We start from the raw sequence: 52,762 nt of genomic DNA on the forward strand, positions 1-52,762 counted from the left end.
AATTTCAAAATAACTTAATAAATTAGTTTTAGAATTTATTATTTTATAATAGGAAGGCTTTATATAAAACCCTCCTATTATAAAAGTATAATATAATTAAATAGCTGAATATGATTTCTCAATTTTTTGTAAACCACATAAACTTTTTTTATGTAAATTATAAGCTATTAAACATAAAATGATTTGCACTATAGATGATATTGGTGTAGCAAGTCCTATAGTAAAAAGCGAAGCATTATCAATCTGACTCATTAAATATACAACAGGTATTCTTACAAAAAACGCTCCTATTATTCCTTGAATCATCACAAACAATGTTTTTCCGCATCCGTTAAAATATCCTATAAAACAGAATAAAATAGCGGTAAGCATACAGTCTATAGCATAAGCTTTCAAATAACTATGCGATGCCAATATAACAGTATTTTCTTTTGAGAATATATTTGATAATAATGATCCGAAAAAGAAAGAAAATATTCCCATAATTATTCCAGCTATAAAAGCCGTTCTAATACCGTAAATTAATGCTTTTTTAGAACGTTCATATAATCCTGCACCGTTATTTTGGGCTACAAATGCAGATATTGACTGCATATAGGCAGAAGCAACAAGCATTAAAAACACACATACCTTTTCAGCTACTCCAACAGCTGCAGATTCCATTACACCCATTCCATTAACTATTACCTGTATGAATAAAAATGAAAACTGAACAAGCATTTCCTGTAAAGCAATAGGAGAACCTATAAACAGTATTCTTTTTACAGATTCTTTTTCTAATTTGATATATTTTCTAGAAAAAGTAAAAGGAAGTTTTTTCTTACTTATAAAATAAAGTGAAAATATTACACTTACAGCTTGAGAAGAAATGGTAGCAATGGCAGCACCAGAAGCCCCCATATTGAAAATAGCAACTAATATAATATCTCCTACTATATTAATAAAACAGGCAATAGCAACAGTAATTAATGGGGTTTTTGAATCTCCAATTCCCCTAAATACTGCACCTATACAATTGTATGCTACTATAAATATTGTTCCTATTCCGCATATTTTTATATAATTACTTGTTTGAGTAAATGCTTCTTTTGGGGCATGCATATATACTGCAATTTTATTGCTGAAAGGAACTATAAATAATGTAATTATAACAGCTATAACTGAAAAAATAATGATTCCGCTTCCTATTCCCTGTGATGCTTTTTGGCTTTTATTTGCTCCTATAGCTTCTCCTACAAATACTGTTACTCCCATAGTAAGTCCTGTTATTATCATAGTTATCATATTGAATAATTGACTGCCTGAAGCAACTCCAGACTGTTCATTAGTTCCTGCAAACTGTCCTACTATTATTAAATCTGCAGCTCCGTACATAGCCTGCAGAAATAATGCCAAAAGTATTGGAAAAGCAAATGAAATTAATGATTTTAATATTTTTCCTTGTGTTAAAGTTTGTTCTTTCATTTTTATAACTCCTATTATTAATTTTTATGTTCAATACGGATTTTGTATATGGCAAAATAAAATCCAAAAAAAAAGCTGAATAAGAAAACGGGGATTCCACCCGTCATCTTATCCAGCTAATAACTTCAAATGTTATTTCACCCTCCGATGAACGATGTTTATAATAATATATAAATAATAAAAAGTCAAATTTTGGACTAATAAATTTATATATTTTTTAATAAATTTTATTTGCTTTATGTATGTATATTGAAATAAATACATCTATATAGTATACTTTTTTAATAATATAGAAGGAAAAACTATGAAGAAAATATTTGTACTCATTACAATAATGTCTTTAATTATAATTCAATGCGGTAATAAAACTGATAATCAAACTAATATTAATACAAATACTGTTAATACAAATGAAGCAGTACAGTCAAATGAAACTATACCAGCAACAAAAATATTATCAGATGAAGATGCAGCATTTTTAGAAAAGGTAAAGAATAAAATAATTATAAGCGGTATGGCTAAATACACTTTCAAAGATAACGGCGATATAGAATATGTATATGATTCCGGAAGTTATAGAGAAGATAAAAATTATATATTTGAATCTTCAAAAGACGGAACTAATGCTTATTATTATGAACTTTATAATATACAGGATAAGTACGAAAAAGGGCCAAGTAATATAGCTACAAATTATAAAGGCTTTTCTGTAAAAAATGGAATTCTTTATGAAGATAATTATAAAGGTTATGAAAGCGACCCTAATGAAACTATAATAACAAAATGGGAAAAAGAAAATTATTATTCTAATTACTATTATGGAGAAGTAAAAGAAAATCCTAACTTTGATAATTTCCCTTATGAGAATAAAGCTGATGTAACTTTTGAATCGTATAATGAAAGACAGGAAGGTATATTAATATCAGAATCAGACTATAAACCGGAAGAAGTAGGTAATATTAATACTTATAATTTTAATGGTATATATTCAAATAATAATTCTTCTATAGAATTAAAGAAAAATAATGATGAAACTTTCTATTTATATGCTATTAACATAACTACAGATGAAAACGGACAAACACTAACTAATATTCAAAGTACAGATGTTAGTAAAATGGTATTACAAGAGAATCAGTATGTTGAGCCTCATTGCGGTATAGGTTCTCATACTTTAGATTATGAAGAGACTGTAGGAATGGATGGAGGTTATATTATATCTATTCAGCCTATAAATGCTGATACTATTATGGTAACAGAACCTAACGGAAGCTATGGATTTACTGGAATATACAAAAAAGCTCCTGAAATGGCAGATGATGTAGATGCCAATGATAAAAGCACTAAAGAAAAAGCATATTATAATGCTTGCAGATGGTATGCTGAAAATTACAGTGGATTAAATGATATTTTTAATAAAATTGTAGATTTCGATTTTGAGGGCGGCGGATATTATGAGATTAATATGGAGAATGTTTATCTCTATATAGCTAAATTTAAAAATTCGGGATATTTTTCTGATAATTATATTAAAAATTTAGAAAATAGTTTTGAAGAAATAAAAAAGAATTTGGAAGAAAATAAACAAAATGATGGGTCTGTTGAGGGTATGGAAGCAGACTGGTTTTTAGCTACACAAGATATTGATTATTATCTTAATATTATAACTAATGAAATGACGCTTAAAAATGTAGTAAATTATGACGATGAAGGAAAGTCTTTATGCATAAGTAATGAGGCAGGAGAGTCTGTTATTTTAGAGGTTAAAAAATATGGTGATGAATGGTTAATTGAAAAATAAATATTTAATAATTTAATTAAAATTAACGCACGGTTAACATAATTTTAAATATTAAAATAAATTAGAATTCTAAATTAATCAATATTTTTAATTTTATTCTGCGTGCGGTAAATACTTTATAAGTTTAAAAAAATTAGGGTGGGTGTTATATTTTTTATCAAAGCAAATTAAAAAAAATAATATTGTTATTATAGATATAAGTTAATAAACTTAATGGGTGGGGTATTAGAATAATTCAAAAAAGAAAATTATTCTAAGTCCCGCCCTTTTTGTTTTTCTGTTTCTATTAGAATATATAATATTTTTTATTTTTATTGCGTAATTATAAAAAGCATGCCCGCCCAAGTGGGGATTAGATTTGTAGAATTATTTACCGCACGTTAAGCATTATTAATATAATAATAGAGTATAATAATTTGAATTTTATTATATTTATAATTTTGTTAAGCGTGCGGTGATAAAGTTTATTATTTAATACTTTTATTTTTATTGTATTTCTTGTTAAGAACCCTAGAAGAACAATCTAAACCATAATCAGCAAAATCCTGTTTATCTTTCATATAATAAGCAAGACCAGCAACCATAGCAGCATTGTCAGTAGTATATTTCAAAGCAGGAAGATAACATTCAAAATCCTTAGAGTTTCCAAATCTCTCACGTAAATAACTGTTGCATGCCACTCCGCCGGATAATGTAACTCTTTTAATACCGCTTTTTTCTATATATCTAAGAGTCTTTATATAGAGAGGTTCTATTGCACTTATTTGAAAAGCAGCAGCTATATTTTCATTAGTAGCTTCGTAACCTTCTTTTAAATATTTTTTTGTAGAGTATACACAAGCAGTTTTTAATCCGCTGTATGAGAAATTAAATTCATCTATTCCATTAAGAAGTACTATAGGATATTTTATAGCTTCTTTATCTCCTTCTTTTGCCAGCTTATCTATTATAGGGCCGCCCGGATATCCTAAATTTAAAAATTTTGAAACTTTATCATAAGCTTCGCCTACAGCATCATCTAAAGTTGTTCCTACTACTTTGTATTCGCCATAATCATGTACTTCTGTTATTATAGTATGTCCTCCGGATACAACTAATGCTATATACGGAAATTCTATATTGTTTGTAAGATGAGGTGAATAAATATGTGCTGCTATATGGTCTAATGCCAATAATGGTTTATTTAATGAAAAAGCTAAAGCCTTAGCACTTCCAACTCCAACAAGTAATGAACCTAAAAGTCCCGGCCTATTGGTAACAGCAAATAAATCTATTTTATCTAAAGTTAAATTGGCATCTTTTAATGCTTTGTCTATAACATATAGTATAGCTTCTAAATGTTTTCTAGCTGCTATCTCAGGAACTACACCTTGAAAATCTTTGTGAGCATCTATTGATGAACTTAATACCGATGATAAAACATTATTTCCATTTTCTACTATAGCAACTGAAGTATCATCACAGGAAGTATCTATACCTAATATTATCATGTTTTCTCCAATATTATTAAAATAATTATATTTGTATTAATATATATTTTTTTTAGATATTTGTAAATAGTTTTATTTTATAGAGTAATGTATTTATTGATTATATTTACAGAGTTGTATATTTTATTAAATGTTATTATTGAGTTTTTGCATATTTTAATTTAAATAGAATAAATTTTAATAATAGTTTGATTAAACAATGACTTAAATATAATATTTAATGAAATTGCTTTTTATTTTATAATATTAGTTTATAATTTATTTAAATATATTGTAATTATCAAATTTATTTTTTAGGAATGTTTTATGGAAAATAATTTATTAAACATTATTATGAACCGTTCTAGCTATAGAGGAAAATATAAAGATATAAAAGTTTCTAAAGATGATCTAGTAAAAATAATGAAAGCAGGACTTGCTGCTCCTTCAGGATGTAATAAACAAACTGTATCATTGATTGCTGTTGATGATGAAGAATTGTTATCAGAAATAAAGAAATTGATTAATCCTCCAATTTGTGAAACTGCTCCTGCTTTAATATGCGTATTGAGTCAGAAAATATATGCATATAGAGATAGATGTTATAGCGTTAATGATTATTCTGCTGCTATTGAAAATATGCTTATAGCTATTAAGGCATTAGGTTATGAAAGCTGCTGGTATGAAGGTCATATTACAGATGATGATGATATAGCTTCAAAAATTGCTGAAAGACTTAATGTTCCAAAAGAATATAAATTAGTTTGTATATTGCCTGTTGGGTATGCAGATGAAGAAGTAAAATTGAATACTGATAAAAAGCCTTTTAATGAAAGAGCTTGGTTCAATGGTTTTAAGAAATTATAATTATTTATATATTATGTAAACAATGGAATTAATAAAATAACTCCATTGTTTATTAATTAATTTAGTATTTTTTATTATTGTTTATTATTGAAATCTTCTAAATCTATTATAGCTTTTAATATCATTTCCTTATCAACTTTATACGGACTTATATTTAAATCTTTTCCAGAAAGAGCCGCTTCCAATGCATGATTAAGATCTTCGTCTTCCAAACTTGCTTTACTTATTCCTATATCTTTTAAACATGTTGGCAGAGATATAGATTTATTAAAATTAAAAATATTTTCTCTTGCTTCATATTGTTCGTCCATAGTAAGTAGTAATAATATTCCATAAGATACTAATTCACCATGAAGCATTGTTTCCCTTATTCTTTTTACTTTTGTAAGTCCAGTATGCATTCCATGTGCTAAAGATACATGATAATCATCTTTAGCCATTACTGATGTTAAACCTGTAGTATATATTATATGAAGTATTATTCTATTTAAAACATCAGTTATCTTTTTATTTTTAAAATCGTTTATAGCTTCTGAATAATGTTTTAATATATCATTAGAACAGTTTTTTATTATTTCTATTCCTAAGAAATTTTGATAATTTAAATTCTCATTTCTTGTAGAGAATAAAGCTTCATACTGTTTGGAAACTGCATTACCTATACCGGCTCTGAAATAATTTTCAGGAGAATTTAATATGATATCAGTATTTATAAATGTATGCAAAGGAGGTCTTTTTTCAGCAAACATTTTTTGAAAACTTCCATCACTATGATAAACAACAGAAAGACCAGTTACGGCAGCACAATTTGAAGCTAATGTTGGAAATGTAAATATAGGCTTATTTATAGTATGTGCCAAAACTTTTGATGTATCTAATGATCTTCCTCCTCCAACAGCAAATATCATATCAGCTTCTATTACTGCCTGTTTATTTTTTAGTAAATCAACGTTTTCAAAAGTTGATTTGTCGCCGTAATGAAACATTCCTGTTATAGTTATATCTTTTATATTGTTTAATATTGATTCTATTGACGCCTGCAGAGATTTTTTACCTGATATTATAACAGCTTTTTTACCATAATTTGAACATATACTATATATATCTTTATAAGCATCGCTTCCTATACTAAAGTTTGTTAAAAATAAATTTTCTTTACTCATTTTTTATCCTTATAATTAATATTTTATTGTTATTTTTTAGCGGTAAACTAGAATATGATAATTAATAAATTAAGTTTACCGCAATTAATAATAGATTTTATTCTTTTGTTCTTGCCGCCATTATATTAGTAACTATTGAACCGGATATACAATGCCATACACTTCCTATAGCACCGGGTACCGCAGCTAATGCCATATATGCAAAATGTGTTGAAGCTAGTGAAGAAGCTAATCCGGCATTTTGCATACCAACTTCTATAGATATAGTTTTGCATTTAGCATTATTGAATTTGCATACCTTTCCTAAGAAATAGCCAAGCATATAACCTAAAGTATTATGTATTATTATTACTATAACTACCAAGTGACCAACCTGCATAAGTCTTTGAGAGTTTGCAGATACTACAGCAGCTACTATTGCAACAACTGCTATTACTGATATTAAAGGAAGTACATCTTTGAAGTGCTCAACAAATTTATGAAAGAATTTATTTATTATAAATCCTAATACTATAGGAAGTATAACAACCTGAAGTATTGATATAAACATGCTTATAGCATTAACATCTATTTTTTCACCAGCATAGAGTAGGGTAAGAAGCGGAGTTGCTAAAGGTGCAAGTATAGTTGATACAGAAGTCATACCCACCGACAAAGGCACATCACCTTTAGCTAAATAGGTTATAACATTTGATGATATTCCGCCCGGACAAGTACCAACAAGTATTACGCCTATAGCAAGTTCAGGAGGAAGTCTGAAAGCTAAAGAAAGTAAAAATGCAAGTAATGGCATTATAGTGAATTGTGCTATTGCTCCTATTGCTATATCTTTTGGTCTTGTGAATAATACTTTAAAATCTTCAACTTTTAATGTTATACCCATACAGAACATTGCTGTCATAAGAAGATAGTTAACATAAGTTGTTTTTATGAAGCTTACAGATTTTGGGAAGAATAAAGATACTGCTGCTACAACCAATACTATAACTGACATATATTTACCGAAGAAATTACTTATTTGTTTTAATGTTTTCATTTTAATTATCCTTTTTTATTATTATTTAAATTTTATTTTATTATTTTTATATTAGATTTGTTTCAAAACTTATTAATATTGATTAAATAATATTTAATATATTCTAGTATTTAAAAATGCGGTTCTTTTGCTTCTTTTATACCAATAAAAGAAGTGGGGGTGTGGGGGCAAAGCCACCACAAATAATAAAACATAAAAAATTTATTGTTCTTTTCCCACCGCACGCCTACCTAAAGGTACTCCCTTCGGTCGCAGGCGGACTTCGTCAAGAACCAAAAAGTGCAAATTAAGAAAGTAATACTAATTATATTTTACATATTAAATATAAAACTAAAAACAATATAAATATTTAATAATATAGTTTTACAATATCTTTAATTAATTATAAAATAAGTTTATTAGTTTATAAAATTAATTTTTAATAATCATACTTTTCTCCTTTAAAAAATTTTATTTAAAATAAATTTAGTCCAAGCTTATATCAGCTATAAACTAAACAATTTTTATCCTGGCTTAAAAGATAGGTATTCAAGCAGTCTGTAATATTAATTTTTTATAATGACTTTTAGATTATTAGATTAATAGTGCTTATTTGATGTTATAGATTTAAGAATAAATAATATCTATAACATCAATTTATTTTTTTATTATTAATTATTATTTTAATACAGCACCAGTATTAGCAGACTGAACAAGTTTTCTATATCTTCCAAGCCAGCCTCTAATTTCTTCTAAAGGTTTAATATGAATCTCTTTTCTTCTTTTTTCCATTTCTTCATCAGAGATTTCTAAATTGATTTTATGATTAGGAATGTCTATACTTATGATGTCATTTTCTTTTATGAAAGCTATTTCTCCGCCGCTTGCAGCTTCCGGTGAAACGTGACCTATAGATGCACCTCTTGAAGCTCCTGAGAATCTTCCGTCAGTTATCAAAGCAACATCTTTATCCAATTTCATACCGGCAAGTGCAGAAGTAGGGTTTAACATTTCACGCATACCAGGGCCGCCTTTTGGTCCTTCATATCTTATAACAACAACATCACCTTTATTTATTTTACCGGCATATATAGCGGATATTGCATCTTCTTCACAGTCGAATACTCTTGCAGGGCCTTTATGTACAAGCATTTCATCAGCAACGGCAGAACGCTTAACAACACAGCCGTCTTTTGCTATATTTCCCCAAAGTATTGCTATACCGCCAGTTTTACTGTAAGGGTTCTCTATATTTCTTAAAACATTATTATTTTTGTTAACAGCATCTTTTATATTTTCAGCTATAGTTTTACCTGTAACTGTTACAAGGGAAGTATTTATAAATCCGCCTTTTTCAAGCTCTTTCATAACAGCAGGTATTCCTCCGGCTTTGTATAAATCTTCTATATAATTATGTCCGGCAGGTGCTAAATGACAAAGATTAGGAGTACGGTCGCTTACTTCATTTATGATTTTTAAGTCTAATTCTATTCCTGCCTCATTAGCTATAGCAAGCAAGTGAAGTACGCTATTTGTAGAACAGCCTAATGCCATATCAACAGCAAGGGCATTTTTAAAAGATTCAGGAGTTATTATATCTAATGGTTTTATATTATTTTTCAATAATTCCATAACCTGCATACCAGCTTTTTTAGCAAGCAATGTTCTAGCAGAATAAACAGCAGGTATTGTTCCGTTTCCAGGTAAAGCTATACCTAATGCTTCAGAAAGACAGTTCATACTATTAGCAGTATACATACCTGCACAAGAACCGCAGCTTGGACATGTATGCTGAGCATATTCTTCCAATTCAGCATCATTTATAAGATTAGCTTTTTTAGCTCCAACAGCTTCAAATATATTTGATAAACTTACTCTGTCATCGCCATGAGCACCAGGAAGCATAGCTCCTCCGCTTATAACTATTCCAGGTATATTCATTCTTAAAAGTCCCATTATCATTCCAGGAACTATTTTATCGCAGTTAGGTACAAGTACAACTCCGTCCAAACCATGAGCTATAACCATACTTTCAACAGAATCAGCTATTAATTCTCTTGAAGGAAGTGAATATTTCATTCCTAAGTGTCCCATAGCTATTCCGTCGCAAACACCTATTGAAGGTATAAGTATTGGAGTACCTCCTCCTATTAATACGCCAGCTTTAACAGCTTGAGAAAGTTTATCAAGATGTATATGTCCAGGTACAATTTCACTATATGCAGAAATAATTCCAATCAGAGGTCTTTTTAATTCTTCATCTGTATATCCCATAGAGTAGAATAATGATCTATTTGGTGCTCTTTCATCACCTTTTAAAACTCTGTCGCTTCTTAAAGAACTATTTTCTCTGAAACTCATAATTATTTCTCCATTTAATAAAATTGTTTTTTAAAAAATATACTCATGCATTCTATTAGTAGAATGATAAAAAATCAAGCATTTTTTTTGATTTTTTATCATTAATTTTTTATATGCTTGTATTTTTTATTTTTCTATTATATATTATAGAAGGTTAGGGTTATTTATTTCTTTGTCGGCCCTTGTCATTATCTTAATAAAAATTATTTTATTTCAATAAAATAATTTTAGTTGGAGTTGTCAATGTTTAAAAAAGTAGGATTAAAATTTCAAATTACAGCTGCAATATTAATTCCTATTATGATAATTGTTATATTATCAAATACAGTAGTCATGTTGTATGTAGGTAAAATAACTAAAAATTTATCATATAAAGTTTTACAAGAAACCTCATATAAAGAGGCTAACAACATAAAATTCAATATAGAAAAACATCTATATAATGTTATGGGACTTAAAGTTAATATAGAAAATATATATAATAGAGGAATAAGAGATAGGGCAACATATAAACAATTAACTTCAGTATTTTTTAATAGCCTTCCTGATGATATAAATGGCTTATCAATAGCGTTTGAACCTAATGCTCTTGATAATGATTTAGATTACACAAATACAGAGTATAAACCATCTAATGGAAGATTTAATTATTATATATCAAGAAACGGAGAAGCATATTTAGGAATAGATACTTTTAATGTAGACTATTATACAGAACCTAAAAGAACAGGAGATGTATATGTATCAGGAGTTTATAATTCTACAGTTAATGCTGATACAGTATTATTTACTTTATGTATACCTATAGCTCCTAATAATAAATTTATAGGTGTTATATATGTTGATATTTTTGTAGATTCAATTACTTCTTTATTGAATAATATTAAACCTTTTGATGAAACAACAGTGGAATTGTATGATCAAAATGGTTCTGTTATATATGATACATATAATAAATCTAATATTTCTAAAAATATTTATGAAGCATATCCTCATTATCAACAATATAATATTTTGGATACTATAAGGTCAGGTAAATTTACAATAATAGAGGCTTATGGAGAGGTTGCTAAAAAAGATTATACTTATGCATTTACACCTATAGAAATATCTAAAGGTATATATTGGGGATTAGCTTTATCTACTCCTAAAGATGTTATATTAAAAGACAGCAATGCTATGAGCTATGTTCTTCTTGTAATTTTACTTGCTATAATAGCAATATTATTCCTACTTATTCCAAATATTATAGGAAGAAAGGTATCGAATATAATAAATGCATTATCAAAAGATATTTTAGCTATGTCTGAAGGTGATTTGACTAGAGAAATACCTAAGCATTTTGATAAGAGAAGAGATGAATGGGGTGATATAGCCAGAGGCTGGGATAAGGCTATGAAGAATTTTAACAATGTAATAAATACAGTTAAAAATTCTGCTGAACAAGTTTCTACTGCTGCAAATGAAGTATTGATTGGAAATAATGATTTATCTCAAAGAACAGAGTCTCAAGCTTCTAGTTTGGAAGAAACAGCAGCTTCTATGAATCAAATGGCTAGTGCTATTAAAGAATCAGCTGAGAACGTTGCAACAAGTACTACTATGGTATCTGAAGCAAAAGATCATTTGAATAAAGCAGGTAAGATAGTTGAAGAAAGTGTAAGTAAAATGGATGATGTTTATGAATCAAGTAATAAGATTATGGATATTACTAAACTTATAGAAAATATTGCCTTCCAAACGAATATACTTGCTTTGAATGCTTCTGTTGAGGCAGCAAGAGCAGGGGAACAGGGACGCGGTTTTGCGGTTGTAGCTAGTGAAGTAAGAAATTTGGCACAGACTACACAAGAATCAGTAAAAAATATTACTTCTTTAATCACTGACAGTAATGAAAAAATACATTTAGCTGCAGGTAGTGTAAGAGAATCAAAAGAAATATTTGCTGAAATATCTGAAAAAATGGATAGTGCTTCTACTTTAATGGATAAAATTAATATAGCAGCACAGGAACAGGAAAAAGGTATAGAGCAAATAAATATAGCTATTAATAATATGGATTCTTCAGTTCAGAAAAATGCTGCTTTAGTTACTGAAGCTACTTCTGCTTCTGAGTCATTATTGAGTGAGGCTAATGAGTTAGTTAAATCTATAGAATATTTCAAATTAAAATATTAATTTATGGATATGTGAAAATATAAATTAATTTCTATTTCAGCAAGGTATACATTTAATAAAATGGTATCTTGCTGTTTTTTATGCAATATTAATGTTTTTAATAACTATAAGTTTATTATCATAATAGTCTATTAATTAAAATATAAAAATCTTAAAATAAAAAATTATCAAAAAAACATATTGCTAAAATTGTTAGTATAATATAAAATATGTTAGATTAATCTAAGAAAGGAGTTAAAAATGTCAATTATAAACGAAGAAACAGTAAAACTATTAAATGCTCATTTAAATGAAGAACATTATTCAGCTAATCTTTATTTCAATATGGCTGGCTGGTGTGAAAGAGAGGGGTTAAAAGGCTGCAGTAAATTTTTATATAATCATTCTGCTGAAGAACATACTCATTTAGAGAAATTTAGAGAGTTTATCAATAAAGCCGGAGGACAGGCTATTATGGGAGAGATGAGAGCTCCTGAAAGCAGTTTTAATTCTGTAGAGGAATTATTTGAAAAAATAGTTAAGCATGAGGAATATATTACTTCTTGTATTAATAAGTTAGTCGGCATAGCTATGGATAATAAAGATTATGTAACATTGAAATTTTTAGAGTGGTTTGTTGAAGAACAGCTTGAAGAAGAAGAACTATTTAATGATATTTTAAAAAAGATAAAGATTTTAGGCGATTTGAAAGGCAGAAATCTTTATACATTTGATAAATTTATTGATAATTTAGATTCTAAAGAACATAATTCTTAATTAACTCTTTTAATTTTTGGGTATATTATTGTAATGATAGTATGCCCTTTATTATTTCAAATTTATAACAAATTTCCTTTTGATTTTATTTTTTAATAATAAATTTTTAGAATTTTATCAAAAATATGTTATAATATATATAAAGTAAAATAATAGTATAATTTCTAGGTTATAAAATATATAAAAGGAGTTTTGTTATGTCTATCATAAAAGAAGAAACTATAAAACTATTAAACATTCAATTAAATAAAGAATTGTATTCAGCTAGCCTTTATTTTAATATGGCTGGTTGGTGCGATAAGAAAAGTTTGAAAGGATGCAGCAGCTTTTTATACGGACACTATAAAGAAGAATTAGAACATTTTGAAAAATTTAGAGATTTTATAAATAAAGTAGGCGGACAAGCAGTTATCAGCGAAATGCATGCTCCTCAAAGCGATTTCAAATCAGTAGAAGATTTATTTGAAACAGTATTAAAACATGAAGAATATGTTACTTCTTGTATTAATGAACTTGTAGGTGCTGCTATGGAAAGTAAAGATTATATTACATCAAGATTCTTAGATTGGTTTATACAAGAGCAGCTTGAAGAAGAAGAATTATTCAATGATATTATTGAAAAAATAAAAATGCTTGGCGGCGGTAATTTAGAAGGAAGAAACCTTTATACATTCGATAAAGCTATGAATACTTTGAATACAGAAAAACATTCAGGCGGACTTAATATAAGTGCTCAATAAAAAATAAATAATAAATTTAAAGAGAGGGTATATGATTGATAAATTTTTAAATATTTTCAAAAAAAAGGATAATACCAATATTATACCCTCTAATAATGCACCTATAACAGCAGAAAATTTCTTTAATTATGATAAATCAAATCCTTATGAGATAAGAGCAGTTAATCTTACAAAATTTTATGGTAAAAGAAAGATTATAGGTGATATTTCATATAGCGTAAAACAAGGTGAAGTTGTAGGACTTTTAGGGCCTAATGGTGCAGGAAAAACAACAAGTTTCTATATTACAGTTGGATTTGTTACTGCTACTGCTGGTAATGTTTATTTAAATGATTTGGATATCACAAAGCTTCACATGCATGAAAGAGCTACATTGGGTATAGGTTATTTGCCTCAGGAAGCTTCTATTTTCCGTAAACTTTCAGTAGAAGATAATTTACTTGCCATATTAGAGTATAATAAATCATTAACTGCAAAGGACAGAATGGATATTACTGATATGCTTCTTGCTGAATTTAATATTACGCATGTAAGAAAACAAAAGGGATATACTCTTTCAGGCGGTGAAAGAAGAAGATGTGAAATAGCGAGAGCTTTAACAGTTAATCCAAAGTTTATATTATTAGATGAACCATTTGCAGGTGTTGACCCTATTGCCGTTATAGACATACAAAATATTATTGCTTCATTAAAAGATAAAGGATTAGGAATATTAATAACTGACCACAATGTACGTGAAACTTTAAGAATCACAGATAGAGCATATATAATGGGTAATGGTCAAATATTAGTAAAAGGTACCCCTGACGAAATAGTCAATAACCCATTAGCACGTAAAGTGTATTTGGGCGAATCTTTCACTATGTAAATTTAATAATTTCAATTATCATATAATAAAGGAGTTTATTAAAGCCCCTTTATTTTATATTTGTAATTTATAATCTTATTTAATTATATAATTTATAGCCTCAATAAATGTATTAAATGAAGTTTCTGTCATATAATATCTATTATTGTCATTATTTTTTACTATTTCATAATTATTGTCATCGAGTTTATTTAAAATCTCATAAGACATATTGTTATTTGTTGATTGTATATTGATTTTGTATAAAGAAGCATTTTTATTTATACTTTCATTTGTTATAATACCATCAGCATTTAAATTAGCCAATGTAAATATGCTTGTATATACATCATTTCCTTTTACAGTGTTGTTATTCCAAGTTTTAACCCAATTATTATTTGTATCATTTTTCTGTCTTTCTAATGTGTAAGAATTATTATTATATTCAATAGTTATGCTGTCTATTTCATCATTACGTATTTTTGAAATAGTCTTATTTATTAAATCATTTTGTGTTTTATCGAATATATCTTTAGGATTTGATGCTGTATTTCCAAGTAAATATATATTTTTATCATTGTCTATTTTACCATATACACTGTTTCCAAATGTTGATTTCATACCAAATTTTATATTTCTTACTTCTTTTGAAGAACTATCTAATGCTTTAACTGATAAAACTTCTTCATCAGATAATTTATATTTTGATATAGTATCATCATCACCTCTTGAAACTATTTCAACAGGCTGTATATTATTCAAAGCATTTGTCATTGAATCAATTAAAGCATCATCAGCATTATATTTATCATTTATAATCCAATTATTGTCTTTATATTTTATTGATATAGTTTCATTTAATCCTCTATTAATTATTATTTCAGATATATTTGAGTTGATAGCTTTTAGAGTAGGTAAGGAATAGCCTCTATTTTTTAGGAACATTGTTGCTATTAATATGATTATTAAAACTACTATTATAGATGATAATGTTATATATTTTTTTGTTATGTTATTATTCATTCTTTTTATTACCCTTATGTTGTTGATTTTATTAATTTTACTAATATATAACTATTTAAGAATAAAAATAGTAAATAATTATACTATATCATAAGTTTTTTTGCTATTCATTTTTATTTCTGTTTTGCATATCAAGTACATTTAAATAATTTTCAAGTATCAAAGTAGCGGCAATTAAATCATTTGCTTTATTTTTTACATTTTTCTTTTTGCCTCTTAATATGAAATCAGCTTCTTTGGAAGTTCCATATTCATCAACGAATACAATATTCACTTTTACACTTTTTAATAGAAATTCAGAAAATCTTCTTATCTCAGCACACCATTCGCTTTCTTTTCCTTCATCGGACAAAGGAAGCCCGAAAACAACGGTATCAATTTTTTTTTCTTCAATGATATCCATTAAAGCACGTTTTATTTTTCTGGCATTGCTTTCTTCTATTAGCTTACATGGAAAAGGTATTTTTATATTCATATCCATAAAAGCAGTGCCTGTTTTTTTTCTTCCGAAGTCTACACCTAATACCATAATTTTTATCTTCTTATTATTAATCTTCTATGGTTATAATATCATATTTTTTGAAATCATGAGCACCGGATTTTATATAGGCATTATCTATGTTTCTGATATTATCAACTTCTATAAATTCATTTTCTTCTGTCTTTATGAATAGTTTAAATCTGTTATCATTATGCTTTATAAAATCTTTTCCTATGTATACCAAATTATCACCATTTTTGATTGTGTTGTATACTGTAATTTTAGCATATTCTTCATTGTCATCGGCAATCATACCCATAAGTCTTCTGCCTTTTAGGTATCCTTTTAATGTTGGTTTTATATTATCCCTTCCGAAATAAAAACCAGTGTCGCTTTCCCTTCTGCTTATAGTGTCTAATTCTTTTAAATAACTTGCAATAGGTTCTTTCTTTATAGCTTCAGGATAAGAGTCATAACCGATTTTATCGAGTAAATCTAATAATACTCTGTAAACTCTCACTGTATTAGCTACATAATAAACACTTTTCATTCTGCCTTCTATTTTTATAGAATCAATACCTGCTTTCTGAAGTAAATGCAAATATTCTGCCATTTGTAAATCTCTGCTGCTTAATATAGTAGAATGATCATCTCCTTCTTCTATTTCCATAAATTCGCCGGGTCTTGTTTTTTCTTCTATATAAGTTTTAAAATTCCATCTGCAAACCTGAGAGCATTCTCCTCCGTTGGCATCTCTGTTATTTAAAAAGTTTGAAAGCAAACATCTTCCTGAATAAGACATACATACTGCTCCATGTACAAATGTTTCTAATTCTAAATCGGTGTTGTCTCTAATTTCTTTTATTTCATCTAATGAAAGTTCTCTTGCTAATATTATTCTGCTTGCTCCAAGACTTTCATATATTTTGCATGAATAGCTGTTAGTAACTGATGCTTGTGTGCTTATATGAATAGTTGCTTCAGGAATTATTTCTTTAACTACTGCTAATACTCCTAAATCAGATATAATAAATGCATCTATATCTAAATTTTGAATTTCTTTTAAATATGCTTTTAAATTATTTTTATCATATTCATGTAAGAAAGCATTTAAAGTTAAATAAATTTTCTTATCTAATTTTTTAGCAAGTTCAGCACATTCAGCAAGTTCATCAGTAGTAGTATTTTTACTTTGATGTCTTAAATTAAATAAAGCTCCGCCTATATATGCAGCGTCTGCTCCATAATGATATGCTACTTCTAATTTTTCTTTATTTCCAGCAGGTGCTAAAAGTTCCATTTTTAATATATCCTATAATTTTTTATTAATTGACATTTTATATTAAAATTAATAAAAAGTATATATTTTTTAATGGTAATTAACTATATTATTATTTTTTAATATATTATATAATATATTAAAAGGGGATTATTATGACAGATAAAGAAATTAAACATTTAAGAGATGAATTATTTAATGGAGAATATGCAGATATATTAAAGCCTTTATCTACAGGCAATACATTTTTAGCAAAATCAACATTAAATTCGTATATAAGAGAGTTCACAGAAAAAAGAAAATTAAATGCTATAGAATTATTCACTTCAGAAAATTCAAAACTTCATTATGAAGATGATGGAAGTGTTATAAGGGTTATAAAAGAATTAATTGATAATAGAACTATCAATGAAATCGATAACATTAATTTTGATTTAACAGCAAATAATGCATTGCTTTATGGGGATTTTGTAAGATTTATTTATGCCTTGTATTTCGGCGGATATAGAGATGAACTCAATATTTTAGTGAAAAAAATATACGAGCTTATATCAGCAATATCTCATAATATAGTATCAAATTTTAAGAATGCAGTCGCTATAAATAGGGTTAGTTTGGTTATAACATCATCTATTTATAGAGCAATATTTGATGTATTAGCTGATTTTTCTGAAATTGCAGGCGATGCAAGATCCAGGGCCGAAGTTATGTATTATAAAAGCTATATTACTTGTAATGTTATGTCCAATTATAGAGGTTTAGTTGGCCCTGATATGATAAAAACAGCTTTATGTTTTGAGGAAATAGAGGATTTTGAAAAAGCAGAAAAGATGTATGAAGCTATTATTGGTGATTTTGAATGTGTATTATCTGGAATAACATATCATTTTGATAATTATGATGCTTCAGATAAGGCAGAAGATTATGTAGCTTTGGTTTCTTTATGGCAGGCATGCGATGGAATAAACAGAATAGAAGATATAAATAAATATGAAGCTAAGATGGAAGCTATAGAAGAAGCTATCAAAAAACTTAATACAATATAATATATACTGAAAATTTTTAAGTTTGTCAATGTTTTTATTGTTCTTTTTCCCGCCGCAAAAAGAACCAAAAAGTGCAAGGATAGGAATTAGTATTAAATCAAACTAATTTTGTTTTACATGTAATATAAACTATTAATTTAAGCTAAAATATAGCCATTCACGAAGTGTATCTGAGCCTTTTGAGGATATAGGTTCTTTTATACCAATACCGAAAGGTACCTACTCGGTAAAAGAACTGGGGTATTGCGAAGCACACAGCGTTGTTGGCAAATCCCCAGATATAAAAACAAAAATATAAATTTATTTTTGACAAAATATAATTGTTTAGGTATATACTAAGAATTTTTAACTTTGTCAATTTTTTATTGTTCTTTTTTCCGCCGCACGCCATACCTAAAAGGCACTCCCTACGGTCGCAGGCGGACTTCGTCAAAGAACCTTATATCCTCGAAAGTGCAAATGTAAAATTAGTACTAAATCATACTAAAAATGTATTACATGTAATATAATTTATTAAATTAAAGCCCAATATAGCCTTTCGCGAAGCGTATCCGAGCCTGTTGAGGATATAGGTTCTTTTATACCAATACTTACAGTACTTCCTTCGGTCGTAAAAGAACTGGGGTATGGGGCAAAGCCCCAGATATAAAATTAAAAATATAAATTTATTTTTGACAAAATATAGTTGTTTAGGTATATACTAAGAATTTTTAACTTTGTCAATTTTTTATTGTTCTTTTTTCCGCCGCACGCCACAGGCGGACTTCGTCAAGAACCAAAAAGTGCAAGTGTAAAAATTAGTACTAAATCATACTAAAAATGTATTACATGTAATATAATTTATTAAATTAAAGCCCAAATGTAGCCTTTCGCGAAGCGTATCCGAGCTTGTCGAGGATATAGCTTCTTTGTGGCAATACTTACAGTACTTCCTTCGGTCGCAAAAGAAGTGGGGTCTGGGGCAAAGCCCCAGATATAAAAACAAAAATATAAATTTATTTTTGACAAAGTATATTTGTTTCAGTATATACTAAAAATTTATATTGCTATATAATCATTTGAATGTTAAAATGTATTACTATGTGTAATAAAATAGATGTAAAAATGTTTGATGATATTGATGTATTAAAAGAACTGGCTAAGACTTGGCATGCATATTATAATTTTAGAATGTCATGTTTATCTTTGAAAAATTCAGAATATCTTTTAAGTATATTATCATTGATATTGAATCCGGCAAACAATTATGAATATAAAGATATTGCCATGATATCTTATGGTATATTGGAAGAATATCATTCTAAACATAAAGAGTTCCGTATATTAAAAGAAGTATTGAATGGAGATTATGATTCATCAGTATTTTCAAAAATAATAAGTTTAGTTGAAGATAAAGAGATTATTATTGATAAAAAATATGATGAAGATATAGAATACATAGACAGTTTGGATTTGGATCCTATATTAAAATTGCTTGTATATCAAAAAATATCCTATGAATATGTAAAAGAATATCAAGGCTGTTTTATAATATGCAGGGTTGTATTTAATATTTATTCATACAAATTGAAATTGCTTGATACACCTATATTATATCCTTATCAGTTTTTTGAAGCTAGTATGAACGGTTCGTCTGATAAAGAATCTATAATAAGGTATTTAAAATTTTTAAGAGGTATATGTTTATATGCAGTAGATACTATTAGTTTTGTTCATGAGAATTTAATAGTATTAAGAAATCAATTACTTCTTAATAAGACATTTAAGAAATTAACAGATTCAAGTATATTTTATATTATATTTATAACTCCTTATATTCGTATAGTTGATTTAATGGATATGTTTGATTGGAAAAGGGATAAGGCTGCAAGATTATTGTCTAAACTTAGAGAAGAAGGCTTATTTATGGAAACCAAAGTAAAGAAAGAGAAAATCTTTATTAATAAATACATAATAAATCTATTTGAATCAGGAGCAAGTACAAAACCAGAGGAGTTTTTAAGCAAGTTTGTATAAAAATGCTTGACATTTTTTTATAAAATTGTATAATACTTTCATTACTTACATCGCGGGGTGGAGCAGTTGGTAGCTCGTTGGGCTCATAACCCAAAGGCCGTAGGTTCAAGTCCTGCCCCCGCTAATAGCCAATAATAAAGGCTTGTTTATTTTTGGCGGCGTGGCTCAGGTGGTTAGAGCATGCGGCTCATATCCGCAGTGTCAGGGGTTCAAGTCCCTTCGCCGCTAATATTTTTATAAAAAGGCAGGTGAGTTAATTGGTACGTGTATTCGCTAATGAAGGTGAACCAGTAGAAAGCGTTATTAAAAGATTCCGCAGAGCTTGTGAAAACGAAGGTATTTTACAGGATTTAAAAGAAAAACAATTCTATAAAAAACCATCTCTTGAGAAAAAACTTCAAAGAGAAAAAGCTCTTAAAAGAATGAAAAGAAAAATCAAAAAAGAACGCAGATTAGGTTTACTATAATTTATCTGTATTTTTTATTCAAAGCATTGGTATCCAGCATATCAATGCTTTTTTTATGTATTTATCAAATATGATTGTTAATTTTTTATTTGAATATTAATGTTCTAAAAGTTAATGCTTTTTTTATTAATTAATACTATATACTTGAAAATATTTATTTTTTGATGTATAATTTTTACAATTTTAAAATCAATTAATTTTAAAAGTTCAATAATGCTAATAATTTAATTTAATAATACTAAAAAGGAGAAAATATATGGCAGCAAAACAGCTATTATTTGATGAAGAAGCTAGACGTGCCCTTATGAGAGGTGTAGACGCTTTAGCTAATGCCGTTAAGGTAACTTTAGGACCACGCGGACGTAATGTTGTAATAGACAAAAAATTTGGTCCTCCTACTATAATAAATGATGGTGTAACTATCGCTAAAGAAATAGAATTAGAAGATCCATTTGAAAATATGGGTGCTCAAATAGTTAAAGAAGTAGCTACTAAAACTAATGATGTTGCTGGTGACGGTACTACTACTGCTACAGTTTTAGCTCAAGCTATGGTAAAAGAAGGTTTGAAAAACGTAACTAGCGGTGCTAATCCTATGCTTATCAAAAGAGGTATAGAAAAAGCAGTTAATGAAATAGTTGGATACATCAAATCTGAAGCTAAACAAATTAAAGGCAAAGAAGAAATTGCTCAAGTTGCTACTATTTCTGCTAATAACGATAAAGAAATCGGTTCTTTAATCAGCGATGCTATGGAAAAAGTTGGTAAAGAAGGCGTTATTACTGTTGAAGAAGCTAAATCTTTAGAAACTAGCCTTTCTTTAGTTGAAGGTATGCAGTTCGACAGAGGTTACATTTCTCCATATTTCGTAACTAACGGAGACAGCATGACTGCTGAATTAGAAGATGCTTTACTTCTTATTTATGATAAAAAAATATCTAATATGAAAGAACTTCTTCCTATACTTGAAAAAATTGCTCAAACAGGAAGACCTTTCATTATCATTGCTGAAGATATTGAAAATGAAGCTTTAGCTACTTTAGTATTAAACAAAATGAGAGGAGTATTAAACGTATGTGCTGTTAAAGCTCCTGGTTTTGGTGACAGAAGAAAAGCTATGTTAGAAGATATAGCTATTCTTACTGGCGGTCAAGTTATCAGCGAAGATTTAGGTATGAAACTTGAAAATGCTACTATTGAACAATTAGGTAGAGCTAAAAAAATCACTGTAGATAAAGAAAATACTACTATAGTTGAAGGTGCTGGAAGCAAAGACGAAGTTAAAAACAGAGTTACAGTAATCAAAAAACAAATAGAAGAAACTGACAGCGATTATGACAGAGAAAAATTACAAGAAAGATTAGCTAAACTTTCTGGCGGTGTTGCTGTTATCAATATAGGTGCTGCTACTGAAGTAGAAATGAAAGAGAAAAAAGCTAGAGTAGAAGACGCTTTATCTGCTACTAGAGCTGCTGTTGAAGAAGGTGTAATTCCTGGCGGCGGTATAACTTACTTACATGCTCAGCATAAATTAGATTCATTGAAAGCTGACAATGCTGATGAGCAAGTTGGTATCAATATAGTAAAAAGAGCTATAGAAGAACCTATAAGAATGATAGCTACAAATGCTGGTTTAGACGGTTCAGTTGTTGCTATTCAAGCTAAAGAACAAAAAGGCAATATGGGTTTCAACGCTCTTACTAATGAATGGGTTGATATGTTAAAAGCTGGTATTATTGATCCTGCTAAAGTTTCAAGAAGTGCTTTACAAAATGCTGCTTCTATTGCTAGCCAAGTATTAACTGCAGAAGTTATTATTACTGATATACCTGAACCTGAAAAACCAATGCCTCCAATGCCTGGCGGCGGAATGGGCGGTATGTATTAATAATTAGCTCATAAACATTTATTATTATAAAATAATAAATTATAAATAAAAAGCCTCAGTATTTTTACTGGGGCTTTATTTTTATTATTGTTGTTATGCTTGTTAATTATAATACACTTTTTAGTTAAAAAGAGTGCTGTAAAATTTTTCTTAATATATTAAATTATTCATTTAAAATATTAAGTAAATTTTCAATATCCTTTCTAGTTACAATATTGCCAGTCATAGTTGATAATGTTCTTAAAGGAGTTTCAAGCATCATACTTTTAAACATATTTTTTGTGTCTGTTTTATCATCTTTGAACATCTCATCAAGACCAGACAAGATTCTGTTATAAAATTCTTTAGCTATATTTTCATGAATTAAGTCTAATAAATTATTATTAAGGTTATAAGGTTTAGAGGCTTTTATATTAATAGGTTTTAATTTTTTATCCATTAATTCTTCAAAATCATTATCAGGTATATCTATATCTTTAAAGTTAAAATAGCTAGGTATTCTTTTTTGATAATAACTATTAGCGTTTATTTCCATATTTTTACTTAATAGGATATTTCTTGATGAATTACCTATTGATATAGTGTAAATACCGCTTTCTATTTCATATTTTTTTGTTTCAGCATTATAGAAAGAGAAACTTCTTCTATTTAATTTTAGTATAATAGTTTTTGTTTCATTAGGTTCTAAGAATACTTTTATAAATCCTTTTAATTCTTTTCTAGCTTTGAATATATTATTTTCAGGTGCAGTTACATATAATTGAGCTAGCTCGCATCCGAATACATCGCCGGTATTTTTTATATCAAAAACCACATGTATATTATCAAGTCCTGCAATTGTATTGGCATCAGAAACTATCAAATGAGAAAATTCAAATGTAGTGTATGATAATCCAAAACCAAATGGGAATAAAACTTCTTTTTCTGCTTTATCATAATATCTATATCCTACAAAAATTGATTCTCTGTATTGTACTGATTTGTTTCCGCCTGGAAAATATTTATAGCTAGGTGTATCTTCTAAATTTAATGGGAATGTTTCTGCTAATTTACCGCTAGGATTTACTATTCCAAATATTATATTGAATGCGGCACTGATTGCAGCTTCTCCTGCTAAATATAAATTAAGTACCCCTTTTACTTTATCAATCCAAGGCATTAATACAGGAGCACCTATAGATAATACTACAACTATATTTTTATTAACTTTTGATATTTCTTCAATCAAATGATTATGATTTTCAGGTAAATTTAAATGTTTTCTGTCAAAGCCTTCAGATTCGTAGGAATTAATTAATCCAGCAAATATTATAACTAAATCTTTGTCTTTAGATATATTTACCGCTTCTTCTACTAATGCATTATCAATAGCAGAAGAATTTGAATCATAACCTTTAGCATAATTAAATTCTAAATTATTTTCTTTGAAATATTCTTCTGCAGTATCTATTTTGTATGCATTTATAAGTGAACTTCCATTTCCTTGATATCTAGGTTTTTGAGCAAATTCTCCTATAATAGCTATTTTGCTTTCTTTTTTTGCAGGAAGTATTTTATCTTCATTCTTCAATAACACTATAGAATTTTCAGCTATATGTCTTGCAATATTATGATTTTCTTCTTTGTCATAGGAATAATTTTTATAAATATTATCCATAGAGTATAAAGAAAAATATAATAATCTTTCTACAGTCTTATTTAAAATTTTATCATCAAGTTTATTTTCTTTAACAGCATCATAAACTTTTTTATCATCTTGACCATTAGTAGAAGGCATTTGTAAATCAAGCCCTGCTTTTAATGCTTCGACTCTTTCATTTACAGCACCCCAATCAGAAATAACGATTCCGTCAAATCCCCATTCATTTCTTAAAATATCATTAAGTAAATATTTATTTTCAGAAGCTAATGTACCATTAACGCTATTATATGAGCACATAACTGTAGATGGTTTTGCTTCTTTTATTGCTATTTCAAAGGCATATAAATATATCTCTCTTAAAGCTCTTTCATCAACTACACTGTCTATTATTAATCTTAAAGTTTCCTGATTATTTGCAGCAAAATGTTTTAAACTTGATTGTATGCCGTTATCTTCTAATCCGCTTATCCAACCGCTTGCCATTTTTCCGGCTAAATATGGATCTTCGGAAAAATATTCAAAATTACGTCCGCAAAGAGGTGAACGTTTGATATTAATTCCTGGACCTAATACTACGGCTACATTGTTGGCTTTAGCTTCTTTTGATATAGCTTCTCCCATTTCATACATTATATTTGGGTCGAATGAACAAGCACTGCAGCAAGCAGTAGGGAAGCAAGTTGTTGCAACAGATTGCTGTAAACTTAATTCACCGGAATTTACACTTTGCTTTCTAACTCCATGAGGGCCATCGGTTAAATATATTGAATCTATATTGAGTCTTGGTATTGATTTAGTTGACCAGAAGTCTTTACCACTTAATAAAGATACTTTTTCTTCTAATGTCATTTCATTAATCAATTCTTTGATTTTTTGAGTATATTTATTATCCATAATGAACCCTTAAAGAAATAATATTATACTAAAACCTTTATACGTGTTAAATGTAGTGTAATATATATTTTTTAGTACATATATAATAAAAATTATGCCAAATTTATAAAAAATATTGTACTTTTACAAAATATATTGTTTTAGTATAATAACAATATAGTATAAATATCTTTGGAAATCAACATAAGTGTAAATATTATTGTAAATAAAATAAACAATTTTTTATTTTATTATTATGTTAAGTTGTAATTTATATTGAATTTATCTCCATTTATCAAGTTCATCTAATCTTGGCTTATACACTTTTTTGTATATTATTGATGTTATATTATCATGTTCTTCTTTGCTTTGTATTTTTCTGCTTGTCATGATTTTCATTTTCATGGTTGATATATTATTGCTTTTATCAATACAAGGCATATCATAATCATATTCTGCCAATATAAGACCGAAACGTTTATACCATTCTATGCGTTTTCTTGCTATTTCATCTAAATCATAAGGTTCTACTTCTATAACTATAAGTTTATTTTTTAGTATATCCAATATCTTTGTTAATACTTCAGAACCATATTTTTTGCCTCTTAAATTTTTATCTATAGCTAAATATTCACCGTAATTAAAATCTTCTAAATCCCAAAGCATAGTTAAACCGATTGGAGTATCATCATCTAATATAGCATAAAATTTATAATTATGATTATCTTTATTTTCTAATGTCATATCAAAATTCCATCTTTCTTCAGGAGGAAAAGCATCATTATATAAATTTCTGTAAAATTCTTTATTTTGTAAATTATCTTTCATTTCGATTAATTTAATCATAGAAAACCTCTTGTATTTATAATAGTCCGATTATATACTATTTTTTAATTATAGCAAATATAATTGTTAAAAAATTAATAAAGATTTATTTGGTATGATTTAGTACTAATTTTACACTTGCACTTTTTGCAACTTTTTGCGGCGGGAAAAAGTTGACTAAAAAATTACAAAGTTAAAAATTTTCAGTATATACCTAAACAACTATATTTTGTCAAAAATAAATTTATATTTTTGTTTTTATATCTGGGGCTTTGCCCCATACCCCAGTTCTTTTATTGGTATAAAAGAACCAAAAGAACTGCATTTTTATAGGATATACCATATATTTAATAGGCATGTTTTTAATATAAAGTTCTAGCAATTGCGTTTTTCGCATAGCGTATCCGAAGGATAAAAACTTTTTTGTGCGGCAAAAAAGTTGATAACATTTATATAAAGTGTATCAGTTGACAAAGTTAAAAATTTTTGGTATAAACAAAAAATATTTATAATAAAAAAGAGACAAAGTAAAATTTTACTTTGCCTCTTTATTTTATTAAATTTTAATATATTAGATTTCACATACAGGAGATTGTCTTACTCTTATTTTTACAGCACTTCCATCTCCGAATATAGAATCCATAAACTTTTTGTATTCATCAACTCTGCTTATAGGTACTAAAGCTTGTATAGTTCCAGCAAAACCGCCTCCATGTACACGGCAAGCACCTTCGCCTTTTAAGAAATCTTTTGTTAAGCATATACCTAAAGCAACTCCCATACTCTTAGAACTTGTAATAGAGAAACAGTTTTGTAAATACATAAAGCTTGAAAGTCCTGATTCATTCATAAGTTTTAAATATGTATTGATATCATTATTTTTTAAAGCGTTAATTTGATTTATTACTCTTTCATTTTCTTCTAAGAAGTGATAAGCTCTCATTACAGCTCTGTCTCCGATTTCAGCTCTTAATTTTGAAGCATTTTCTAATAATTGTTCTTTAGTGATATCTCTGCATACTTTTTTACCGAAGTAATTAGCTATGGCATTCATTTCTTCTCTTATAGCAGCATATTCATTTGTAAGTCCGCTATGGTCGCCTTTAGCATCTACTATCATCAAAGCATAACCAGCTTTTTCAAAATCATATTCAACTTTTTCTATAATAGGGTTATAATTGTCTTTAAAGTCTATAGACATAATTCCGCCTACAGAACATCCCATTTGATCCATAAGTCCGCAAGGCTTACCGAAATAAACATTTTCAGCATATTGACCGATTTTAGCTATTTCAACAGGGCTTATTTTATTATCATTGTATAAGGCATTTTGTATTTCACCAATTAAAGATTCAAAACTAGCAGAACTGCTTAATCCGCTTCCCATTAAAACTTTATTGTTTAATGATACTGTACAGCCTCCTATATTGTAACCTTTATTTTTTATTCCGGCACAAACACCTCTTATTAAAGCATTTGATTTACCGTATTCATCTTTATCTAATTCTAAATTATTTACATCTATCACATCAGGATTATTGGAGTAATCTGTATAAACTACTATTTTATTGTCATTTCTTTTAGCAACTAATGCTAATTTATCTAAATTGATAGAGGCAGTTAATACGCAGCCGTTATTATGGTCAGTATGGTTTCCTGATAACTCAGTTCTTCCAGAAGCACTAAATAAATATACTTCTTGACTTTTATCAATGTTCTCAAAGTGTTTTATAGTGTCTGATAATCTTCCATAAGCTTCAGATATGCTTTTTTCATCTCCTCCATAAATTGAGGAAAATTTTTCATCCATTTTTTTATCTTGTAGTAATTCTTTTAATTGGGCTATATTATACATACTTAATCCTTATTTTTTATGATATATCATGATATACAATAATATTAATTTTGTCAAAGAAAAAAATAAAATAAATTAATAAATATATTTTACAAATATTACATAAATTTACTTAATATTTACTTTTTATGTAAAAAAATAGCTATTTTTTAGTATTTTTAGTAAAAAATATTTACATAAATATAGACTTTTTATAGTTTTTGTAATATAATATTATTATAGTGATTAAGCCTTAAGGAGGTTATTTATGAAATTTATGCAAACTTTAAAATTTAAAATGCCTTTTGCTATTATATCTGCTGTAGTAATAATGTTATTAGTTCTTATGATAGTTGTTATTTCTGCTTCTTCTATTTTTATAGAAAAAACAGCTTTAAGAGGTTTTCAGGAAACAGCTGACGGTTATAGAGATTTAGTTTCAGTATGGTTAAACGATCAAAAGGATTTAACTTCTGTAATAGCTAAAGAATCTGAATTTTTGGATTATTTCAAAGATCCTAATGATTTGACTTTTACTATTGCTAAAACTGAATTGGAAGAATTAGTTAAGGAATTAAGCACATATGTTTCTTCTCTCTCTTTATATGATTTAAATGGAAATCTTTTAACAGATAGTTCAAGCGGAAGTACAATACAAACTAATATATCAGATAGAAGTTTATGGGAAAGATTTATAAAGACAGGATATCAGTATTCCATAGATGATGAGATAGAAATTTCTCCTCTTAGTCAAGAGTATGTTATCAGTATATTAGCAGGAGTTATTGACTATACAGGAAAGCCTGCTGGAGTTTTAGCAGCTGAATTAAAATGGAATAATTTCGCTAAAAAATATTTTTCTGAGATAACTATAGGAGAAACAGGAAATATTTACATTGTAGATGAAGATGGAAAAAGAGTAGCTCATAAAGATGTTAAAAAAATTAATACTATATCTGAAGGTTCAAGAAATGCTTTGCAGGCTGCATCTACTCAGAAAAAAGGATCGCTTCATTATGAAGATGAGGGAGAGAAAGTTATGGTATTTTCAAGACTTGATAATATAGATTGGATAATGTGTGTTACTATGCTTGACAGTGAATTTTATTCAGATAGAAATACGCTTATAATGATAACTATAGTTTTAAGTGTAATACTTCTTGTTATAACTTCGTTAATAGTTGGTATGTATGTTAATAAAAATATTTCTAGGGTTTTATCAAGAATAGCAAGCGATTTGAACAGACTTGGAAATGGAGATTTGACTGTATCAGCACCAACTAAATTTTTGACTAACAAATATCAAAATCATGAATTTGGAATAATAGCTAATGGATTTAATAATACTATAGAAAAATTAAAAAATATAGTAAGCAATATAATTGATTCTTCTAATAATATAGAATTAACATCAAAAGAATTAGCAAGAGGAAATAACGATTTAGCTTTAAGAACTCAATCTCAATCATCATCATTAGAGCAAACTGCTAGTTCTATGGAGCAAATGGCTTCTACAATAAAAAATTCTGCTGAAAAATCAGTTATAGGAAATAATATGATGAATGATTCAAAAAAATCGGTTGAGGAAGCAGGACTTATAATAGAAAGCACTACAAGAAGTATGGAAGCAGTTTTTGAAGCAAGCAGAAAAATAACTAATATAACTAAATTAATAGAAGATATTGCTTTTCAAACTAATATATTGGCACTTAATGCATCAGTTGAAGCAGCACGTGCTGGAGAGCAGGGAAGGGGATTCTCTGTTGTTGCTTCTGAAGTTAGAACTTTAGCTCAAAATACTCAAACTTCTGTTAAAAATATTACTTCATTAATATCTGATTCTGATGAGAAAATAAGAGTTGCTGCAGAAGCTGCAAGAAAATCACAGGAGATATTTATTGATATAAAAGATAAAATAGAAAATACTGCTGATATAATGAAAGATATTTCTCAAACTGCAGTAGAACAGCAAAGCGGAGTTGATCAAGTTAATCAGGCTGTATTAAAAATGGATGCAAGCACTCAGGAAAATGCTAGTTTGGTAGAACAGTCAAAAGAGGCTAGCATAACATTAAGCAGTGAAGCTCAGAAATTGATAGATGTTGTAAGTTATTTCAAATTATAATAATTTGTTGAAGTTAATAAAGTATTATCAAATAATTGATAATACTTTATTTTTTTAAAATATTATTGACATAATTACATATTATGTTATTATAATACAATAAAAAAAAGTTGATTATGTAGTATATGAAAAATAATCTCTAGTTAAATTCTCTCGAAAAGCGTTGAATATACTATAAATGATTGAAATGTATCAAAATTCTAATATTTAAAAATGTTGTTTTTTTATTATTATATACCTAAAATCATGTATAATGTACTGTTTTTTTTAAAAAATATTTTTTTTGTAACATTTATATTTATTTTAACATGATAAGTATGTTTTTTAAATTATAATTAATTTAAAAACCGTATTTTTAAATTAATTATAATTATTTTTTTTTAAATATTATTGACATAATTATATATCATGATATTATATTATAATAAAAAAAAGTTGAGTATTTTTATGCCTAAACCGATTTTTAATACAACACAATCCCAAAAAATTGAAACTAATGTAAGCACCTCAAAAAAGAATGGATTAAAAGTTGATGAGAAAGTATTGAGAGAGAAACTTAGAAAAAAGAGATCTGATAAGTATATGGAAGCTATAAAAGCTTTGGATGCTGGAGATGTAATGATGTCTCAAAAACAAAAAGAGGAATTGCTCAGTACAATAAAGGAAGAATTTGCTGATGTTTCTTCTATTTTTGTAGCATCTAATTTAATCGGTGTATTAGGTAAATGTTATTTAGGGGATACTTATGATGTTCATACTTTAGATATTTCAGGTATCATGATAATAGAACATTATAAAAGCAATCAAAAATTACCTAATGGTTTTGAATCTGCAAGGTCTTTATGTCAGCATCCTCAATACGAATTTATAGAAGTTTATGAAAAGTTTATGATTGCTGTTATGAGTGATGGTTCAACAGCAGTAATATCAAAATAATTATTATGGGAGGTGTTTATTCATGTCTAATGATCGTTTAGTCTCAAGAGCTAATCTTTCCGCTATAGAAGCTAATTTGGCGGCTATATCTGAGAGGGTATATCATATCTCTTCTATTGTTAATAATGTTGATGATAGAGTTATTCAGGTTGATGGAAAAGTTGATAATTTTTATTCTGAATTTATAAATTTAAGAGATGAGTTTGAAGAATTTGTAGGAGAGTCAAGAAGAATAGCTGCTTTGGCAGATGCTAAACAAAGCATAATGATATTGAAGCAGGAAATAGAAGAAAATTTCGGATATTATGATGAAGTGAGAAGGCATACTGTTGGAATATTAAATGCTAATGATGTTGGTATTGTAAGAAAAGAAACTATGGCAAATGCTACTGAGGAACTTATGATGAAAGCTCCTAGGTATTGGCTTGCTCCTGCATTGATAGCTCTTTCTGCTTGGATATCTGATGATAGAGAATTGGCTGAAAAAGCTCTGAAAGAAGCAATTAGAAGAGATGATGAAAAAACAAGTTTGCTTTTCTGTTTGATTAGCAGAAGGGCAGGAAAATTCAATGGTGCTTTAACTTGGCTTGACAGATATTTTTCTATGCAGGATCCGTCAAAGATGGAGAGAAGAATAGTTGTTGTTTTAGATGCATTTGCGAGCGGTTTATTTGGTCCTGATGCTAAAGGTTTATGCTCTGAGAAAATTGCTTTTTGGATAGATGAACTTTCAAGTAAAAGCGGATTTATAGAGAATCAAAGAGAACAATGGAGCAATGCTTTATATGATCAAATAGTTGATTTAGATGATAAAGAATATCCTCTTTTGCAGGAGTATAGCGAAACTTGGCCTAAACTTAAAGAAGTAATTAATTGGGCATATACTCATGAGGATATATATGATTATTTTTATGATATCTTTAATGCCGAAGTAAAAAATGTAGCTATGATATCAGATAAAATAGATGAGATATTAGATAATTTAGTAAATAATTATGATAATGAAGAATTACCTAAAAGAGCACTATTAAGAAAAAATGAACTTATTGTAGAAGAAGAGGGAGATACAGAAACTGCAGAAGAAAGATTTGATTCTGAGTTTCAGGCTTATGAAGAATACAGTGATTTTTCAGAACATCTTACAAATATAGCATTGTTTCCTGAGGCTACAGGGGCTCTCGTAGCCACACAGAAACTTGCTGTGTCTTTATCTAAAGATTGGATTATAGATGCATATACAGATTTAACAGCTAAAAGCAGAGCAGAAGTGCCAACAAATATAGATATAAGAATAAAAGATTGGCATGGTGTTACTCAGGACGGATCAAATGAAGAAGAACTCGTTCAGTCTTTAACAGAACATATTAATAGAGAGAGAACATACGAACTCAGCAAGAAAAAATGGATTCCAGCTTCTATTACAGTAGGTGTTATAGCTGTTATAGCTGCATTCTTACTAAGCAATTTACATATAATAGCATCTGTTGTTGTACTAGGATTGGCAGGATATAAGATATATAAATTAAACAAGGATTATAAAGATAGTATAAATAAGATCAATAGAGAATATGATGAATATTTAGAAAAATCTCTTACGGTTTTAAGAGGTATTTTGGCTGAAGTTGTGGATTACAGAAGTTTTTATGCAGAGAAGGACAGCGATTATAATAGGGTTATAGATTTCTTGAATAGTATATCTTCTGCAACATTAACAAATTAAAGTTTTTAAATGTGTAATTTATATTAAGGATTGTTTATGATTATTTTAGATGACAATGAAAAAGTTGATGGTTTAGAACCTATTGATGATAAAGATGAAAATCAAGAGGAGTCTGAAAATACTGATAACTATGATGATGTAAATGATGCTGAAAATTTAGAAGATGAAGAATATGATAATGATTCAGATGATGAAGATGTGGAAGATAGCGAAGACGATGATGATGACTATGACGAAGATGATTCAGATGATGACTATGACGACGAAGAAGATGACGAGGAAGAAGAAACAGAAGAAGAAAATTCTGTAAATGATCAGATTATAATACAGCCTAGGGCAAGTCTTCTTAATTCTTATAATGATATGTCTGAAAGTTTTCCTAAATGGGATTTGATGCCTCCGGCTGTACCTATAAAAAGGGTAAGAAGAAAATAATTTAAGGAATATATTATGATAAAATCTCCAAAAACATATTTTGAATGGACTAAAATTTTAGATACATTAAAAAGTTCATCTCCTTCAGATACTGAAATACTTGAAGCAATAAATAATGGTGTTATAGAATCTGGAAATTATGAGAGATTATTCACAAAGCTGCAAGAAACTATAGAGTATAGAATGAAAAAAGCAGATGAAAAATTTGACTCTATTACAGGTAAAACAACAAATATTGATATTTTATCTCCTGCATTAAACAATTTAAAAAGAGAATATACTTTTCTTTTGAAGATAGTTAAAGCACAGTCTATATTGAATGTGTCTAAGGAGTATTCTGATAAATTTGTAGAGTTTATAAAAAGTTCAGCTGATACAGTACAGCAGAGTTTAGAAGATTCCGCTGCTTCAGATAGAACAGGATTTTTAAAGAAGATAATAAAGAGTACTAGAGTAAATGATTTAGGAGTATAATATGAATTATAAAGAATGTAAAGAAAAATTAAAAAGATATTCCCTTGCTAGAATACCTTTTATTCCTTTTTATACAATAGAAAGACAAAGAGCATTAGATATTTTGAGAGAAACAGCTAAGGATCTTTCATTGCCTTTTTATGTTCATACATTATCAAAAGGTATGTATGATATAGTTACAGAAAAATCTGTTAATGATGATAAAACAGTTATAGGAGCTTTAGATTTTATAGCTGAACAAATAAATTTAAAGGCTAATTTAACTTTTATTTTTACAGATGTTTCAGAATTGGATGCAGATACAACTACTGCAAGATATATTTTTGATATAGTAAATTTAGCAGAAGAAAAAGGTGCTTCTATTATAGTTATTACTCAGGATACTGTATGGTCTAATTTACAGAGATTGGGTATGAGTTTAGATTTGGATTTGCCTTCAGAAGATGAGGTTTATGATATTATAGCAGAAAATATAGAACCTTATAAAAATAGCATAAAAGTTGATTGGGACGAAAATGATTATAGAGAAGCTGCTTTAACTCTTACAGGTATTACTAAAGTAGAAATACAGAATGTAATAGTTTCTTTGATAGCAAGCAGACATATAAAGAAAGCTGATTTGCTTGAATTAAAATTTGCAAAAGATAAATTATTTTCAGATATAAACGGTCTTGAAAAAATAGAAGTATCATCTGATATAGCAGATGTAGGAGGACTTGGAGGATTAAAGAATTGGCTTAATGATAAGAAGAAGCTTCAGGTATCAGAAAAGAGAGATGAATTAACAAAAAGAGGATTAAATCCGCCTAGAGGAATATTATTAGTAGGAGTACCTGGATGCGGAAAATCTCTTTCTGCTAAGGCGGTTGCTTCGTATTGGAATTTACCTCTTTATAGATTAGATTTTGCCACTGTTCAGGGACAGTATGTTGGTCAGAGTGAGCAGCAGCTTAAAGAAGCTTTTCAAACTGCTGAAAGAGTTTCCCCATGTGTTTTATGGATAGATGAAATAGAGAAGGGACTTTCAGGCGGCGGTTCTGATTCTTCAGGCGTTACAACTAGAATGATAGGTCAGTTTTTATTTTGGATGCAGGAATGCAAAAAGATGGTATTCGTTGTTGCAACTGCAAATGATGTATCCGAACTTCCTTCAGAGCTTTTAAGAAGAGGAAGATTTGATGAATTATTCTTTATAGATTTGCCTTCAGAAGAGGAGAGAAAAGATATTATTAATTTGTATTTAAAAAAATATTTGAATTCTTCTGTAGATGAAAATACATTAAAAGAACTTATTGAAATAACTGACGGCTTTACCGGTGCAGATTTAGAATCATCAATTAGAGATGTAGCGTATAGGGTTATTGCAAATGATGATCTTAAGTTTACAAGTGAGCTTATTATAAATGCACTTAAAAATGTTATTCCGCTTTCAAAGACTAGCCCTGAAAAAATAGAGTATATAAGAGATTGGGGAAGGGAAAGAGCCGTACCTGCTTCAAATATACCTATAGGCGGCAAAAACGATGATAATAAATTAGTAAGAAGGGTTTTGGTATAATATATTGTATATAAATAATGGGCTTGGTTATGTAAATCAGGCTCATTATTTAAATTGTATAATGCCTTTTTATTTCTTTCATAAAATCAGAACATATTATATTTTGTCTTTTTGTTTTTATTTCTAAATCTGCACTTATATATTTGTTTATTTTATTATCATTTTCTATATCGCTTAAAAAATTTCCTTTTTCATCACATATAAAACTTTTTCCTATAAAATCAGCTTCCATAATAGAATTTTTTTCTACTCCTATACGATTGCATAATACAATAGGAGTTAGATTTTCTATTGCTCTGATTCTTGCTATTTCAAATGTTGTAGATGAACCAAAATTACCAAGCACACATATTAAATTACTTCCATTTAGTATTTGTTTTCTTGATATCTCAGTAAACCATAAATCAAAGCATATTTGTACTGATATATTAAAACCATTTATATTAAAAATTAAATCAGCGTTATTTATATCTCCAGAGTCAAAGAAATTTTTTTCAAAATCTGATAAATGTATTTTTCTGTATATGCCTTTAATATTTCCTTTTTCTATTATTATGGCTGAATTATAAATTTTATCTTCATACTTTTCAGGAAAACCTGCAATTATAGAAGTGTCATTGTCTTTTGATATTTTTACTAAATTATTTATAAATATACCATCTTCTATATTTTCAGAGATTCTTTTAACTTCTTCTCTATCTTCAAATAAATATCCATTAGATGATAATTCAGGCAATATTATTAAATCGGATTTGTATTTATTATTTATTTCATGTACAAAATTATTTATTATTTCTAAATTTTTATATTTATCTTTTTGTACATCAAATTCAATGGCATTAATTATCATTTGAAGTTACTATTGCCTCTTTATATCCCCTCTCTTCTAATAATGTTTTTATTTTCTTATCCCATATTTTATCATCAGTTATTACTGTAACATATTTCAATCGAGGAGCAGTTTCTTTTGAAAGCATATCAATATTAAAGCATTTTATATTTTCTAATATCAATCTTCTTATTCTAGGGTGATTTAATATTGAATCCATATTTTCGAGGTTTCTTAAATTGGTGAGTCTTACTTTTTCTAATTCTTCTAAATTATCAAAGTTAGGCAATTCTGTCATTGCTGGTATATTATTAAGCTCTAATGATTTAAGAGTTTTCATATTGGATAAAAAGTTAAAAGATTTTATATTTTTACCTTTTTCTAAATATAATTCCTCTATACAAGGAAGTTTTTTAGGCATTTCTTCTTCATGCGATACGCCGGAAAGAATAGCAATTTTTTTCAAATTAGGATTCTTGTCAAATGATTCCATTCTGAATGTACCGGCACCTATTTCCTTTATAGTTGGTCTTGCTGCTAAATAAACATCTTGCCTTAATGTTAATCCGTTTTCTATATATACGCTCTCTAAATTTTCTATATTATCAAGAGGTTTTAATTCCATATCTTTCAATAAATCACCGTATAAATGAAGACTTTTTAAATTTATTAGTCTTGCAAATATATTTACGCTTTTTAAAGGTTTCTTTAATGAGGCATGATATATTAGATTTTGAATATCAGGCAAAACCATTAATAAATCATTTCCCATTACATTATTTTTATAAGATTCATTTCTGTCAGATGATATATTTAAGAAAAAGTCGTTTCTAGTTCTTAATATTTCATTAAGAGTTGGTATATTTTCTTTTGGTATACCTATATCATCTACAAATAAAGTCAGACTCTCTTTGGAAAGTCCTAAATCAAAGAGGCTTTGATTATCTAATTCAGATATTTTTATATTTCTCATAATTTTTACCTAAAAATTTTATTTAAATAATGATTAAAGGACTGGTGCTATTATTCTGCAAGCTGAGTTTCTAAGTCTTACAAGTGCAGGCTGTTTAGAATATTCTTCTAATGTTATTTTATGGGAGTTCATCATATCTTTTTTGAACATATCCTCAAATTTTTTAGCTGTATCTGCATCATATATAACCGCATTCATCTCATAATGTAAATAAAAGCTTCTTATATCCATATTACAGGTACCGCAAGATACTATTCTTCCGTCCATAACGCAGAATTTACTATGTAGGAATCCTTTTTCGTATAAATATATATTAACTCCGGCTTTGAGCAAAGTTTCAAAATAAGTTTGAGCAACCCACCAAGCTACTAATTTATCAGGTTTTCCTGTAATCATTAAATTAACATTAACTTCAGATAAAGCAGCATTCTCTAATGCAATTAAAAAAGCATCATCTGGAACAAAATAAGGACTTTCTATATAAATAGTTTCTTTTGCTTCTTCTATCATTTTAGAATATACTTTTTGTATGCTGTCCCAATTTGAATCTGGGCCTGAAGTTATTATTTGAACTGGAAGGAATTTATCAGTTGTTGCCAAAGGAAATAAATCTTTCCTTATTATAGAAAGTTTTTCCTCATTTAAATCTTTATTGGCAAATTTTATTTTTCTTGAATGTTTATGTTTGTTTTCTTTTGCATCAAATACGTCTAAATCTCTGCCTCCTGCATTATACCAATCACATACAAATACATTCTGTATAAGATTGCAGGAATCACCAACTATTCTCATATGAACATCTTTCCAAGATTCAAAACGTTTTCCTCCGTCTATATATTCCTGTCCTAAATTCATTCCTCCCATATATGAAACCACCCCATCAACTACTACTATTTTTCTGTGATTTCTATAATTAACGAATCTAGTCCATAATATAGAGAAAGGATCATGATAATATAAGAATTTTATTCCATGTGCTTTTAATTCTTTTTTGTATTTGTGGCTTATTCTTTTTAAAGAACCAACTCCGTCAAATATTAATCTTATTTCTACTCCCTGATCAGCTTTTTTTATGAGTACATCTTTTATTCTTTCACCTAATTTATCACTTCTCCATATAAAATATTCCATATGTATTGTTTTTTCTGCTAATTTTAAATCTTGTATCATAGCATTAAAAAGTTCTTCGCCGTCATCAAATATAGAAACTTCATTTTGTACAGTAATTAAAGAATAACCGCTTCTGATTGCAAGTTTTACTAAATTAATATTCTTTTCATAATTACCTTTCATATCATCAAGGATTTTAATTTGGGTTTTTAAAAGCGATGAGAAATGTTTTTTTATCATATCTTCAGGAAGTTTTGCTGATATTTTTCTTTTAGATTTTTTCCAATCCATTCCTAAAAATATATAAAATATTACTCCTACATAAGGCAAGAATACTAGAACCGTAAGCCAAGCAATAAAAGAATAAGGCGGCCTATTTTCAAGCAGCATTTTTATTGCTATTGATACAACATACAAAAAAAATATAATCGTTAATATATAAAACAGCATATCTCTAATCTATACACAATTTCCCTAAAATATCTATTTACTTTCAAAGGATAATATAGAAAATAATAAAAGTCAAGAAAATCACATTAACATAATAATAAATTTATTAAAGTACTTGACAAATTTCCTTAGTACTGTACAATAATTATACTTCCGAAAATATTTGTAATGAAGGGCGTTGGTTTTCTTTCATTTGAGAGAGACCGACACTCTTTTTTTATATAGAGGAAAATACATTAAATAATAACAGTTTTTATATGAGTAATAAGAATAATAAAATAAAACCTCAAAAACAAAAAGAATACGGCAGAGAGCCTAAAAAAAAGAAATTTCCAAAAAAAGAAAAATTAAATAAAAAGACAGATGATAATATTATTGATGAAAACTTGTTATTTGATGGTATAAAAGATGTATTGGAAAATAAAGGCATATATTTATTGGATTTGAAGGTAAGAAATATTTCAGACAATAAAAAAGTATATGGCGTTATCTTTAAAAAGAAAGAAAGTGTTTCACATACTCATTGTATAGAAACTACAAGAATAATTCAGGAATGTATAAAATCCAATGGTTATGATGAAGGAGATTATACTATCACTGTATCAAGTGCTGGTTTTAGATGGAAATTTGACAGCAGATATGAATTATTTGAAGATATGCCTATAAAAATAAAATATAGAAACGGTGAAGATTTTGTTACTACTTATGCCGTATTAAAAGAAGCTAAAGATGATTATATTGTAATTAGTGTTATTGATGAAGAAAATATCACTAATGAAAAAAATATCAAAATATTAAAAAATGATATCATAAAAGCAAGATTAAATTGTTAATATTTATTATATATACAAAATAAAAAATGGAGAATTAAAATGTTTGAAAACGTTGGAACTTATTTACAGCAGCTTTCTGATGAAAAGGATATTAGTGTAGATCTTTTGAAAGAAGTTATAGAATCTACTATGGTTTTGGCTTTAAAAAAGAAATATGGCAATGATATAAATTTTCATATTCATTTTGATAATAAAAATAATCCTACTGTATATAAGGGAGCTAACGTTGTAGAAGAAGTTAGAGATAAAAATAAAGAAATATCTCTAGTAGAAGCTAAAAAATTGGATCAGGATATCAATTTGGGCGATGAAGTTTTGATACTTGTAGATCAAGTAGAGGCTTTCGGAAGAATAGAAAGTATGGTAGCTAAAACTACATTCTTCCAAAAAATATCAGACCTTGAAAAAAATCTTATATATAATGAATTTAAAAGAAGAGAAAATCAGTTAGTAAATGGATACTTCCAAAGAGAACATAAAGGTACTATTTATGTGAATTTAGGTAAAACAGAAGGTGAATTACAGAAAAAAGACCAATCTCCTAGAGAACATTATGCAGTTGGTGACAGAATAAGAGCTTATATATATAAAGTTCAGGGCGGAAAAGATGATAAAGGAAAAGAACTTCCAACTAAAATATTATTAACTAGAACAAAAGCTGATTTTATAAAGAAACTTTTTGAATTAGAGATACCAGAAATAGCTGACGGTACAATAGAAATAAAAAATGTTGTAAGACAGCCGGGCTTAAAAATCAAAGTAGCTGTTGTATCAAATAAACCTGAAGTTGACCCTATAGGAGCATGTATAGGACAAAAAGGTATACGTATACAATCAATAATAAAAGAAATTGAAGGTGAGAAAATAGACGTTGTAAAATGGTCTAAAGATATTAGGGAATATATTGCTGAGGCTATAACACCTGCTAAACCTATAAGAATTATTATTACAGATCCGGAAAAGAAAGAAGCTATGATAATAATACCAGATGAGCAGCTTTCTTTAGCACTTGGTAAGAGCGGTTACAATGTTAAACTTGCTTCACAGCTTACAGGATATTATTTTGATATTAAAACAGAAACAGATATTAAAGAAAATCCAGAATTGTTGAAAGATATAGTTCCATTGAATCAAATATTCTCTGATACAGCAGAAGAAGCTGAAGATACTGCTGAACAAACTGAAGTGGCAGAAGTATTTGAAAGCAACCTTTATTCTTTACAGGGCGTTGAAGAATCTATCATTAAAACTCTTATTGAAAATAATATTAATTCTATCGAAGAATTATACAATTTATCATCTGAAGAAATTATGGAAAAAACTAACCTTGATAAAGATACAGTTGATAATTTGATGCTTGTAATGAAAGATGTTGTTGAAATAGTTGAAGGTGAAGATGATTATGAAACTACTTCAGAAGAAGTTGTTGAAGAAATAGAAGTATATGAATGTCCTAACTGCGGATCAAGCATTACAGAGGGTATGACTAAATGTCCTAAATGCGGAATAGAGCTTTCTTTTGAATAATTGAGTTATATATGCAATGTGAGGTTTGCGGAAGCGAAAATTATACTGAAGTTGGCATCATAAAGAATGTATGGCAAAATGATAAAAAAGTTTATCAATGTAATAACTGTAAATTATACTTTATAGAATTGCCTACAGATGAAGAAATATACCTTTTATATAAAAATGAATATCATAATAATATAAAAAATAAATTATTTGAGATGGCTAAAAGCAAAATGCGTTATGCTAGAAGCCTATCTCAATTTAATTTTATTAATAAGCATATAGACTGTAAAAATAAAAAAGTATGTGAAATAGGTGCTTTTGACGGTTTATTATTAAGCATATTCAAGAAAAATAATTGTGATGTTTATGGATATGAGCTTAATGATAATGCCAGAGCTTATGCTAAAAATAAATATGATATTGATTTGAATCCTAACTTCTTAGAAAGTAAAAATAAATATGATATTATAATTCTTTCGCATGTTATTGAGCATTTTAAAGATGCAAAAAATGTTTTATTAAAAATAAAAGGTATGCTCAATGAAAATGGATACATATATATAGAAGTTCCGAATTCTCCTATGATTGATCAATGCAGTCATGAAATGTTAATTAGATATTTATCTACAGAACATATCGTTAATTTTAACATGTCAAATTTGAAGATGTTTGTAGAATCTTCAAAATTAAATATTATAGAATGTGTATACAGTAATTATTCTGTATCTAATAAAAATGAAAGTTTGAGAGCCAATATTTTAGAGGGTAGTTTGCCAAGTATTTCTAATTTATTTTCTTTTGGTCTGTTTAGTCTTAAAACGTTTATTGTGCCGAAATCTACATTTATAGAGTATTATGATAACAATAATATATGGTCTTATGGTGAAAATATCAGAATAATAGCACAAATTAGTATGTAAATATACCAATATATAACTTTTTATAGATTTTTATAAAAAAAATTATAATTATTTTTGACTTTATTTTTATAATGTTTATTATTTAAAATATAAGTTCTTTTATTTTAATTTTATATATGGGGTTTTACTATGAAAAACATGTTAATGATCAAATTCTTGGCGCCTTTTATAATACTTCTAATGATACTTTTTATTGTAATATCTTTTGTTTACAGACCTATATATAGGGATAGGTTTTTAAATGAAAGATATCTTAAAACATTAGAAGCTAAAACAAGAACAGAAGGGTATGTCGAGGAACTCAAAAATACAATATATGTCATGGGAGCTTATCTGGAATCCAATCCTAGTTGGGTAGAATTCGGTAATTTTTTAACCAATGTACAAAAGCTAAATTCCGGATATTTAAATGTTTATTTTGGAGGAAGCCTTCCTTATCCGCAAGGCGGTGTTTTTATGAACACTTTAGAAGTTTATCCATTAACTTATGACCAAACCTCCAGAGATTGGTATAAAGACTCTGTAGCTACCAATGGCATAATGATTAGTGCTCCATATATTGATTTCGCTGTTAAGAAACTTACAGTAACATTTGGTAAATCAGTTTATACTAATGGAGCTTTAAAAGGTGTTTGTGCAATAGATTTTGCCAATATTAATAGTATAGCTGAAAGTTTAAAGAAAAATTTCAAAGAAGAAGTTTACATTGTTTCTGAAGATGGTATTTTTATGACTCATGATAATGAGGATTACATCTTAAATGAAAAAAATAATTTATTTACTTATGAAATATTCGCTGATTTCAAAAATAATTTATCATCTCATATTGGAGATTTAGATATAGTTGGTGATGAATGGTATTCTATTCAAAAAACTGATAATGCTCCTTGGTTATTGGTATTTAAAGGAAGTGCTAAGCCTTTCTATTCTCAATTTACATTTTTAATGATGTATTTATTCTTATGTATTGTACTTCTTATAGTATTGGAATGTTTATTAGTAGCAAGAATAGTTATACCTTTATCTAAGAATTTATATCATGCTATTGATATAATGAAATTGATACAAGATGGAAGATTTGACAGTAAATTTGATGAAAATGATTTAAATAGAAAAGATGTAGCTGGTGTATTATCCAATTCTATTAATGATATGCAGCTTATAATGCATAATATAGTTGCTGAATTAAAAAGTAATATATCTGTAATTAATAATTCTTCTGAGAAAATATCAGGCGGTATAGATGATTTATCAGATAGAACATCATCTCAGGCAGCAGCTGTTGAAGAAATTACAGGTTCTATAGAAAATTTACTATCAGCAATATCTAATACATCAAAGAATTCTTATGAAGCTAAGAATATGAGTTCTAAAGTTACAGAATCAAGTCAGCATGGTGTATCTGCTGTTGGTGAAATATCTAATAATATGATAGAGATATCTGAATCAAGTAAGGAAATATCTAATATTACAAAATTGATACAGTCTATAGCATTTCAAACTAACATATTGGCACTTAATGCAGCTGTTGAGGCAGCACGTGCCGGAGAGCAGGGAAGGGGATTTGCTGTTGTTGCTTCCGAAATTAGAGCTTTGGCACAGAATGTTAATGAGGCAGCAGGAAATATTACAGATATTATAGAAACAACTGTTGCTAAGATACAGGTAGGAGATGAGTCTGTTAAACGTTCTTTGGATATACTTTTGGAGATAGAAAAGTCTGCTAAAGATGTTTCTGATATACTTATAAAAATATATGAAGCTGCTTCAGAAGAAGAAGAAAGCGTTAAGCAAATTAATATAGCTATGAATGAATTAAATAGCATCACTCAAGAAAATGCTGAACTTGTTAATGAAAGTTCCATACTTGGAAAAGAAGTTGTAGCTGGTACTAATAATTTATATTCTGAACTTGAGTATTTCAAACTTAATTCTTAATAAACATTAAAAATAAAAGGAGCAGTTATTTTATATAGCCGCTCCTTTTTTATTAATGAATATTTATATTATTATAGTTTAACTTTTTTGATTAATTCGCAAGCTTCATCTACTTCTTTTAAGCTTATATCTCTATGAGTAACGAATCTTACTTTATATTCTCCGAATGAACTAGCTCTTACACCAAGTTCTTCTAATTTTTCAATTATATATTCTGAAGTTTTTTCAGTATCTGCTATAACTATATTAGTTTCTACATGTTCAAAATCGAGAGTACCAATTCCAGCTTCTACGATAGTTTTTGCAATTTTTTTAGCTTTTATATGATCTTCTTCCAATGCTTCTATATTGTGCTGTAATGCATATATACCAGCAGCAGCCATCAATCCGATTTGTCTCATACCGCCGCCTATTAATTTTCTCATAATGAATGCTTCTTCTATAAACTCTTCTTCTCCGCAAATCATAGCTCCCATTGGTGCACCAAGACCTTTAGATAAACAGAATGTAATAGAATCTGTATTTGATGCTATTTCTTTTACAGGTACTTTTGTAGCAATAGATGCATTGAATACTCTAGCTCCGTCCATATGAAGATGAACATTTTTAGATTGTGTAAATTGATATAATTCTCTAAGTACTTCTATAGGATAAACAGAACCTCCATGTCTGTTATGACTGTTTTCTACCTCTACCATATTTATAGGTGAAACGAAATATGGCTGATGACCTGCAAAATATTTCTCTACTATACTTTTTGTTAATATTCCTCTGTCTGCTTTTGTTGTTATAGTCATAATTCCAGCAAGAGAAGAAGCTCCTCCCAATTCATAATGCATAATATGTGATTCTTCTTCTAAAAGCATTTGTTTGCTTCTTGTTCCTTTTATTAACATAGGTATTAAATTACCCATAGTACCGCTTGAAACAAATATAGCTTTTTCTTTTCCTGTAATTTCTGCAGCCATTTCTTGAAGCTTATTTACTGTAGGGTCTTCCATATAAACGTCATCGCCGCATTCAGCTTCGTATATAGCTTTACGCATTGCTTCATCTGGTTTGGTTATGGTGTCGGTTCTTAAATCATAGATTTTCATTTTAACATTACTCCAATTTTTTTATTCTTCCTAAAAATAATATAATTTATAAGCACAATAATTGTATGTGTTTTAAAATAAATTACAAGTGTATTATATAAACAGTTATAATTGGTATATGATAAATGAAAAATTAAATTTATTGTAATTTATTGTCATATAAAATGGTATTTATCAAAAAAAATATTATATAATTGAAATAAATTATAATTTTATCTATAATATAACGCAATAAATTATATCATTTAAGGATAATAAATTATGATAAAAAGATACACTAGAAAAGAAATGGGCGAACTTTGGAGCTTACAAAATGAATTTCAAGTTATGCTTGATGTTGAGATTGCTGCTTGTGAGGCTATGGCTGAAATAGGAGAGATTCCAGCAGAGGCAGTAAAGAATATTAAAGAAAAAGCTACTTTCACAGTTGAGAGAATTGCAGAAATAGAAAAAGAAACTAATCATGATATTATATCATTTGTAACAGCAGTTCAGGAAAATGTAGGCGAGGGCGGACAATATATACATAAAGGCTTAACTTCAAGCGATGTAAAAGATACAGCATTAGCGGTTATGATGAAAAAATCTGCTGAAATTATATTAGACGATTTAAAAAGATTATCTGAAGTATTATTAAGACGTGCTAAAGAACATAAATATACTCCTTGTATAGGACGTACTCATGGTATACATGCTGAACCTATGACATTAGGTTTAAAATTCATTTTATGGTATGATGAGAATGAAAGAAATATTAAAAGAGTAGAGGAAGCTAAAAAACAAGTTTCTGTTGGTAAGCTTTCTGGTGCTGTTGGTACTTATAGTAATATTGATCCTAGAATAGAAGAAATAGTTTGTAAGAAATTAGGTATAGAAGCTGATAAAGTTTCTACCCAAATAATACAAAGAGACAGACATGCACAGTATCTTACAACTTTAGCTATTGTTGCTAGTTCATTAGAAAAATTTGCTACAGAGATTAGAAACCTTCAAAGAACTGATATAAGAGAAGCAGAAGAATATTTCAGTGAAAAACAGAAAGGTTCATCAGCTATGCCTCATAAAAGAAACCCTATAACTTGTGAAAGAATATCTGGTTTAGCTAGAATAGTAAGAGGTAATGCTTTAGCTTCTATGGAAGATATTACACTTTGGCATGAAAGAGATATAAGCCATTCATCAGTAGAAAGAGTTATACTTCCAGATTCTACAATTGCAGTTGATTATGCTATCAATAAATTCATTGATATAGTAGATAAGCTTTTAATTTATCCAGAAGCTATGAAAGCTAATATTGAAAAGACAGGCGGTTTAATTTTTAGCCAAAGAATATTAATAAGCTTAGTTAATAAAGGCATTGATAGAGATAATGCTTACAGATGGGTTCAAAGAAATGCAATGAAAAGATGGCTTAACAATGAAGACTTCAGAGAGAATGTTCATAAAGATGAAGATATTACAAAATATTTAAGTTCTCAGGAAATTGATGATTGCTTTGATTATGCTTACTATCTAAGAAATATTGATGTAATCATGAAAAGATTTGGAATATAATTTATATTAAAAAATAATATATAGGGGCTTTATATTTTTATAAGGCTCCTATTTTTTGTTCTTTTTATTGTTATATTGTTCTATATAGAGATGTATAAAGTGATATTTATACTGTACTTTTAAATTTTTTGATTTTATTTTGAGAAATTGTAATTATAATATTGACTTATATAATTAATAATGTAACATGTAATTCATCATATTAACATGAGGTGGTATGATGATTAATTATAATAATATTGTTTCTTTCAAAAAATCTTCTTTAATTTTTATAGAGGACACTTATCCTAAAAATTCTTTTTATATAATTACCAGCGGTAAAGCGGTGTCTTATGGTACTTATTTTGATAGTAAGATGGAATATACTACAGGCGATATATTAGGCTTAGTAAATTCTGCATTGAATGAGCCTTATTTTTTCAATATGAGAGCTGAAACTGATGTTGAGGCATTAGAGATAAATGTAGATGAAATTATAAAGATATATAATAGAGATATAATTAAAAAAATACATTATTACTTGGAAAATTCTTTAGAAATTTGGCTTAGTAAATATTATATTAATCTTTCGCATCATAATTCTATTACAAAATATGATATTAAAGAAGAATATGTTTTAAATATGGCTCAAATATATATTGATAATGGTTTTCCTACTATTGCCTATGAAATGTATAAGCAATGTTTAAAATTATTTCCTGGAAGTGATAATTCTCAAAATATTAAAGATATAATAAATTCTATGAGTGAATACAATTTGCCGGATCCAGTTGAAATTGATGATAATGTTTTTTATTGTAAAAAAGGATATTGTTTATATACAGAGATTATGGCAAGCAACTATCTTTATCTTATTAATTCCGGTAAAGTAGGGGTGTATAATGTTGTAAATTCACAATTAGTTACAAGGGCTATTTATTCAAGTAATAATCTTGTAGATGGATATATGCCGGATATTATTTATCAGCCTTTATCAACTACAACAGTAGTATTAGAAGATTCAAAAATAAAGTTGTTAAGTAAAGAGGAATTTATATCAATAGTTGCTAATGTGAATTCTTTAAGACCTTATTATTTTAAAATAATTTGTACAAAAATAAGAAACAATATTTTTAAAGTTATGGCTCTTAATAGTAATGATCTTTTTATGAAAATTTTGATTACTATATATTATATAGTAAGAACTGAGATTTTATTTCTTAGTAAAGAAGTAAATAATATTGATCTTCTTTATAAAGTACATGATATAGTGACAATAATAGGTTATAATAAAATAGATGCTGTTAGAAATGAATTAAAAAAGATTAATGCTATTAGTATAGATGAAGAAGATTATATTCATATACTAGATATTAATGAAATCATAAAAGAGTATGAGATATATAAAAAAAGACTATCTTTAAAAAATCATTATAATTAATAATTGTTTTTTAATTATTATTTTTCTTTTGCATCAATAGCTACTAATTGTGAAGGAGCAAATCTTAAGCCGAATTGTAATCCCATATCTATACTGTCAACTGAAGTAATTTTATTATCTTCACTTTTTTTTCTTACTCCAAATTCGTATCCTGCATATAAACCAACATTAGCTGCTATATTATGAGTATTAAATATAGAATAATCGAATGTTAATTTTAAATAAGGTATTACATTTATATAATTGTATGCAGCTGTTATATAGGCAATATCATATTTAGTTACATTTATTGTAGATTGATTTTTATTTTCTTCTGATTTAGTTTCTATATATTCATATCCAACTAAAGGAACTTTTACACCGAAACCTAATCCTATTGCAAAATCTCCTATATTAAATTTAGGCAATATTCCTATTTGGAAGTTATGGAATTTCATTGATGTTTTTGAATTATTTTCACCTATAGAATAGGCATAAGTATCATAGCTGTAACCAGCTTCTCCTAAAATACTAACCCCCATACCATTTTTTAAATCTATCATATATCCAAATAAACCAGAAATTCCTATATCAAATCCTAAGTCAGGTTTTCGTGAAATATTATCAATCTTTCCTATAGGCATACCAACAGATAATCCCATAGGAACATTGATTATCGCTTCTATTCCGCTTTTTGCAAAAAGAGATAAATTAATAAATATAAAAACTCCCATAGTAATCAGCAATTTTTTCATAATTATAATTAAACTCCTTTTGTTTATAAATGAATATAATATATCATTATATTTATCGTCTTTTTAAATATAATATTTTATTGTGTTTTATCAAATAAAATTTAGAATATTATTATTATTTGCCTATGCAGAAATTAGCGAATATCTCATTTATTACTTCTTCAGCATCTATTTTGCCGCTTACATTTCCAAGTATATTATTTAATATATTCATTTCTTCTGCAACTTCATCTAATGAATATTGCTGCTCTGATTTTTCTATACATACATCAATCTGTTTAAGTCCGCTTTCTAAATATCCTCTTTCTCTGTTATTAACATAGCTTTCTTTATTGAATATATCTATATCTGAATCGGCAACATAGTTTTTTAATGCCTGTATCAAAGTATCTTTACCTGCTTTAGTTTTTGCACTTATTTCTATTACATTATTACTTTTTATATTGTAATTAAATCTTTTTTCACTGTCGCTTTTATTTAGAATATATATTATATTTTTATTGTTTAATGAGTTTAGAAATTCTATTAAATTAATATCATCTTCATTGGCATTATCGCTGCTGTCAAAAACTGCAAGTATAATATCAGCTTCATCAGCACATTTTTTAGCCCTTTCAATTCCTTCAAGTTCTATATCATTGTCAGCTTCTTTGTGAAATCCAGCAGTATCCATTAAATAGAATGGTATATTGTCAATATAAATATTTTCGCTTAAAAAATCTCTTGTAGTGCCTGCTATATTTGAAACTATTGCTCTTTCTCTGTCTAATATCATATTGAATATACTGCTTTTTCCAGCATTAACCCTTCCAAGTATAGCTACTTTTATACCATTAATAAGATTTTCTACTCTTTTGGAATTTGATAATATATTTTCTATATCTTTTTTTATTTGTAAGAAATTTTCTATTAATTTGTCATAAGAGAAACTTTCTGTATCATCTTCAGGAAAATCTAATTCGCCATAAACAAGCATTAGAGAATTTTTGATATTATCTCTTAATCTGTCAATTTCCCTTGTGAGTCTTCCTCTCATTTTATATATGCTGGCTTCTGCCATAAGTTTATTATTAGAATCTATTAAATCATGTATAGCTTCTGCTTCGCTTATGCCAATTCTTCCATTTATATATGCTCTGTATGTGAACTCTCCCTTATTAGCTGCTCTTGCCCCGTTTCTTATTAGAAGGTTAATTAAAGAATCTATTACTACAATGCTTCCATGTGAAATAAATTCTACAGTGTCTTCTGATGTAAATGAATTCGGAGATAATGTTGTAAGTACTATAAGTTCATCTATAGGAGTGTTATTTTCATCTTTTATTAAAGTATAATAACTCTTTCTATGTTCAAAGTTTTTAATATTTTTATTTTCATTATGAGCGTAAAAACATATTTTTGATGCTATTTCTAATGCTTTGCTTCCAGACATTCTTATTAATGCTAATGCACTTTTTGAGTAGGGTGTTGATAATGCTACAATAGTATCTTTTATATCATATTCATTCATATATATAAACTCTTAATTGTTATTTTCTTCTAATTGTCCGATTTTTTTCTGATTCTTTTTGTGCTCTTTTAATTCTTTTTTTAATCTTTTTCTTTCTTCTTTGTATATTTTTTTATTTTCTTTTTCTTCTAATTTTAATGCTGTTTGTAAGTTTCCATTATTAATTATATAATCAACACAAAAGTTATAATCTGCCTGCATTTTATTAAGTTCAGGTACTTGTTTTGCAAATTTTACATAATCTGATTCTTCAAACATTTTTATTATATATTCATTTTCATTGAAGTTATTATCATTAAATAGTTCATTTATTTCAGTTGTTGTCATATCTTCTATATTAAATCTGAATCTTTTTGTAAGATATCTTTTAAATATAAATGTTAATTCAAAATAGTATTCAGCATATTTATTTTCATTATAATAAGCATTACAATCCATAACTTTTAATGCATTTAATGCTTCAGTATCTTCTTTTATATTTACTCTTTCATTGAATTTCTTTTCTATATATTTTACTATAGCGAATATCAATATTATTAATCCTATAATGGCAAAGGCTATTAATACAGCAAATATCCATACATATTGAGGCATTGGTATTCCCATAGTACTTTTCATAGGAGGCAATGTTTCTCCGTCTGAGAATGAATTTACCAATATATTTATTTCTTCTCCGTAAAGCTCTTTATATTCATTATTATAATTGTAAGAGATTTTAAATGGATATATAACAAATTGTCCTACATCATAGAAACCTATTTGGTATTTTATTGTTCTTTCTTTATAATCACCTATGGTTCTAGTTTTATTTTCAACGGATACTATTCTTGATTTACTGTTTCTTTCATCAAATGAAACATCTTCATAATTGTAATCTATATTATTTTTTGATACTATGCGTACTTCATATTCTACAATATTTCCTATTACTATATTAACAGAAGACACACTTGTTTTTGATGATATTATAGTGTTTTTATCTATTGGTTTTGAACAGGAAATAAATATTAATATAAAAAATAGTAATATAAATTTTTTCATGAAATTAAACTTATCCTATATAATCTGCTGTTTTCTTCTTTCATTTCTATTTCAAATAAATAGTATGGAGGTTCAAAATAGTCTTTGAATTTGTTTCCCCATTCTATAAGAGTTATTCCATTTTCTCTGATTTTATCTTTAAATCCTATATCATCAAGCTCTTCTTTACTGTCTAGTCTGTATAAATCAACATGTCTTAATATACTTTCTTTTTCGTCAAGCATAATATCATATTCATTTATCAATGTGAAAGAAGGACTGCTTACTATATCTTCACTTTCTAATAATCTTGATAAGATTCTAACAAATGTTGTTTTGCCGAATCCTAAATTTCCTTCCATAATTACTATGTCGCCGTTTTTTAATATGCTTTTGAAAAATGAAGCAATAGTTTCTATATTATCAATACTTATATTTTCTTCTTCTTTTAATATTTCTTTTTTCATAGTTTATTAATTTTTTATTAAATAATTATTTTAAAGAATAATATATCATAGGTCATTATTTGTCAAATATGAAATATCTTCTTTTTTATAGTTTTGTATATTTGACATTTCTAAAATTGAAAACATTGATATTAATCTTAATGAAAAATTACTCATATCAAGACCGGCTAATATCAATAATGTGAATATTATTAATTTAGGATAATAGTTTTTTGATACCATTGATGTAATAAATGATGAAAACAAAGTTATAAAGAACATTATCATAACTACCATATAGATTGTAAATGGTAAATACATTACAATTCCTAAAGCATTAAAGAATGATATTATGATTAATAGAAAATTTGCTCCAAAAGAAAATATACTTAATATTGATAATACAATGCCAAGTATTACAAATACAAATGATTTATTAATGTTTTTCATAATTATTTCTTTTATGAATATTAATATATAACCTATTATTAATATTAAAAAAGAAAATGATGATAATTTGCTTGTATAAGTAGAAATATATGTTGATGTATAATGAAAAATATCTGAATCTATTAATTTATTAGCTGATATTATAATGTAATTTATATTTGAAGCTAATAATGATAATAATATAAATACATATACTCCTCTTTCTAATTCTATTGTATCTTTTGATTTTATTATAGGAAATAAGATTTTTATAGTTAATATTAATGTTGTTACAAAGAATAAGAATTCAATTATATTATGTATATTTATTTCCATAACATATAATTTGAGAGTTCCAAATATTAGAAATAATATTCCTATAAAAGACAATAATATATTTGAATTAAATATAGCATTATAAAATTGGTAAAATACTAATAGAAAGAATGTTATAAGCACTATATAATCAAATATAAAAGTTATTAAATAAAAGAAAGAATTATTATCGACTACTATACTTCTGAACAGGATATAGTTAAATAATACGATAGCAATTAATATATAAGACCAAAAACTGTATGCAATAACAAAAGATTTATTTTTATTTGTGTTAGTCATTAACTATTATCCGATTATTGTATAATACAGTATATAATAATACTATTATTAAAAAATTGCAAGAACATTAAAAAATATAGTTT

At 27.5% G+C, this 52,762-nt stretch carries 43 protein-coding genes and 2 tRNA genes; 24 read left to right on the top strand and 21 right to left on the bottom strand.

The window, feature by feature from the left end:
• Positions 1 to 96: 96 nt before the first annotated feature.
• Positions 97 to 1,464, bottom strand: a complete 1,368-nt coding sequence (locus R4K56_RS05665) for an MATE family efflux transporter (protein ID WP_335772141.1) — start codon at positions 1,462 to 1,464, stop codon at positions 97 to 99.
• 304 nt (positions 1,465 to 1,768) lie between these two features.
• On the opposite strand from R4K56_RS05665, the gene R4K56_RS05670 reads away from it, so the two are divergent.
• Complete coding sequence (locus tag R4K56_RS05670) at positions 1,769 to 3,265, top strand: hypothetical protein (protein WP_335772140.1); 1,497 nt, start codon at positions 1,769 to 1,771, stop codon at positions 3,263 to 3,265.
• A 467-nt stretch (positions 3,266 to 3,732) separates the two neighbouring features.
• On the opposite strand, the gene tsaD is transcribed toward R4K56_RS05670, so the two are convergent.
• Entirely contained in the window at positions 3,733 to 4,755 is a 1,023-nt protein-coding gene (gene tsaD, locus R4K56_RS05675) for a tRNA (adenosine(37)-N6)-threonylcarbamoyltransferase complex transferase subunit TsaD (protein WP_335760651.1), read from the bottom strand.
• A gap of 306 nt (positions 4,756 to 5,061) precedes the next feature.
• On the opposite strand from tsaD, the gene R4K56_RS05680 reads away from it, so the two are divergent.
• On the top strand, positions 5,062 to 5,601 hold the full coding sequence (locus tag R4K56_RS05680) for a nitroreductase family protein (protein WP_335772139.1): 540 nt from the start codon (positions 5,062 to 5,064) through the stop codon (positions 5,599 to 5,601).
• Positions 5,602 to 5,675: 74 nt separating this feature from the next.
• On the opposite strand, the gene R4K56_RS05685 is transcribed toward R4K56_RS05680, so the two are convergent.
• From R4K56_RS05685 to ilvD, 3 genes are all read right to left on the bottom strand, one after another.
• Entirely contained in the window at positions 5,676 to 6,764 is a 1,089-nt protein-coding gene (locus tag R4K56_RS05685) for an iron-containing alcohol dehydrogenase family protein (protein WP_335760649.1), read from the bottom strand.
• A 97-nt stretch (positions 6,765 to 6,861) separates the two neighbouring features.
• Complete coding sequence (locus R4K56_RS05690) at positions 6,862 to 7,800, bottom strand: bile acid:sodium symporter family protein (RefSeq protein ID WP_335772138.1); 939 nt, start codon at positions 7,798 to 7,800, stop codon at positions 6,862 to 6,864.
• A gap of 657 nt (positions 7,801 to 8,457) precedes the next feature.
• Complete coding sequence (gene ilvD / locus R4K56_RS05695) at positions 8,458 to 10,140, bottom strand: dihydroxy-acid dehydratase (RefSeq protein ID WP_335772137.1); 1,683 nt, start codon at positions 10,138 to 10,140, stop codon at positions 8,458 to 8,460.
• Positions 10,141 to 10,383: 243 nt separating this feature from the next.
• On the opposite strand from ilvD, the gene R4K56_RS05700 reads away from it, so the two are divergent.
• The 4 genes from R4K56_RS05700 to lptB all read left to right on the top strand — a co-directional run bounded on the left by R4K56_RS05700 (position 10,384) and on the right by lptB (position 14,682).
• Positions 10,384 to 12,318: a methyl-accepting chemotaxis protein gene (locus R4K56_RS05700; protein WP_335772136.1), complete on the top strand. Its 1,935-nt coding sequence runs from the start codon at positions 10,384 to 10,386 to the stop codon at positions 12,316 to 12,318.
• Between the two features lie 240 nt (positions 12,319 to 12,558).
• Complete coding sequence (locus R4K56_RS05705) at positions 12,559 to 13,074, top strand: ferritin (protein ID WP_297297465.1); 516 nt, start codon at positions 12,559 to 12,561, stop codon at positions 13,072 to 13,074.
• A 197-nt stretch (positions 13,075 to 13,271) separates the two neighbouring features.
• The gene (locus R4K56_RS05710; protein ID WP_297297463.1) at positions 13,272 to 13,814 is read left to right on the top strand and encodes a ferritin; all 543 of its coding nucleotides are present in this window, start codon (positions 13,272 to 13,274) and stop codon (positions 13,812 to 13,814) included.
• A gap of 31 nt (positions 13,815 to 13,845) precedes the next feature.
• The gene (gene lptB, locus R4K56_RS05715; RefSeq protein ID WP_335758078.1) at positions 13,846 to 14,682 is read left to right on the top strand and encodes an LPS export ABC transporter ATP-binding protein; all 837 of its coding nucleotides are present in this window, start codon (positions 13,846 to 13,848) and stop codon (positions 14,680 to 14,682) included.
• 75 nt (positions 14,683 to 14,757) lie between these two features.
• Here lptB and R4K56_RS05720 read toward each other — a convergent pair whose 3' ends face one another.
• The 3 genes from R4K56_RS05720 to R4K56_RS05730 form a co-directional block, all read right to left on the bottom strand.
• Positions 14,758 to 15,684: a DUF4340 domain-containing protein gene (locus R4K56_RS05720; protein WP_335772135.1), complete on the bottom strand. Its 927-nt coding sequence runs from the start codon at positions 15,682 to 15,684 to the stop codon at positions 14,758 to 14,760.
• A 103-nt stretch (positions 15,685 to 15,787) separates the two neighbouring features.
• Complete coding sequence (ruvX, locus tag R4K56_RS05725; protein WP_335772134.1) at positions 15,788 to 16,213, bottom strand: Holliday junction resolvase RuvX; 426 nt, start codon at positions 16,211 to 16,213, stop codon at positions 15,788 to 15,790.
• Between the two features lie 19 nt (positions 16,214 to 16,232).
• Positions 16,233 to 17,465: a peptidase U32 family protein gene (locus R4K56_RS05730; RefSeq protein WP_335758081.1), complete on the bottom strand. Its 1,233-nt coding sequence runs from the start codon at positions 17,463 to 17,465 to the stop codon at positions 16,233 to 16,235.
• A gap of 134 nt (positions 17,466 to 17,599) precedes the next feature.
• Here R4K56_RS05730 and R4K56_RS05735 point away from each other — a divergent pair, with 134 nt between their 5' ends.
• The 6 genes from R4K56_RS05735 to groL all read left to right on the top strand — a co-directional run bounded on the left by R4K56_RS05735 (position 17,600) and on the right by groL (position 22,861).
• Positions 17,600 to 18,490 carry a hypothetical protein gene (locus R4K56_RS05735; RefSeq protein ID WP_335760642.1) on the top strand — a complete coding sequence of 297 codons (891 nt, stop codon included), beginning with the start codon at positions 17,600 to 17,602 and terminating at the stop codon, positions 18,488 to 18,490.
• A gap of 1,104 nt (positions 18,491 to 19,594) precedes the next feature.
• Positions 19,595 to 20,506: a hypothetical protein gene (locus tag R4K56_RS05740; protein WP_418232770.1), complete on the top strand. Its 912-nt coding sequence runs from the start codon at positions 19,595 to 19,597 to the stop codon at positions 20,504 to 20,506.
• Positions 20,507 to 20,557: 51 nt separating this feature from the next.
• Positions 20,558 to 20,630, top strand: a tRNA-Met gene (locus tag R4K56_RS05745).
• Between the two features lie 30 nt (positions 20,631 to 20,660).
• A tRNA-Met gene (locus R4K56_RS05750) sits at positions 20,661 to 20,734 on the top strand.
• 29 nt (positions 20,735 to 20,763) lie between these two features.
• Positions 20,764 to 20,973 (top strand): 30S ribosomal protein S21, encoded by a 210-nt coding sequence (gene rpsU / locus R4K56_RS05755; RefSeq protein WP_008724792.1) that lies wholly within the window; start codon positions 20,764 to 20,766, stop codon positions 20,971 to 20,973.
• Positions 20,974 to 21,229: 256 nt separating this feature from the next.
• Entirely contained in the window at positions 21,230 to 22,861 is a 1,632-nt protein-coding gene (groL, locus tag R4K56_RS05760) for a chaperonin GroEL (RefSeq protein ID WP_297297441.1), read from the top strand.
• A gap of 163 nt (positions 22,862 to 23,024) precedes the next feature.
• Here the strand turns inward: groL and R4K56_RS05765 are convergent, their stop codons facing one another.
• The 4 genes from R4K56_RS05765 to R4K56_RS05780 form a co-directional block, all read right to left on the bottom strand.
• Positions 23,025 to 25,397, bottom strand: coding sequence for a glycoside hydrolase family 3 C-terminal domain-containing protein (locus tag R4K56_RS05765; RefSeq protein ID WP_335772133.1), 2,373 nt, complete (start codon positions 25,395 to 25,397; stop codon positions 23,025 to 23,027).
• Between the two features lie 261 nt (positions 25,398 to 25,658).
• Entirely contained in the window at positions 25,659 to 26,222 is a 564-nt protein-coding gene (locus R4K56_RS05770; protein WP_335772132.1) for a GNAT family N-acetyltransferase, read from the bottom strand.
• A 223-nt stretch (positions 26,223 to 26,445) separates the two neighbouring features.
• Positions 26,446 to 26,598: a hypothetical protein gene (locus R4K56_RS05775; RefSeq protein ID WP_335772131.1), complete on the bottom strand. Its 153-nt coding sequence runs from the start codon at positions 26,596 to 26,598 to the stop codon at positions 26,446 to 26,448.
• 174 nt (positions 26,599 to 26,772) lie between these two features.
• The gene (locus R4K56_RS05780) at positions 26,773 to 28,056 is read right to left on the bottom strand and encodes a galactokinase (protein WP_335772130.1); all 1,284 of its coding nucleotides are present in this window, start codon (positions 28,054 to 28,056) and stop codon (positions 26,773 to 26,775) included.
• Between the two features lie 247 nt (positions 28,057 to 28,303).
• Here R4K56_RS05780 and R4K56_RS05785 point away from each other — a divergent pair, with 247 nt between their 5' ends.
• The 6 genes from R4K56_RS05785 (at position 28,304) to R4K56_RS05810 (ending at position 35,283) form a co-directional block, all read left to right on the top strand.
• A complete protein-coding gene (locus R4K56_RS05785) occupies positions 28,304 to 30,160 on the top strand; it encodes a methyl-accepting chemotaxis protein (protein WP_335772129.1) in 1,857 nt (618 codons plus the stop codon).
• 447 nt (positions 30,161 to 30,607) lie between these two features.
• Positions 30,608 to 31,096, top strand: coding sequence for a hypothetical protein (locus R4K56_RS05790; protein ID WP_297245818.1), 489 nt, complete (start codon positions 30,608 to 30,610; stop codon positions 31,094 to 31,096).
• A gap of 22 nt (positions 31,097 to 31,118) precedes the next feature.
• Complete coding sequence (locus tag R4K56_RS05795) at positions 31,119 to 32,816, top strand: hypothetical protein (protein WP_335772128.1); 1,698 nt, start codon at positions 31,119 to 31,121, stop codon at positions 32,814 to 32,816.
• Positions 32,817 to 32,852: 36 nt separating this feature from the next.
• Positions 32,853 to 33,251: a hypothetical protein gene (locus R4K56_RS05800; RefSeq protein WP_300744036.1), complete on the top strand. Its 399-nt coding sequence runs from the start codon at positions 32,853 to 32,855 to the stop codon at positions 33,249 to 33,251.
• Between the two features lie 15 nt (positions 33,252 to 33,266).
• Positions 33,267 to 33,725, top strand: a complete 459-nt coding sequence (locus tag R4K56_RS05805) for a hypothetical protein (RefSeq protein WP_335772127.1) — start codon at positions 33,267 to 33,269, stop codon at positions 33,723 to 33,725.
• Position 33,726: 1 nt separating this feature from the next.
• Entirely contained in the window at positions 33,727 to 35,283 is a 1,557-nt protein-coding gene (locus tag R4K56_RS05810; RefSeq protein ID WP_297245811.1) for an AAA family ATPase, read from the top strand.
• Between the two features lie 49 nt (positions 35,284 to 35,332).
• On the opposite strand, the gene R4K56_RS05815 is transcribed toward R4K56_RS05810, so the two are convergent.
• The 3 genes from R4K56_RS05815 to R4K56_RS05825 are packed head-to-tail and all read right to left on the bottom strand — an operon-like array spanning position 35,333 to position 38,645.
• Positions 35,333 to 36,133, bottom strand: coding sequence for a carbon-nitrogen hydrolase family protein (locus R4K56_RS05815; RefSeq protein ID WP_335772126.1), 801 nt, complete (start codon positions 36,131 to 36,133; stop codon positions 35,333 to 35,335).
• Positions 36,123 to 37,085 carry a hypothetical protein gene (locus R4K56_RS05820; protein WP_335772125.1) on the bottom strand — a complete coding sequence of 321 codons (963 nt, stop codon included), beginning with the start codon at positions 37,083 to 37,085 and terminating at the stop codon, positions 36,123 to 36,125. The genes R4K56_RS05815 and R4K56_RS05820 overlap by 11 nt, the downstream gene beginning before the upstream one ends.
• A gap of 33 nt (positions 37,086 to 37,118) precedes the next feature.
• Positions 37,119 to 38,645, bottom strand: coding sequence for a phospholipase D-like domain-containing protein (locus R4K56_RS05825; protein ID WP_335756605.1), 1,527 nt, complete (start codon positions 38,643 to 38,645; stop codon positions 37,119 to 37,121).
• Positions 38,646 to 38,902: 257 nt separating this feature from the next.
• Between R4K56_RS05825 and R4K56_RS05830 the strand changes: the two genes are divergently transcribed.
• The 4 genes from R4K56_RS05830 (at position 38,903) to R4K56_RS05845 (ending at position 43,851) form a co-directional block, all read left to right on the top strand.
• Positions 38,903 to 39,478, top strand: coding sequence for an LSm family protein (locus tag R4K56_RS05830; protein ID WP_335772124.1), 576 nt, complete (start codon positions 38,903 to 38,905; stop codon positions 39,476 to 39,478).
• 39 nt (positions 39,479 to 39,517) lie between these two features.
• Positions 39,518 to 41,005, top strand: coding sequence for a transcription termination factor NusA (nusA, locus tag R4K56_RS05835; RefSeq protein WP_335772123.1), 1,488 nt, complete (start codon positions 39,518 to 39,520; stop codon positions 41,003 to 41,005).
• An 11-nt stretch (positions 41,006 to 41,016) separates the two neighbouring features.
• Positions 41,017 to 41,913, top strand: coding sequence for a class I SAM-dependent methyltransferase (locus tag R4K56_RS05840; protein WP_335772122.1), 897 nt, complete (start codon positions 41,017 to 41,019; stop codon positions 41,911 to 41,913).
• A 129-nt stretch (positions 41,914 to 42,042) separates the two neighbouring features.
• Positions 42,043 to 43,851 carry a methyl-accepting chemotaxis protein gene (locus tag R4K56_RS05845; RefSeq protein WP_335772121.1) on the top strand — a complete coding sequence of 603 codons (1,809 nt, stop codon included), beginning with the start codon at positions 42,043 to 42,045 and terminating at the stop codon, positions 43,849 to 43,851.
• A gap of 71 nt (positions 43,852 to 43,922) precedes the next feature.
• Here R4K56_RS05845 and R4K56_RS05850 read toward each other — a convergent pair whose 3' ends face one another.
• Complete coding sequence (locus R4K56_RS05850; protein ID WP_335769642.1) at positions 43,923 to 44,948, bottom strand: threonine aldolase family protein; 1,026 nt, start codon at positions 44,946 to 44,948, stop codon at positions 43,923 to 43,925.
• 261 nt (positions 44,949 to 45,209) lie between these two features.
• Here R4K56_RS05850 and purB point away from each other — a divergent pair, with 261 nt between their 5' ends.
• Both purB and R4K56_RS05860 read left to right on the top strand, forming a co-directional pair.
• Complete coding sequence (purB, locus tag R4K56_RS05855) at positions 45,210 to 46,502, top strand: adenylosuccinate lyase (RefSeq protein WP_297297414.1); 1,293 nt, start codon at positions 45,210 to 45,212, stop codon at positions 46,500 to 46,502.
• A 217-nt stretch (positions 46,503 to 46,719) separates the two neighbouring features.
• Positions 46,720 to 47,922, top strand: coding sequence for a cyclic nucleotide-binding domain-containing protein (locus tag R4K56_RS05860; protein WP_335772120.1), 1,203 nt, complete (start codon positions 46,720 to 46,722; stop codon positions 47,920 to 47,922).
• Between the two features lie 17 nt (positions 47,923 to 47,939).
• Here R4K56_RS05860 and R4K56_RS05865 read toward each other — a convergent pair whose 3' ends face one another.
• From R4K56_RS05865 to R4K56_RS05885, 5 genes are all read right to left on the bottom strand, one after another.
• Positions 47,940 to 48,656 (bottom strand): hypothetical protein, encoded by a 717-nt coding sequence (locus R4K56_RS05865; RefSeq protein WP_335772119.1) that lies wholly within the window; start codon positions 48,654 to 48,656, stop codon positions 47,940 to 47,942.
• A 115-nt stretch (positions 48,657 to 48,771) separates the two neighbouring features.
• The gene (mnmE, locus tag R4K56_RS05870; protein WP_335772118.1) at positions 48,772 to 50,166 is read right to left on the bottom strand and encodes a tRNA uridine-5-carboxymethylaminomethyl(34) synthesis GTPase MnmE; all 1,395 of its coding nucleotides are present in this window, start codon (positions 50,164 to 50,166) and stop codon (positions 48,772 to 48,774) included.
• Positions 50,167 to 50,178: 12 nt separating this feature from the next.
• Entirely contained in the window at positions 50,179 to 51,207 is a 1,029-nt protein-coding gene (locus R4K56_RS05875) for a hypothetical protein (protein WP_335760972.1), read from the bottom strand.
• On the bottom strand, positions 51,204 to 51,653 hold the full coding sequence (gene tsaE, locus R4K56_RS05880) for a tRNA (adenosine(37)-N6)-threonylcarbamoyltransferase complex ATPase subunit type 1 TsaE (protein WP_335756593.1): 450 nt from the start codon (positions 51,651 to 51,653) through the stop codon (positions 51,204 to 51,206). Before tsaE ends, R4K56_RS05875 begins: the two co-directional genes overlap by 4 nt.
• 45 nt (positions 51,654 to 51,698) lie before the next feature.
• Positions 51,699 to 52,679 carry a WESB_1763 family membrane protein gene (locus R4K56_RS05885; RefSeq protein ID WP_335760973.1) on the bottom strand — a complete coding sequence of 327 codons (981 nt, stop codon included), beginning with the start codon at positions 52,677 to 52,679 and terminating at the stop codon, positions 51,699 to 51,701.
• Positions 52,680 to 52,762: the final 83 nt, after the last annotated feature.

The sequence above is a fragment of the Brachyspira pulli genome (assembly GCF_036997785.1).
GTDB classification, from domain to species: domain Bacteria; phylum Spirochaetota; class Brachyspiria; order Brachyspirales; family Brachyspiraceae; genus Brachyspira; species Brachyspira pulli.

Excerpts from the sequence above, each read along its gene's own strand:
- R4K56_RS05820 (WP_335772125.1), bottom strand. The coding sequence starts at position 37,085 with ATGAGAAATATAAAAATATCTGAATTAGATAATCAAAGCCTCTTTGAT.
- R4K56_RS05800 (WP_300744036.1), top strand. The coding sequence starts at position 32,853 with ATGATTATTTTAGATGACAATGAAAAAGTTGATGGTTTAGAACCTATT.
- R4K56_RS05700 (WP_335772136.1), top strand. The coding sequence starts at position 10,384 with ATGTTTAAAAAAGTAGGATTAAAATTTCAAATTACAGCTGCAATATTA.
- R4K56_RS05850 (WP_335769642.1), bottom strand. The coding sequence starts at position 44,948 with ATGAAAATCTATGATTTAAGAACCGACACCATAACCAAACCAGATGAA.
- R4K56_RS05805 (WP_335772127.1), top strand. The coding sequence starts at position 33,267 with ATGATAAAATCTCCAAAAACATATTTTGAATGGACTAAAATTTTAGAT.
- R4K56_RS05810 (WP_297245811.1), top strand. The coding sequence starts at position 33,727 with ATGAATTATAAAGAATGTAAAGAAAAATTAAAAAGATATTCCCTTGCT.
- mnmE (WP_335772118.1), bottom strand. The coding sequence starts at position 50,166 with ATGAATGAATATGATATAAAAGATACTATTGTAGCATTATCAACACCC.
- R4K56_RS05790 (WP_297245818.1), top strand. The coding sequence starts at position 30,608 with ATGCCTAAACCGATTTTTAATACAACACAATCCCAAAAAATTGAAACT.
- nusA (WP_335772123.1), top strand. The coding sequence starts at position 39,518 with ATGTTTGAAAACGTTGGAACTTATTTACAGCAGCTTTCTGATGAAAAG.
- R4K56_RS05785 (WP_335772129.1), top strand. The coding sequence starts at position 28,304 with ATGAAATTTATGCAAACTTTAAAATTTAAAATGCCTTTTGCTATTATA.
- R4K56_RS05770 (WP_335772132.1), bottom strand. The coding sequence starts at position 26,222 with ATGATTAAATTAATCGAAATGAAAGATAATTTACAAAATAAAGAATTT.
- R4K56_RS05775 (WP_335772131.1), bottom strand. The coding sequence starts at position 26,598 with ATGCGAAAAACGCAATTGCTAGAACTTTATATTAAAAACATGCCTATT.
- R4K56_RS05710 (WP_297297463.1), top strand. The coding sequence starts at position 13,272 with ATGTCTATCATAAAAGAAGAAACTATAAAACTATTAAACATTCAATTA.
- R4K56_RS05730 (WP_335758081.1), bottom strand. The coding sequence starts at position 17,465 with ATGGAACTTTTAGCACCTGCTGGAAATAAAGAAAAATTAGAAGTAGCA.
- R4K56_RS05860 (WP_335772120.1), top strand. The coding sequence starts at position 46,720 with ATGATGATTAATTATAATAATATTGTTTCTTTCAAAAAATCTTCTTTA.
- R4K56_RS05670 (WP_335772140.1), top strand. The coding sequence starts at position 1,769 with ATGAAGAAAATATTTGTACTCATTACAATAATGTCTTTAATTATAATT.
- R4K56_RS05840 (WP_335772122.1), top strand. The coding sequence starts at position 41,017 with ATGCAATGTGAGGTTTGCGGAAGCGAAAATTATACTGAAGTTGGCATC.
- R4K56_RS05845 (WP_335772121.1), top strand. The coding sequence starts at position 42,043 with ATGAAAAACATGTTAATGATCAAATTCTTGGCGCCTTTTATAATACTT.
- R4K56_RS05825 (WP_335756605.1), bottom strand. The coding sequence starts at position 38,645 with ATGCTGTTTTATATATTAACGATTATATTTTTTTTGTATGTTGTATCA.
- groL (WP_297297441.1), top strand. The coding sequence starts at position 21,230 with ATGGCAGCAAAACAGCTATTATTTGATGAAGAAGCTAGACGTGCCCTT.
- tsaE (WP_335756593.1), bottom strand. The coding sequence starts at position 51,653 with ATGAAAAAAGAAATATTAAAAGAAGAAGAAAATATAAGTATTGATAAT.
- R4K56_RS05780 (WP_335772130.1), bottom strand. The coding sequence starts at position 28,056 with ATGTATAATATAGCCCAATTAAAAGAATTACTACAAGATAAAAAAATG.
- R4K56_RS05740 (WP_418232770.1), top strand. The coding sequence starts at position 19,595 with ATGTTTGATGATATTGATGTATTAAAAGAACTGGCTAAGACTTGGCAT.
- R4K56_RS05765 (WP_335772133.1), bottom strand. The coding sequence starts at position 25,397 with ATGGATAATAAATATACTCAAAAAATCAAAGAATTGATTAATGAAATG.
- R4K56_RS05690 (WP_335772138.1), bottom strand. The coding sequence starts at position 7,800 with ATGAAAACATTAAAACAAATAAGTAATTTCTTCGGTAAATATATGTCA.
- R4K56_RS05815 (WP_335772126.1), bottom strand. The coding sequence starts at position 36,133 with ATGATAATTAATGCCATTGAATTTGATGTACAAAAAGATAAATATAAA.
- R4K56_RS05875 (WP_335760972.1), bottom strand. The coding sequence starts at position 51,207 with ATGAAAAAATTTATATTACTATTTTTTATATTAATATTTATTTCCTGT.
- R4K56_RS05665 (WP_335772141.1), bottom strand. The coding sequence starts at position 1,464 with ATGAAAGAACAAACTTTAACACAAGGAAAAATATTAAAATCATTAATT.
- ilvD (WP_335772137.1), bottom strand. The coding sequence starts at position 10,140 with ATGAGTTTCAGAGAAAATAGTTCTTTAAGAAGCGACAGAGTTTTAAAA.
- ruvX (WP_335772134.1), bottom strand. The coding sequence starts at position 16,213 with ATGGTATTAGGTGTAGACTTCGGAAGAAAAAAAACAGGCACTGCTTTT.
- R4K56_RS05830 (WP_335772124.1), top strand. The coding sequence starts at position 38,903 with ATGAGTAATAAGAATAATAAAATAAAACCTCAAAAACAAAAAGAATAC.
- R4K56_RS05865 (WP_335772119.1), bottom strand. The coding sequence starts at position 48,656 with ATGAAAAAATTGCTGATTACTATGGGAGTTTTTATATTTATTAATTTA.
- purB (WP_297297414.1), top strand. The coding sequence starts at position 45,210 with ATGATAAAAAGATACACTAGAAAAGAAATGGGCGAACTTTGGAGCTTA.
- R4K56_RS05705 (WP_297297465.1), top strand. The coding sequence starts at position 12,559 with ATGTCAATTATAAACGAAGAAACAGTAAAACTATTAAATGCTCATTTA.
- R4K56_RS05680 (WP_335772139.1), top strand. The coding sequence starts at position 5,062 with ATGGAAAATAATTTATTAAACATTATTATGAACCGTTCTAGCTATAGA.
- R4K56_RS05735 (WP_335760642.1), top strand. The coding sequence starts at position 17,600 with ATGACAGATAAAGAAATTAAACATTTAAGAGATGAATTATTTAATGGA.
- R4K56_RS05720 (WP_335772135.1), bottom strand. The coding sequence starts at position 15,684 with ATGAATAATAACATAACAAAAAAATATATAACATTATCATCTATAATA.
- R4K56_RS05685 (WP_335760649.1), bottom strand. The coding sequence starts at position 6,764 with ATGAGTAAAGAAAATTTATTTTTAACAAACTTTAGTATAGGAAGCGAT.
- R4K56_RS05795 (WP_335772128.1), top strand. The coding sequence starts at position 31,119 with ATGTCTAATGATCGTTTAGTCTCAAGAGCTAATCTTTCCGCTATAGAA.
- R4K56_RS05885 (WP_335760973.1), bottom strand. The coding sequence starts at position 52,679 with ATGACTAACACAAATAAAAATAAATCTTTTGTTATTGCATACAGTTTT.
- tsaD (WP_335760651.1), bottom strand. The coding sequence starts at position 4,755 with ATGATAATATTAGGTATAGATACTTCCTGTGATGATACTTCAGTTGCT.
- lptB (WP_335758078.1), top strand. The coding sequence starts at position 13,846 with ATGATTGATAAATTTTTAAATATTTTCAAAAAAAAGGATAATACCAAT.